Annotated in this window: 37 protein-coding genes; 16 read left to right on the top strand and 21 right to left on the bottom strand. The window is 50.8% G+C overall.

What is annotated here, in order from left to right:
• Positions 1 to 586 precede the first annotated feature (586 nt).
• Positions 587 to 2,119 (bottom strand): alkaline phosphatase family protein, encoded by a 1,533-nt coding sequence (locus C7B82_RS20035; RefSeq protein ID WP_219904603.1) that lies wholly within the window; start codon positions 2,117 to 2,119, stop codon positions 587 to 589.
• Positions 2,120 to 2,615: 496 nt separating this feature from the next.
• On the opposite strand from C7B82_RS20035, the gene C7B82_RS20030 reads away from it, so the two are divergent.
• Both C7B82_RS20030 and C7B82_RS20025 read left to right on the top strand, forming a co-directional pair.
• Positions 2,616 to 3,290 carry a response regulator transcription factor gene (locus C7B82_RS20030; RefSeq protein ID WP_106258048.1) on the top strand — a complete coding sequence of 225 codons (675 nt, stop codon included), beginning with the start codon at positions 2,616 to 2,618 and terminating at the stop codon, positions 3,288 to 3,290.
• A gap of 50 nt (positions 3,291 to 3,340) precedes the next feature.
• Positions 3,341 to 4,573: a sensor histidine kinase gene (locus C7B82_RS20025; protein WP_106258047.1), complete on the top strand. Its 1,233-nt coding sequence runs from the start codon at positions 3,341 to 3,343 to the stop codon at positions 4,571 to 4,573.
• A gap of 8 nt (positions 4,574 to 4,581) precedes the next feature.
• Here the strand turns inward: C7B82_RS20025 and C7B82_RS20020 are convergent, their stop codons facing one another.
• Positions 4,582 to 5,067, bottom strand: coding sequence for a PepSY domain-containing protein (locus C7B82_RS20020; protein WP_106258043.1), 486 nt, complete (start codon positions 5,065 to 5,067; stop codon positions 4,582 to 4,584).
• A gap of 1,357 nt (positions 5,068 to 6,424) precedes the next feature.
• Here C7B82_RS20020 and C7B82_RS20005 point away from each other — a divergent pair.
• Together C7B82_RS20005 and C7B82_RS20000 are read left to right on the top strand one after the other, a co-directional pair.
• Positions 6,425 to 7,708 carry a COG4705 family protein gene (locus tag C7B82_RS20005; protein ID WP_106258040.1) on the top strand — a complete coding sequence of 428 codons (1,284 nt, stop codon included), beginning with the start codon at positions 6,425 to 6,427 and terminating at the stop codon, positions 7,706 to 7,708.
• A 195-nt stretch (positions 7,709 to 7,903) separates the two neighbouring features.
• Positions 7,904 to 8,692 (top strand): COG4705 family protein, encoded by a 789-nt coding sequence (locus tag C7B82_RS20000; protein WP_106258039.1) that lies wholly within the window; start codon positions 7,904 to 7,906, stop codon positions 8,690 to 8,692.
• Between the two features lie 486 nt (positions 8,693 to 9,178).
• On the opposite strand, the gene C7B82_RS34755 is transcribed toward C7B82_RS20000, so the two are convergent.
• The 8 genes from C7B82_RS34755 to C7B82_RS19970 all read right to left on the bottom strand — a co-directional run bounded on the left by C7B82_RS34755 (position 9,179) and on the right by C7B82_RS19970 (position 14,723).
• Complete coding sequence (locus tag C7B82_RS34755; protein WP_479687795.1) at positions 9,179 to 9,502, bottom strand: hypothetical protein; 324 nt, start codon at positions 9,500 to 9,502, stop codon at positions 9,179 to 9,181.
• Positions 9,503 to 9,643: 141 nt separating this feature from the next.
• Positions 9,644 to 10,015 (bottom strand): ParB/RepB/Spo0J family partition protein, encoded by a 372-nt coding sequence (locus tag C7B82_RS33265; RefSeq protein ID WP_425443635.1) that lies wholly within the window; start codon positions 10,013 to 10,015, stop codon positions 9,644 to 9,646.
• Between the two features lie 70 nt (positions 10,016 to 10,085).
• On the bottom strand, positions 10,086 to 10,598 hold the full coding sequence (locus tag C7B82_RS19990; RefSeq protein WP_245940005.1) for a ParA family protein: 513 nt from the start codon (positions 10,596 to 10,598) through the stop codon (positions 10,086 to 10,088).
• The gene (locus C7B82_RS32525; RefSeq protein ID WP_181357581.1) at positions 10,577 to 10,747 is read right to left on the bottom strand and encodes a hypothetical protein; all 171 of its coding nucleotides are present in this window, start codon (positions 10,745 to 10,747) and stop codon (positions 10,577 to 10,579) included. Before C7B82_RS32525 ends, C7B82_RS19990 begins: the two co-directional genes overlap by 22 nt.
• A 44-nt stretch (positions 10,748 to 10,791) precedes the next feature.
• A complete protein-coding gene (locus C7B82_RS19985; protein WP_106258037.1) occupies positions 10,792 to 11,487 on the bottom strand; it encodes a 2,3-bisphosphoglycerate-dependent phosphoglycerate mutase in 696 nt (231 codons plus the stop codon).
• Between the two features lie 16 nt (positions 11,488 to 11,503).
• On the bottom strand, positions 11,504 to 11,920 hold the full coding sequence (locus C7B82_RS34750) for an NAD(P)-dependent oxidoreductase (protein ID WP_181357580.1): 417 nt from the start codon (positions 11,918 to 11,920) through the stop codon (positions 11,504 to 11,506).
• A 377-nt stretch (positions 11,921 to 12,297) separates the two neighbouring features.
• Positions 12,298 to 13,863 (bottom strand): pyruvate kinase, encoded by a 1,566-nt coding sequence (locus tag C7B82_RS19975; protein WP_106258036.1) that lies wholly within the window; start codon positions 13,861 to 13,863, stop codon positions 12,298 to 12,300.
• A gap of 176 nt (positions 13,864 to 14,039) precedes the next feature.
• A complete protein-coding gene (locus C7B82_RS19970; protein ID WP_106258035.1) occupies positions 14,040 to 14,723 on the bottom strand; it encodes a hypothetical protein in 684 nt (227 codons plus the stop codon).
• Positions 14,724 to 14,830: 107 nt separating this feature from the next.
• Between C7B82_RS19970 and C7B82_RS19965 the strand changes: the two genes are divergently transcribed.
• A complete protein-coding gene (locus tag C7B82_RS19965; protein ID WP_106258034.1) occupies positions 14,831 to 15,064 on the top strand; it encodes a hypothetical protein in 234 nt (77 codons plus the stop codon).
• Here the strand turns inward: C7B82_RS19965 and C7B82_RS19960 are convergent.
• Together C7B82_RS19960 and C7B82_RS19955 are read right to left on the bottom strand one after the other, a co-directional pair.
• Positions 15,061 to 16,275: an FAD-dependent oxidoreductase gene (locus C7B82_RS19960; RefSeq protein ID WP_106258033.1), complete on the bottom strand. Its 1,215-nt coding sequence runs from the start codon at positions 16,273 to 16,275 to the stop codon at positions 15,061 to 15,063. The genes C7B82_RS19965 and C7B82_RS19960 overlap by 4 nt on opposite strands.
• A gap of 45 nt (positions 16,276 to 16,320) precedes the next feature.
• Entirely contained in the window at positions 16,321 to 17,949 is a 1,629-nt protein-coding gene (locus C7B82_RS19955; RefSeq protein ID WP_245940003.1) for a phytoene desaturase family protein, read from the bottom strand.
• Between the two features lie 835 nt (positions 17,950 to 18,784).
• Between C7B82_RS19955 and C7B82_RS19945 the strand changes: the two genes are divergently transcribed.
• The 5 genes from C7B82_RS19945 (at position 18,785) to C7B82_RS19925 (ending at position 22,947) form a co-directional block, all read left to right on the top strand.
• The gene (locus tag C7B82_RS19945) at positions 18,785 to 19,228 is read left to right on the top strand and encodes an ISAzo13-like element transposase-related protein (protein WP_106258031.1); all 444 of its coding nucleotides are present in this window, start codon (positions 18,785 to 18,787) and stop codon (positions 19,226 to 19,228) included.
• Positions 19,229 to 19,498: 270 nt separating this feature from the next.
• Entirely contained in the window at positions 19,499 to 20,281 is a 783-nt protein-coding gene (locus tag C7B82_RS19940) for a putative nucleotide-diphospho-sugar transferase (RefSeq protein ID WP_181357579.1), read from the top strand.
• A gap of 169 nt (positions 20,282 to 20,450) precedes the next feature.
• Positions 20,451 to 20,666 (top strand): hypothetical protein, encoded by a 216-nt coding sequence (locus C7B82_RS19935; RefSeq protein ID WP_106258029.1) that lies wholly within the window; start codon positions 20,451 to 20,453, stop codon positions 20,664 to 20,666.
• Between the two features lie 160 nt (positions 20,667 to 20,826).
• Positions 20,827 to 22,278 (top strand): glutamate--tRNA ligase, encoded by a 1,452-nt coding sequence (gene gltX, locus C7B82_RS19930; protein WP_106258028.1) that lies wholly within the window; start codon positions 20,827 to 20,829, stop codon positions 22,276 to 22,278.
• Between the two features lie 150 nt (positions 22,279 to 22,428).
• Positions 22,429 to 22,947: a hypothetical protein gene (locus C7B82_RS19925; protein WP_106258027.1), complete on the top strand. Its 519-nt coding sequence runs from the start codon at positions 22,429 to 22,431 to the stop codon at positions 22,945 to 22,947.
• Between the two features lie 33 nt (positions 22,948 to 22,980).
• On the opposite strand, the gene C7B82_RS19920 is transcribed toward C7B82_RS19925, so the two are convergent.
• Positions 22,981 to 24,270, bottom strand: a complete 1,290-nt coding sequence (locus C7B82_RS19920; protein WP_106258026.1) for a chloride channel protein — start codon at positions 24,268 to 24,270, stop codon at positions 22,981 to 22,983.
• Positions 24,271 to 24,686: 416 nt separating this feature from the next.
• Here C7B82_RS19920 and ftsH2 point away from each other — a divergent pair, with 416 nt between their 5' ends.
• On the top strand, positions 24,687 to 26,573 hold the full coding sequence (gene ftsH2 / locus C7B82_RS19915) for an ATP-dependent zinc metalloprotease FtsH2 (protein WP_106258025.1): 1,887 nt from the start codon (positions 24,687 to 24,689) through the stop codon (positions 26,571 to 26,573).
• 84 nt (positions 26,574 to 26,657) lie between these two features.
• On the opposite strand, the gene C7B82_RS19910 is transcribed toward ftsH2, so the two are convergent.
• Positions 26,658 to 27,404 (bottom strand): hypothetical protein, encoded by a 747-nt coding sequence (locus C7B82_RS19910; RefSeq protein ID WP_106258024.1) that lies wholly within the window; start codon positions 27,402 to 27,404, stop codon positions 26,658 to 26,660.
• 329 nt (positions 27,405 to 27,733) lie between these two features.
• On the opposite strand from C7B82_RS19910, the gene C7B82_RS19905 reads away from it, so the two are divergent.
• Positions 27,734 to 28,930, top strand: a complete 1,197-nt coding sequence (locus C7B82_RS19905) for a Coenzyme F420 hydrogenase/dehydrogenase, beta subunit C-terminal domain (protein ID WP_106258023.1) — start codon at positions 27,734 to 27,736, stop codon at positions 28,928 to 28,930.
• A 290-nt stretch (positions 28,931 to 29,220) separates the two neighbouring features.
• Here C7B82_RS19905 and C7B82_RS19900 read toward each other — a convergent pair whose 3' ends face one another.
• Together C7B82_RS19900 and C7B82_RS19895 are read right to left on the bottom strand one after the other, a co-directional pair.
• A complete protein-coding gene (locus C7B82_RS19900; protein ID WP_106258022.1) occupies positions 29,221 to 30,228 on the bottom strand; it encodes a LysR family transcriptional regulator in 1,008 nt (335 codons plus the stop codon).
• Between the two features lie 345 nt (positions 30,229 to 30,573).
• Entirely contained in the window at positions 30,574 to 31,326 is a 753-nt protein-coding gene (locus tag C7B82_RS19895; RefSeq protein WP_106258021.1) for an alpha/beta fold hydrolase, read from the bottom strand.
• 847 nt (positions 31,327 to 32,173) lie between these two features.
• Here C7B82_RS19895 and C7B82_RS19890 point away from each other — a divergent pair.
• Positions 32,174 to 34,930, top strand: a complete 2,757-nt coding sequence (locus C7B82_RS19890) for an AAA family ATPase (protein WP_106258020.1) — start codon at positions 32,174 to 32,176, stop codon at positions 34,928 to 34,930.
• A gap of 65 nt (positions 34,931 to 34,995) precedes the next feature.
• Here C7B82_RS19890 and C7B82_RS19885 read toward each other — a convergent pair whose 3' ends face one another.
• Positions 34,996 to 35,547: a hypothetical protein gene (locus C7B82_RS19885; protein ID WP_106258019.1), complete on the bottom strand. Its 552-nt coding sequence runs from the start codon at positions 35,545 to 35,547 to the stop codon at positions 34,996 to 34,998.
• A gap of 821 nt (positions 35,548 to 36,368) precedes the next feature.
• Here C7B82_RS19885 and C7B82_RS19880 point away from each other — a divergent pair.
• Together C7B82_RS19880 and C7B82_RS19875 are read left to right on the top strand one after the other, a co-directional pair.
• Complete coding sequence (locus C7B82_RS19880; protein WP_106258018.1) at positions 36,369 to 38,912, top strand: EAL domain-containing protein; 2,544 nt, start codon at positions 36,369 to 36,371, stop codon at positions 38,910 to 38,912.
• A gap of 198 nt (positions 38,913 to 39,110) precedes the next feature.
• Positions 39,111 to 39,509, top strand: coding sequence for a hypothetical protein (locus C7B82_RS19875; protein WP_245940002.1), 399 nt, complete (start codon positions 39,111 to 39,113; stop codon positions 39,507 to 39,509).
• Between the two features lie 213 nt (positions 39,510 to 39,722).
• On the opposite strand, the gene C7B82_RS19870 is transcribed toward C7B82_RS19875, so the two are convergent.
• The 3 genes from C7B82_RS19870 to C7B82_RS19860 all read right to left on the bottom strand — a co-directional run bounded on the left by C7B82_RS19870 (position 39,723) and on the right by C7B82_RS19860 (position 42,977).
• Positions 39,723 to 40,583: an alpha/beta fold hydrolase gene (locus C7B82_RS19870; protein WP_106258017.1), complete on the bottom strand. Its 861-nt coding sequence runs from the start codon at positions 40,581 to 40,583 to the stop codon at positions 39,723 to 39,725.
• A 111-nt stretch (positions 40,584 to 40,694) separates the two neighbouring features.
• Positions 40,695 to 42,116 (bottom strand): amidohydrolase, encoded by a 1,422-nt coding sequence (locus C7B82_RS19865; protein ID WP_106258016.1) that lies wholly within the window; start codon positions 42,114 to 42,116, stop codon positions 40,695 to 40,697.
• Between the two features lie 360 nt (positions 42,117 to 42,476).
• Entirely contained in the window at positions 42,477 to 42,977 is a 501-nt protein-coding gene (locus C7B82_RS19860) for a hypothetical protein (protein ID WP_245940001.1), read from the bottom strand.
• A 1-nt stretch (position 42,978) separates the two neighbouring features.
• Between C7B82_RS19860 and C7B82_RS32520 the strand changes: the two genes are divergently transcribed.
• Positions 42,979 to 43,116, top strand: a complete 138-nt coding sequence (locus C7B82_RS32520) for a hypothetical protein (RefSeq protein ID WP_181357578.1) — start codon at positions 42,979 to 42,981, stop codon at positions 43,114 to 43,116.
• 30 nt (positions 43,117 to 43,146) lie between these two features.
• Here the strand turns inward: C7B82_RS32520 and C7B82_RS19855 are convergent, their stop codons facing one another.
• Positions 43,147 to 43,572 (bottom strand): HNH endonuclease, encoded by a 426-nt coding sequence (locus C7B82_RS19855; RefSeq protein ID WP_106258014.1) that lies wholly within the window; start codon positions 43,570 to 43,572, stop codon positions 43,147 to 43,149.
• Between the last annotated feature and the right edge of the window lie 405 nt (positions 43,573 to 43,977).

Raw genomic sequence — 43,977 nt, 5'->3', positions numbered from 1 at the left:
CACAATCTTTACGATGATCCTAACGATTTCCGACCCCCTTCAGTGACGAGTTGTACTTAGGACCATTGACGCTGGAGCTGTTTGAGCAACCGGAAGCGGGTCTGGCTCAAGCGGATTGGGAACTGTTGTTGTTTGAGCTGCAAAATCAGCTGCAAGGTCTGGACTAACGCAAGTGCTGTTGCTTGGGTGAATCCCTGATATCCTTAAGCCTTTGCTGAAGCTACTGGGTTAACTGCTCAAGGCCGCAGAAGTGCCACGACAAGATTGGACTCTTGAGGCTTTTCGGGGTTGAGTCGACATAAGCCCTAAAAAGTGCAAGATGACGCCACAAGTCTTTCTAAATCGGGCTTCTGGATCAAGTCTCAGACAAGGAAAACAGGGTTGATTCTTTACGATAGAATCAGGTTTCCATCCTACTCTTGCACTAATCTTATGTCGGCTCAACCCCTTAAAGGCTCAACTTAACCTTGCCGCTCAATATTTCACATCAACTTTTACACAAAACCCGCAACCAGCTGATTAATAGTCAGCAATGATAGTGAACTGAGGCGAACCATAGTTAGACTGAGTTCGCCTCACTCTATGTTTAGTCGTCGTTCAATTCTAGCGCTGGCAATACGTGCGTTTTTTCCAGGCGCACCGCTTTAAGCGCTCTTGGCTTGAGACCAAGTGCCTTCAAAATCGTCGGCGCAATCTGCGTGGTCGTGACGACATCCCGCACTTTTTCGCGCTCAAATCTGGGATTGGAGACCAGCAAAGCCACATTGGTATCATCCAGGGTGAAACCACCATGCTCCGCAATCTTCTTCGTCGAGGTTGTATAAATGGTGCCTGGAATCGGCTGAACGATGATGTCTGGGGTGCGTGAATCCGTGGAGGGATCGTCAAACAAGCTAGCTAGGCTCTCACCGACGTAGAGCTTACGGATAAAGCCTGCGGCTTTGTTGGCACTGAGAGCATCTGCAACGTCACTAGTCTTACTCTGATCAGTCAGCCAGAGTAGGGCAATATCGTCCTCCGTTGCCTTCGCAACCAGTGGTGCGATCGCGGGAATTAACTTGAGCAAGGAACCTGGTTTGTTCACTTTGCTGGGGTCAATGGGCGATTGTCCGTGTTTCGCGCTAATGATAATCAGGGTTGACTTGTACAGCCCTTGTGCTTTCAGTTCTGCCACCATTTTTCCTAAAGAGGCATCTGTATGCTCCAGAGCATCCTGCAACTCGGCGCTAGGAGTAGCGGCTGCATCTGTGTAACCAGCCGTGGGCAATTTTTCTCCCACGCTGACTGCCTGGAAGTTCATACCAAAAATGGTTGGTACAGTAGCAGGAGCACCCGTGGCGGTTTTCCCATCAATCTGGTTGAGAATGGCGGTAACTTTGATGTCATCGTAGGCTTCTGTAGCCGCAACCTTACTGGTGGGGCTGTCAGCATTGTTAATCTCAGGTGTGTAGAGATCGTCCACCCCTTGACCGGATGGCCCATTCACCAGATCGTACGCTGGATGCTTATCAGCCCAGGCGGTGTAACCACCTGCTTTTTTGATGACCTCAAAGATAGTATTGACGCGTAAGTATGAGTGAGGATAGACGGGTTGGCAACCGTTGCTGGGGTCAAGCGGCAGTTTGGCTGGATCAATACTGCTGGCATTGAAGCCTGGGTTGCCGCCACCGCTGAGCAAGTCTGGGTTGATGTCGATCGATTCGTCCAACACGACTTCAGTGCCAATGGTGCTGCAATTCGATCCGGGTGGCGACAGCTTGCGATCGTAGCTGTTGTCGTAATACACACCCGTGGAGCGGGGCGTGCCACCTGTCACTATTGCGAGCAAACCTGGAAAGGAATCAGAGGGACGTGAAGCAAAGGCTTTGGTGTAGGTAACGCCGCGATCGCTCAGTTTTGCCAGCGTCGAGTCGGGATGGGTTTTGACATAATTGGCGAGATCAACGGCGTGTAACCCATCAACGCTAATCAGCAAGACGTGTTTGATGGTTGGCTTCTCAGCCGCACTAACGGTTTGGACTGATGGCAGCGCCAGAATAGCGGCAACTCCACCAAGGATGGCAGTGATCGCGAAGTTAAAAATCCGTTTCCCTTGAGACATGAAATTAAATTTCTTCACTGTTAAATTTCTCCACTAAATGATGGTTGGGTCACGAGCCGAAGATCGTTCGCTCGTAATCAGTGTCTGATTTGGTTAAAGATCGAAGATGAATCTAAGGCTGCCACTCCGCTTACCTGATTGGATACATGACGAAGCAGCCGCCAGCGTGAAAAAAGCAGGCTGCTCAAACGCTCACCAAAAGCGGCTTTCGCATTGGCTACACGGTGAGTCTGCGTCACACTGGAAGTGAAGAAGCCTGATGGACGATCGCAGAGAGTCCAGGCACAAGAGCAGCAGGCTCTACAGGTGAATGAAAAGCTTTCTCAAAGTCGAGGGTATAGTGAAGCTAGACGCACGTTGTGACTTAGCCTTCAGTCAAGCGTTGAGAATAGCTCGATCGACAGATTACCATACGGCTCTGCAAGATCTACGTGTTCCTGCTGACGTTCATCTTCACCATGACTGCCCAAAAGCCAACCTTCACTGCTACCAAACAACTCTCACAGTGGCTGCAATGAGGATTTTGCTAGTCGAAGATGACGATCGCATTGCTCGCCCCCTGGTAGAGGACTTAAGACACCAAAGCCACGTCGTTGATGTGGCTAGAGACGGTGTAGAAGGTTGGGAATGGGTACAGACCGTGACCTATGAATTGATTTTGTTGGATCTCATGCTCCCTCGACTGGATGGCATCAGTTTGTGCAAGCAGTTACGCGCCGCTGGGATCAGTGCCCTCATTCTCATGTTGACGGCACGTGATACTACAACGGATAAAGTGATTGGGTTGGATGCTGGAGCCGATGATTATTTAGTCAAGCCATTTGAGCTGGAAGAGTTGGCGGCGCGCATCAGAGCGTTAGCCCGTCGCAGTGTCGAAACGAAGTTACCGATTCTGACCTACGAAGCGTTGCAACTTGATCCAAGCCTGCACAGCGTAACATATGGTGGCAATGCCCTTGTGTTAACGCCCAAAGAATACGAGATCCTAGAGTGTTTCTTGAAGCATCCCACCCAAGTGCTGACCCGCTCGTTCCTCCTCGATCGGCTCTGGTCGTTTGATCAGTCCTCTGGAGAAGAAACGATTAAAACCCATCTCACAAACCTGCGCCGTAAGCTCAAGACGGCAGGTGCTCCAGACGTGATCGAAACGGTCTATGGAGTCGGCTATCGGCTTCGCGTGGAGTGCTAAGGCGTGTAGCTGCGGCATGGATGGAGAAGGAGCAAAAACAAACTAAGCCTGTGTTTCAGAACCTTCGCCACCGCTTGCTAGTCTCTTATCTAGTTGTTTTGGCATCCATTCTGAGCACGTTTGCGATCGGAGTGCGAGTCGTTTTCACCCGCAGCTTAACCCATCAACTCACCGAAAGACTGAGCGCTTTGGGACAGGGGGCGGCTGCCAATGCCGAATTTGATCACGGTCGCTTTAGGGTGGGTGAAGACTTTTCCACTCAAGACTTAACCGCGCGTGGTCAAGCCATTCAGTGGTTTGACTCGCAGGGCAAACTGCTTAACCAGGAGGGCAAGGCAGTTGTTTCGTTGCCCTTAGCTACCGCTGATGCAGTCCAGATTCAGACGGGTCAGCCTCGGCTTCAAGCGGTCACGCTACCCATTTTGGGGAGTGACGATCAGCAGTTGCTTGGCTATGTGCGCGTCAGCCAATCACTGGCAGAAGTTGATGAGAATCTTCAGAAATTAGACTTGGGGTTAGGGGGTGGTATTTTGCTAGCGCTGCTGCTGAGTGGACTTGGCGGTCTTTGGCTGACCCGTCAAGCGATGCAGCCTATCGAGGCGAGCTTCCAACGGCTACAGCAATTTACGGCAGATGCAGCGCATGAGCTACGTAGCCCGTTGATGGTAATCAAGAGTAATGCCGCTGTGGCGCTGAAATATCCCGAAGCGATGCGCCCGACGGATCGAGAAAAGTTTGCCGCGATCGCCAGTGCGACGAGCCAGATGACGAAGCTGACGGAAGACCTGCTGCTGCTGGCACGTACCGAAAAGGATACTCAAACCGATGGGCAAACGTTCAATTTAACGCCACTCCTGACAGGGTTGTTGCAACAGTATGTGCCGCAAGCCGCCGCGAAGCAACTGCACTTCAAGTCTCACGTCGCTGAGTCGTTAGCGATCAAAGGGGATGCGGCTCAACTCACATGCTTGGTTGACAACCTCATCGCGAATGCACTGCATTACACGGCTGCTGGCGGTACGATCGCGGTACAAGCCAGTCAGCTAGAGCACACGTTAGTGATCACGGTACAAGATACGGGTATGGGCATTGCACCAGAACATCTAGAACGAGTTTTTGACCGTTTCTGGCGGGCTGATGCGTCTCGTTCTTATTGGGACGGTGGTTCTGGTTTGGGGTTGGCGATCGCCCAAGCCATTGCTCACGCTCACGATGGCAGCATCACAGTTAGTAGTCAGCTCGGTGTGGGTAGCTGTTTCACAGTGCGTTTACCAGCCGTGTGATCGCGGGTTCAACCATCATCATTTGTTTCACCATCCCCATCGCTCGCCTGAGAGACTTGAATGCTACTCCGAGGATGGCTGACATCAGATGTGTGGTTTTCTTGTCTAAGCGGTTCAGTGTAGAGAATGCGAGCATTACCAGCGTCTACCGTCACTTCTTGCTGACCAACGATCACTGTATAGACTAAACTGCCTTCTTCGTTCTCCAGTTTGACCTTGCTAGCTTTGGTCTTCTGAGCCGCTTCAGCTACCTGTTGCGCTTGCTGTGCGGTGATTTTAGCCAACGGTTGTAACTTCACTGCCTCTTGTTGCTCTTTTATGTCATCGTTCGTCTCACCATCGCCATCACTGGTTTCAGTGGCTTGAGCGCGATGTTTTTGTGGCACCACAGCGACTGGCTGCGGTTGGTTAGCATACACAAACTGAGCCAGTCCACTTAAGCCTAGGGTGCCAATAAAAACGCCCAGCAGCACCCGTTTTCTTGCGGTGTTCATTGTCTTTACTTCCTGTTGATGTTGGATGATGTCTGCCAATGTAAGCAATGAACGTCAAGAACTGAGAAAGATGCACAGTGCTTTGAGATGTGTGCTTATCTCCTGCTGTCTCTAAAAAAAATCCCGGCTAGTAGCCAGGAAGCAAAAGTGAGAAGAGCACATCGATCCGATGCCTCTGCTGCGCTTAAATTAGCCCGAAAAGGTCAAGAACTCGAAAAGACGATTGGCATTGAGCGTTTCTTTGCAGCGATCGTCTTTCCAAGTTCTTGACGTTTGCTAACTATACTCAAGACGTAATTTCCGGCAGCTAAAGTATGAAGCCGCCACTGTTCGATCTAGTGAAAAAAGTTGCTCATAAAGCTGCTATGACTGTGTTTGCAGCTACCATGATTATGATTTTTTTGCTTACCTTCGCCAGCTATTGTGATTTCGGGTTGCACTCCTCTCAAATGGAAATGGAGTCTTCAGACCCAAACTAAAGACAGCATTCATGCGTAGGCAATGCAGAAAAGTAGCTCCTTTGAATGCGGCTTGAGTATTATGCCCCTCTGGGGAATGACTCACCAGCGATGGCTACAGATTTGCTCTCACGTTGAGGCGAGCACGGATTGGCAAGCACTTGAAAAGGCGATTGACACTCAATGCTCTGGCAGCGATCGTCTTTCCAAGTTCTTGACGTTTGCTGACTATACTCAAGACGCAATACGTAACCTTGACACCAGACCGTAGACGGTTAAGCGCGCTTGTCGTCTACGGTCGGAAATTTGGTTTGAACGCGTTGCCTTGCCAGTGAAGAACCAACCATTCCCATAGCAAAGCGAAGCAGGAGCATACGATGTCAGCGTTGAAGCCATTAGCAAAACACAAGACTGAGGCAACGTGATCGAGTTGCGGTTGAGCGCTTGAATGAACCGCCAACAGGATGGGAACATCAAAAGGAAACCTCCCGTGCTCCCAGACATCTTCGGCTAAATCGCCAAAAATCTGAAACGGCAGCAAGACACCGAACAGCAGCAGCAGCAGAGAGCCTCGCCGGGCGGCCAGATAATGCTTAAGAGTGGACAGGAAAGAGCGTAAAAGAGTTTAGGAATGTAAGGGTTGTCATGGAGAACACACACATTTTACGCGCTCTCCTCATCGGCTTTGTGCAAGGTTTCATTGAATAGTTAACTGTCAGCAGCAAAACCATAAACTTGCTGATCTTGAACGCCACGGGCATTTCAGTCAATCCAACCTATGTTTTAACTTGATCTGTAAGGTTTCATCGAATGATGCTTGATTGATTGAAACTCTTGCCTGCTCTTCTTATCAAAATTTTGTTCTGTACAAAAATTGACGATTATACGGAGAAAGCGAAATGAGCCTGCATCAGGGAGACGAAAACACAAGCTTGCTCAGCAAAGTTCCTGAGGTCACGATTTATTTCTGGATCATCAAGATCCTCTGCACGACGGTTGGCGAGACTGCCTCTGATTTCTTGAACGTCAGTCTTGGTTTTGGCTTGACTGGCACCTCTATGGTCGTAGGAGTCGTGCTCCTGATTGCCTTATTTTTTCAGTTTAAAGCAAAAAAATATACACCTGCTCTTTACTGGTTGACGGTTGTCCTCATTAGTATCTTTGGCACCCTTTTTACAGATAATTTGACTGACAAATTGGGTATTGCTCTTGAAGTGAGCACAACTATCTTCAGCATCGCCTTGGCGCTGACCTTTGCCGCCTGGTTCTCCATAGAGAGAACACTCTCGATCCATTCCATTTTTACCCGGCGAAGGGAATCCTTTTACTGGTTAGCGATCCTGGTCACGTTTGCTCTAGGTACCGCCACGGGAGATCTAATGGCAGAGAGCCTTGGGCTGGGCTACCTCACCACAGGCATCATCGTCGCTGTAGTGATTGCTTTCGTGACCATCGCTTGGCGCTTTGGTCTCAACCCTGTCTTGTCCTTCTGGCTTGTCTATATCATGACGCGTCCACTGGGTGCTTCGTTAGGTGATTTTCTCTCTCAGCCCCGATCAAATGGCGGCTTAGGGCTGGGGGCAACCGTTACAAGTGCCATCTTTATGGCAGCGATTCTGCTGACTGTTATCTTTCTTTCGATCACCAAGCGGGATTTAATCACCCATCCAGTCGCCAATGTAGAAACCAATCGAAAACGATACACTGCTTCCTGGCAAATCGCATTGGCTGTGTCTGCTCTTGTGATCACAGCCGGGTCAGGCTACTACTGGCGTCACACTGAGCTGCAACATGAAGCAATCGCATCCACTTCGTCAACCTCTCCGCTGGGAGAGTTGTCCAGCTTTCGCACCATCGCAGCCGATACCTTGAGCTCGGTACAAAAAGGCAATCTATCTGCTGCCACAGCTCGCGTTGGTGATCTTGAAGTCGCCTGGGACAAGGCACAGTCTCGCCTTAAACCCATGAATCCTTCGCAGTGGTCTTCGGTTGACAAGTCGATCGATCATGTCCTGAGACAACTGCGCGCCCAACCTCCAGATCCAACAGCCTGTAAAACGTCACTGGAGTCACTCCTTTCGACCCTTGATGCGCTTGATCAGCGGCAGTCGGTAGAACGTTCCCAATTACCTGCCACAGCTAACTTTGAACTCCGACCGCTCACCGCTCACCGGTCGGTATGAATGGAGGATGTTATATGGCGATCGCGCTTACCATCCTGCGCACAAGCCAAAGCGGTAAACCTCAAAAGGCTTCACAGAAAAACGTTAAAGCGTTGACGATTCCTTAAAGCTTTGTCGATTGGAAGCACAGAGTCTACGGGGCGATCACTGACACGCCCTATCATGAGCAAAATCCCAACTCACAGCCACTCAGAGATGAAGCCAAAACCATACAACTCAGATCAAGCGTTACAGGGTGGAAGGAGTCTGGTCAAAAAGCTGCCAGAAGTGACCGTCTTATTCTGGCTGATCAAGTTGCTCACGACGGGTATGGGCGAAACGACTTCCGATTACCTCGTACACCAGATGGATCCGCTTTTTGCGGTGGCGCTTGGGGGCATTGGTTTAGCCGTGGCGTTACTCATCCAGTTTGCCGTCCGTCGCTATCTTCCCTGGGTCTATTGGTTAGCCATCACGATGGTCGCCATCTTCGGCACGATGCTTGCTGATGCCATTCATGTTGGCTTGGGTGTTTCGTACCTCAGCTCCACCATCGGCTTTGCGGCATTACTGAGCCTGATTTTTGCTGTTTGGTATCGGAGCGAAAAAACGTTGTCGATGCAGCAGATCAACACCTGGCGGCGCGAGTGCTTTTACTGGGCCGCAGTCATGGCTACGTTCGCACTGGGCACAGCAGCTGGTGATATGACAGCCTCCACACTAGGGCTAGGTTACTTCACGTCAGGCTTGCTGTTTGCCGTGTTGTTCGCTGCACCAGCGATCGCCTACTGGCGTTCAGGCGGCAACGCGGTTGGAGCTTTTTGGCTTGCCTATATCCTGACTAGACCACTGGGCGCGTCCTTCGCCGATTGGATCGGTAGAGCTCAAGCGCTTGGCGGCGTGGGTTTTGGTACAGGACGGATCAGCCTAGTCTTAACGATGCTCATCATTTGTTTAGTTGCTTATGCCAACTCTAGTAAAGGCAGTGGTGCTGTGCGCTTGTAGGAATCTTCTCGTGGCTACGGGTGAGGTTTCTGGTTGTGTCACAAAGATTTTTTAGCGACAAACGCTCAGTGCCAATTGTCTTGTCTTAAGCGCTCACGCCAAAGAGAGCTAATGAACTTTGCTTGAGCGACACTGTCCCCTTTACTGATTCCCTTCACTTGTCCTTTGTGAATCTGTAAAGCTTGGCCGTAGTCCAGCCATAAAAGCAGGCGTTGGATTATTAGAGTATCCACTCACCCAAGTTCCTTTTGCCGACGATTTTGTTGGTGTCAGTTCAGATTCCTTACTTCGATTTGCCATGATTAACATACTTGGTCATGCTGCTTGTCGCTACTAGGAGGTACATTCAAGCCTTCCAAGTTCAGAAGCTCTAGAGGTTAGCTTACAGACATAGCTTGATTCAGCTTGAGGAGTTGTGTCCGAATTGAAGAACAGAATTTGAGCTTGAGCAGAAGGTGTAACGCTTTGCCCTTTAGCTATTTGCAGTTAACTTATCCAATTCATCCAGCAATTTAGTAATACGATCGCGTTTCTTGCGATTATCCCAGGTTTCACTCTTCCTAACCGCTTAGCAATCTCACCCAACCGCTCAACTAGAACTTTCTCAGGCGTCGGCTCTACTTCTGGCGTGAGTTCTTTAATTGCTGCTTTGATTTCATTGAGCGATAGGTTTTTAGCCATTGCCTGCTGAAGCAGCTTAGACCGTTGTTCCTCATCTTTTATGCGGGCGATCGCCCGCGCTTTGGTATAAGCAATCTTTCCTTCCCTTAAAGCGTTCAGAATATCAACTGGTAAATTTAATAGAGGCAGGCGATTGGTACGGAAGCTCTCAGGGGTAAAGCGTCCAACAGTATCAAAAATATTTTGGAGTACTTGCTATTCTTCTCTGTGGATAACGTTATCCACAGAGTTGCGTTCTGGGTGGGCGGCTTGACTGAGCAAGGTGACAACTTACTCAACATCTTTTTGTAGACGAAGTGCTACCAACTCTAAAATACCCTCGGTTTCCTCGATAGGATTCAGGTCTTCTCGTTGCAGGTTTTCAATCAGGGCAACTTGTAGAGCCTCTTGATCGCTAAAATCTCGGATGACTACAGGAACTTCAGTAAATCCCAGCATCGTTGCCGCTCGATAACGGCGTTCTCCGGCAACAATCTCATATTTGCCATGCGCCGTAAAACACACCAACAACGGCTCTAAAATGCCGTGTTGCTTAATTGACTCGGCAAGCTGGTTCAGTTTTTCTGGATCGAAGTACCTCCGTGGCTGTTGACCAGATGGAGCAAGGTCAGCCGTTGCTATATAGCGATCCTCTGTCTCTATCTGCTCTGTTTCACCAAAGAGAGCATCAACACCTTTGATTTGTAAGGCTGACTGGTGCGCTTTCTTACACTCATGACAGTTTTTCTAAACTACGAGCAATCTGATTGAACAAAGGCACTGCTGGATGTTTAGGGCTGTAAAGTGCCAACGGTATGTGTTCCTGAGACGCATCGGCAAAGCTTACCGAACGAGGGATGGTTGGAAAGACAGTGCCAATTGTAGATAATTGTTCCTGAATGGACTGTAAGGACATGATCCCTTGTACGGTTCTGGATTCATGCATTGTAGGCACTACGCCTGCAACACTTAACGTTTTGTTGGCACGCGATCGCACACGAGCGATTGTACTGAGAAGAAGCTCTGTTCTTTTGAGGGCTTTATACTGCGTTTGAATGGGAATCAGGACATGCGTTGCCGCTACAAGACTGATATAGCTCAAGATGCCAAGACTAGGAGGGCAATCAATAAAAATGAAATCGTATTTGCCCATAACAGCACTTAACGCTTCTTTTAGCCGATAGTCTCTCATATCTGCCACTGCCAGTTCTAGCTCTGCCCCACTTAAATTGATGTTGCCAGGCACAAGATCGACGCCATGAAGATCGGTCTGAATTGGTAGAGGTTCTGTTGTTGCCGCTCAACTCGATCGTTAGTACCCGATCGCCGACCCCATAAATTGGCTTCATGCCAGGAATGACCTGACTGAGTTGCAAGCGGCGATCGCTGAACCATTTCAAGGACATTAACGTCCCTACAGATGGTCAATCCTGGTTGGTTCAATGCAGGATAACTTTATCAGTGACCTGACCGTTGGCATTAAGGTCATAAATGATGGGAATCCCAGTGCCGATCTCAACGTTGACGATCGCCGCTTCGGTCAACTTTTCTAAGTGCATGATGATGGCGCGGAGTGAATTTCCATGTGCAGCAATCAACACATTATCCCCATCCATCAGGTGCTTGAGGATGCGATCGCGAAAGAAGGGCACAGTACGCTTGACTGTAGCTTCCAGGCTTTCGCCACCCGGTGGCGCGACAGCATACGATCGCCGCCAAAGTTGCACCTGCTCTGTGCCAAATTCTACGGCAGTTTCCGCTTTGTTTAGCCCTTGCAGCTCACCATAGTAGCGTTCATCCAGCCTGGAGGAGAGATAAACGGGTAGTTCCTGTTCGGGATCGCCCTTGTATTTGTCCCAGCCATGCCAGTCCTCATCATCCACATCATGTTTGATGATGGGAATTCTCCCATCGCAAAGATCATCGCCTTCAGTCAAGATGATGATGGCGGTTTCAATGGCACGGAACAGCAGACTGGTGAAACACACTCGGACTCGATAGGTTTCGAGTTTGTCAGCGGCGATCGTTGCCTCTGCTCGACCCTGTGCGCCTAAAGGCACATCGACCCATCCAGTAAATTTATTCTCCGCATTCCAGAGGCTCTGTCCGTGACGAACCAGAATCAGTTTAGCCATCTTCCTTTAGCCTTACTTAGTGAATGCCAACTCTCTCTAACGCTTTAACCTGATTGGTTGAAACTTGACCCTGTTCAAAGTCTATAATGTTTGTCAGCGTCGTTTCAGCTATCGCTTGCAGCGCATTCCGGGTGAAGAATGCCTGATGTGCTGTAATCACAACATTCGAAAAGGACTTCAAAAGTTGAAAATTGTCATCCTGAATAACCGTATTGGATAAATCCTCAGCAAACAAAGCCGCTTCCTGCTCGTAAACATCAATACCTAGGTAGCCGATTTTTGCAGTTTTAAGACCAGTAATCACAGCTTTGGTATCCAGCAGTCCACCGCGACTGGTGTTAATCAGCATCACGCCAGGTTTCATTTGCGCGATCGTCTCTGTATTAATCAAATAATGATTCTCTGGGGTAAGAGGGCAGTGGAGTGAAATCACATTTCAGTATCTCGGCACTCACTTCATCATTCACGAACGGGCAAACGACTGAGATATCCTTGGCTAGAAGGGCGGTGCGCGCATTCAGTTGAGTTTCAAAAAAAAATCAGTTCATGATTGTGATTTAGGTTAGCCGCTTCGAGCAATTGGCGATCGTAAGCTTTGGCGCTGAAAATGGCAACTTTCATTGAAAACATCAGGCTCAGCACTAAAGCCCAACGGTGGGAAAAGAGAAAGCCTCCTCTAAAAAGCAACAATTGAAACAATTAGAAATGAAGCATTTACAAACGCGGTGAATCGAGAAGCCATCTAGCTGTTAGAAACGGTGTTTATGCCCGTAGACGTTCCAACGTCAAGCGTCTTGACTAAATTTGCGGTTACGATCCCGACCAGGAATGGAGTGCCCGGAGTTGTGATGTTTTTTTCAATTGATGTGCTTGCATCCGCGTCAAGACATCATCCAGCATGGTCACAGCTTCGGCAACAAAGGGACCCTTGTTGAGCATGACGCACTCAGCCTGCTCTGCCATTGCTGCATCCGTCATTTCTGCCCGTGAGGGAATGCCCTTTTTCACTAGATTTTCTAGCACCTGAGTCGCCCAAACGACCGGGATATGCGCCGCTTCGCAGAGCCAGAGAATTTCTTCTTGGATTTCCGCCAGTCGTTGATACCCGATCGCGATCGCCAAATCACCTCTTGCAATCATCACGGCAAACGGCTGTTGACCGGCTGCTTGCACCATTAATGCCGGTAAATTATTGACGGCTTGGGGCGTTTCAATCTTCGCCATAATCGCAATTTCGCGGGGCTGAGTCATCTGCGCGGCTAACTCCTGCTGGAGTAGCTTTATATCAGCGGCAGATTGCACAAAGGAATACCCCACAATATCGGCATGGGCGGCGACAAACGCTAAATCCTGTCGATCTTTAGCCGTCAGTGGGCTGAGTTGCAAATCTGTACCGGGGAAGTTAAGCCCCTTGTCTGGCAGCAGTTTGCTTCCCTTTAAGCTGGCATGGGTGATGCGAAGAAGAACACCCTGATCGGTGAGCGCTTCCACAATCGCTCCAATGCGACCATCATCAATCCAGGCGGTTGCGCCCACTTGCAAGCGATCGATCACTTCGGGCAGAGTACACGTTGCGCGGAAACAGGTCGCATCTTTCGGGTCAGGCAAGTCATGGGTTAAAACCAGACAGTCCCCTTGCAGGAGGCGATGCTTGTGATCAGGCGCGATCACTTCATCAAGCCGGGGTTTCGGTCCTGCTAAATCCATCAAAACCTTACAGCTATGTCCGGTTTCGGTCTCGGCGCGACGGGCATTGTCAATCATTGCCGCCCAAAGATCAGCGTTGTCGTGGGCACAGTTAATGCGAACACAGTTGGTGCCGCGCTGAAGCAGATCCCGCACAAAGTTGTCATCGCTGGCGGCTTCGGTGGGCAAGGTCACCATAATTCTGACTCGGCGTTCCCCTGTGGTCTGGCCCAAGACGTCTTCGGTCTGTTGGTGCAGGAGGCGATCGCCCTCCAGAAACTCCTGAAGCGCAGGACGGCTGGGCAGCGTCGCCGGATTGACTTTACAGATGGCTCCCAGAGTGGCAATGACCGCATCTAAGCTGGGGATCACTCGCCCTTCCAGACGACCCAGAGAAGATAAACCCCAGGGCACTAAGGCAGCTTGCAGCGGACGGAGGTCGTGTCGGCGTAGCGCCATGTAATGAGCAAGATTGAGTCCACTGCTAAGAAACACCTGTCGCTGAATCCGCGATACTGCTACGCAACGCTGGGGCGAACACCACGAGTCAAAAATGTCTTGCCCGTCCTGAACCACGAGCTGCCGCAGTGTTTGCAATGTTTCTAGCAACACGCATGGATTAGACAGGTCTAACGTGGAGTAGTCAAGCGTAGTCGCTGCTTGTTCATGTTCTATAGTGGAAACCACCATGCCATAACCTCTTGAAAGCTTGCATTGAAATGATCCAGTTCATGCTGACATTGCTGTAAAGGCAAGTCAGCGTTTCGGTTCAGCGTTCAGCGTTCAGAACAGACCGTCTTGCAATCAGCGCCGTTGGATTAGCTAGAGGGGACGGGGTGTGAGATCGTTTCATGTCGAGGTGTTCTCTACATGGTTTGGATGGGAGTCGCATAAAACGCCCTTGCCTGTGCCAGCAATTGGTCTTCGGTCATGTGTTGCTCGTTGACAACGACTGTACCAACCACTCGTTGGGCGATATCCGGGTGATGGTCTTTGAGTGCCGCCATCAGATAGTCCATCGCGCTGCTTGATCCGGTCGCGCTGCCAAAAATCAGAATCTTCTCTGCGCCACTCAGTGTCTGTGCGATCGCCTCATAGAACGCTTTGAGTTCCGGCAAGCGCTGACCGTTGGCATCATCATCCACATTGTGCAGGTGTCGGCGAGAGCCATCGGGGTCGTAAGGTGTGATCCGTTCGGGCACAGTTCCGTGCCGTTCGGTTTGATAGATCCGCGCCTCGCGATGATCAATCACGACCAGTAGATGCACACCCTCAGCGACAATCGCCTCGGCAGTTGGAGCCGATCGCTCAAGGAAATGGCGAATCTGTATCAATTCCTGAGTATCAGATAAATCTTTGTGCTTTGGGGGATGAACCGTCAGCGTTTCGCCATTCCGTCTAAAGCTCAGATTGCCGTTATGCTCCTCTGTCACGTCAGTCAGTGCATTGAGCATTGATCGCACATCGTGCCACTGCAGGTTGTGGACGGCTGGATGTTGAAAAATAGCATTGTAAGTGGTTTGATGAACTCTGGACATCTGTGTTTCCATTTCTTTCTCCTTAACCGTGAGTGAGTGAGTGCCATGCAATGATCTTCGTCTTCCGTTCTTAGTGATCTTGCTACGCAGCACAGGCGCGATCGCTGGATTGAGCTTGATTGCAGTTTCTTTCTGGCAATGGGCGATCGGGCAATGTTGTTGAGCGAAGATTGAAACGATCGCCACTCATCTACCACTCTGAGGGGCTGTCGTTTGATTTATGGAATGAGTTGTTTGATTACGAGACAAATCGTGACACCAAACAATGCGTCCAGATCTGCGACTGCTTCAAGAAGCCGCCGATCGCACTGAATCTTTGGTGGCTATTGCAAGAGGTGCAAGATCTCAGTTAACCGATTAGTTGGGCAACTCGGAAGGCAGAAGCGATCGCGCCCTCATGCAACCCATCGCCTAGATACGCTCCTGCATGGTAAGTGTGGTTCTCTCCATTCGTCGCCACCACTTCATCGCGGTAGCGAAACGCTTCAGTTGTATACAGCGGCGTGTGATGGTTCTGAGTGTGAATGATGCAGTCTTGAGCAATCAATGCCTCTAGTTGAAACGATAAAAAATAATGCGGCGGCGACGCGACATCGCTCAACTGATTCAAGTAACCGTTATAGCCCCAGCGGCTGTCTGTCTGGAAGAAATCAAACTCTGAAGGATGCCGGATGCCGTGGTCGTCATACATCGAAGCATCGCGATGCACTGTAGTCGTGGCATAGTTTGCTTTCCAAGCAGAGAAGCGTTTCACTTCAGCAGCGGTCGGGTCAGCTAGCAGCGCCATCACCTGGTCGGGCGGTGTGGCAAGCACGACTTTATCAAACTCCTGCACGTCGCCATTGGCTCGCTTAACGTTCACACCCGCTGGACTTCTGGAAAGATTGGCAAGCTCCACATTGAGTAAAACGTCGCCTTTAAACCGCTCCAGAATTTTTTCAATGTAAGAATAGACACCGCCTTCAACCCTGAGCCAGTCAACCGCAATATAGTCGCGCAAAATCGGCATTGCCAGTTCTGCTGGAAAGTCGTCAATGAGTTCAAACCGCATGGAGTAACTGTACATTGTCATCAATTTGAGCCAGAGATTGCTGGTGTTCTGGTCTTTCAGATAGCGAGACAAGGGCTGGTCGTAGAAATCTTTCCTTTCGGCAAAGCGCGTTTTCAACCATAGCCTGATGGAACGGGCATAGAGGGTATCGAAGCGCAGATATTCAATGAGGCGTTGAATGCCTGTGAAATTTTCCTCAATCATCACACCCGATAAAAAGTGATTGCCCTCTTTAGGAAATAAGGCTGAGCCGATTTTAACGGGAACCATTTCTACCCCTAGCTCTTGCATGAGAGTCAGAAAGTTGTGAAAGACAGTCGGGAATTCTAGCACTCCACTTTCCAACCGTTCATGACAATCAGATTGATTGGGCTTGACGTTTTGGTTGAGTGTCCGAATATGTCCCCCCAACATGGGCTGCCGTTCAAATACGGTGACATGATGCCCTTGTTTATCGAGCAGATAAGCGGTTGCCATCCCGCTTGCTCCGCCGCCAACGATCGCAATTCTCATAGTTGATGTCCCAGTTTGTAGGATGAATAGATGGTGATCATCCGTCTAGCTGTCGCCTAACAGCACGTCGCCGGACAACCGTTGATACAGCAATGTGCCGGTCCAGAAGGTGGGAGCAAAGCCGGGATAGCCCGATGAGGCGTTGCAGAAATAGAACTGGTTGAGTGAGGTTTCGTGATTCAATCGTCCCAGACCCATGTTGCGGGGTGTGAGGCTGGAACCGTAGGAATTCCCGTTGGGACACCAGCAAAACCGTTCATTGGTAGTAGGGCTACCCGTGATGTGGAAAACCAGATGCTTTCTAAAATTTGGTACATAGTGTTTTTCCACCACATCCAGAATAGAGTCTAAGATTTCTTGCTTTTTCTGGCGGTAGGCTTTGCGATCGCGATCCCACAGTTGCTTGAAGTAGTCGTAGTTGGCAACGGTCAGGAATTCAACGATCTGGCAATCGTCTGGACAATCGCCCCTTGCTGCTGTGAGTAAAGTGGGCGTTGTAATCGCAAAGCTTGGATTAGAAAAATCGTTGTGCTCATACATCTGAGCAAAGGCTTCATTCAGATCATGATGCCCGGTATGGGAGACATTCCACTTGCCAAAGCCATAGTCTCGCAAATCCAGATCTTTGACGACGCAGTAGACCATGTAGTTGGATGCCGAATACTCATAGTTGAGCTTGCGGCGCACGGTTTTGGAGAACTTTTCCTCCCCAATCATTTTGGCGGCTCGTTGGGGATCAAGGTTACAAATTACGGTCTTACCCGTAAATTCGTGAGTTTGATGGGTGGTGAGATCCATCGCCTCAACGCCCGTGACCGTTTTATCTGCGAGTCTAAAATTCGTAACTTCATGGTTGAGCAATACCTGTCCCCCATGGGATTCAATCACTTTGACGAGTGAATTAATGACCTGCTCAAAATGTTGGGTGGGGTAAAAAGCACCCGCTTGATAGCCCCTGAACAACGCCACCCAGGCATAGAACGAGAGTTGATTGGGCGGCAGTAAAAAATCAAGCCATTGCAAAGCTAAGAGGGTTTGGGCGGCTTGCGGGAGCTGAAACTTGTCGAAGACATCCTGAAGGGTGCTGTTAAGATATTGAACGGCACAAACCACTTCACCTGAGTGTTTGAGTAGTTCAAGGGGCTTCACAGGCGGAGCGAGTCTTTTCAAGCCAGCGCCCGTTTTTTCAACGTCGTGCACAAATTGGCGTAGGCGATCGCCATGTGCCGGAAATAGCATTGCTAAGCGCTGAATCAGTTCCTGTGGATCTGAAGGAATATCCAAGGCATACCCCGGCATGCGCATATGGTCAAAACCATCCGGGTCATACCGCTCAAAGGTCACGTCTTGATCCAAACCCAACTTCTTGAGGACTCGATTGACCAGTTGTCCTTCACCACAATCCCAAACATAGTGAAATTGGGCGTTAAACGTGTACTTTTTAGCCATCGTAAACGTGTGCCCAAAGCCACCAGGATGCTCATGGGCTTCGAGTACTTGTACAGACTTGCCTGAGTTTGCCATCAAAGCACCAAAAACCAGGGCGGATAAACCACTGCCGACAATCAGGTAATCTGGTTTCATAAGAATCCCTCGCACAATCAACAGCTTGATGAGATCGCGATCGATGCAGTAGAGAAAAATGTTTGAGCCATCTTCTTTTCTACTCTGCAACTTCTACTCTGCAACTTCTACTCTGCAACTTCTACTCTGCAACTTCTACTCTGCAACTTCTACTCTGCAACTCGTTTCGCCTCTCTATGTGGGTCCTCATCTGCACAATCAACTGCTTGTTGGGTCAGTACGGTGACTGGATGAAGCGCACAGGAAGGTAGGAATTACGGCTGAAATAGCGGCAGCGACGACACAGAGGCTTGGGACGCGCTTTGAAGCGAAAGGAAGACTGCATCCATTTGGGCAGAGACCGATACCTTGGAGCAGCATTGGCATTGCCTCTTTGAAAGCGCGTTGCTGAGAGTATCAGAAGGCTAATAATCGTCAGGAATGCTGCATCCAGTTCAACCAGAGTTTTAAGCCCTTCCTGATTGAGAGGATAAGGTTGTTTGAGGCGCGGAAAGTGGATTCATAAGCGTTACCTGTATTTTTTGGGACCTGATGCAAAGCGATCGGCTTGGCAAGACTGCGGTTGTGAAAACGAGCAGCAAGAGAGACTGGCTCTGAAACAGGCTGTGCTTCGGGAGGGTCTAATTGTTCGCCACTCACTAAAACAGGTTTTGGGATAATTTGCAGGTCAAAGCTGCCCCTTGACGGTGCAAAGCGAGCTTCAAAAGAGAGCTTGTTTGGCTTGTTTAATCTCAACGGGTGATAGCTGAAGCGATCGCTTGACCATTGAGCCAAACCTCATTAGTCGAAAAAGCAGGAAGTCAAACGTTGCTGCACACCTAAGAGTGTAGAGCCTTTTCTTGGTTGATACCTCTTCCCTTGGTTGAAGTTATACAAAAGCTGAACGCAAGATTTCACACTCACTCCCGTACAGCTAAATCAAACGCTGTTTACGCTGCAAAGACTTGATCAATCGCGAGACTTTGCCAAAAAGAAGGAGTTAATTGGTGACTTCAAAAATCCTGGACGTGCGTGGCAACGTGAACCAGAGGAAGTCAATGTGCATGATTTCCCCTCTGATGGGGTAGTGAGAGCCACTCCCTATGGCATCTACGATGTGATCCACAACCTGGGCTATGTTTACGTGGGCATTTCTGCCGACACCCCTGAGTTCGCAGTCGATGCCATTTGCCACTGGTGGCAGCGTCAAGACCGTCCCAGACTGGCGCATGAGAACAAACTGTTGATTCTCTGTGATGCTGGAGGAAGCAATGGCTATCGGACACGGAACTGGAAAAAACAACTGCAAGAGTCTCTGGTTGACCCATACAAGCTTGAGGTGATGGTGTGCCATTATCCGAGTCTTCGCCTGAGCGCTTCTGGTTTGTGAAACCGCTCTTGCTGTGCGGTTGCGGAAGGGCGATCGTGTTTGACTAACCTCATCCAGCGCGATCGTTGTGTCTCCCAGAGCGAGTATTCTGAATAGGGTAAGGTTTCATTTGATACTCAATCCACGGCGTGTCCTGCGTGACACGTTTTTGGGAACTCTCCCTGAAACAATAACTGCTGTTGGATTAAAAAGCTTTCCATGATTAGACGAGGAGTCATTTATTGCGCGACAAGCAAGATAGCCTATCTTGAAGCCGCTTTGATCAGTGCTATGGCGTTGCGCCAACAGGAACCAGCACTACCAATTACACTGCTTTCCGATCATCCCTTCCTGACGCATTTACCCCTGCAGGACTATGGCATCACACCCAGGTTGCTTGATCGGCATGAGGTTGATCAGCAGGCATTCTCATCGCGATCGATCAAAACCCGCCTGAATGCCTATAGCCCTTACCAGGAGACACTGTTTCTGGATGCAGATATTCTTCCTCTACAGCCAGTGGCCGACCTGTGGGCTGATCTCAATGAGAGCGATCTCGCGATGGTCGTCGATCGCCTGCCGATGGTGAGCCTCTGCGATCACATTGCCCAGGAGGAGAAAGCCTACACGTTGCAACGGCTTCCTGGCAATACCGTGCAGTTTAATAGTGGGGTCATACTGTGGCGGGACTCGTTAGCAACTCAAGCACTCTTTCAGCAGTGGCACAAGGAGTGGCAACAATTTCAGAAACACGACCAGCTAGCGCTAATTCGGGCGATCAAAGCAGTGCAGATCCCGGTTATGAAGCTTCCTATGACCTACAACATCTCACCTATGGATGCGGCACCGCTGATGGGTACAGACAACGGAGTGCATCTACTGCATTGCTGGGGTGGGATGGTGGCCTCTGGCGCCTACCGTCAATTCGCCAAACAGTATTACCCGCTTGTTGTTGAGACAGTAGCCCAGTTCTTTGCTGATGATCACTTTGAAGATCTAGCTATGAGTAATCAAGCGCTTTCCTACACTAAAGCCCTTCTTCAAAGGCAAACAGGAGAGCCGATCGAGATCTAGCGTTTAACATCACGGGAACCCGCTGAGAAAATATTCGACAAGTTTTTGTAAACCCGTCGGTTGAGCGATTCGTCGTACACCATTTCAGCGTTAAATAAGCTAGCGTATGTCGTTCAAGCTATCTCTAAGATAGCACTTGGGCTCTATCCATCACGTAAAGGAAACCAACATGGCGTTTATCTATTTTTCGGCGGCCCAAGCAACCTTGAATACCGAGCACATCACCCGCATTGTGTGGTCAACCAACGAAACGCTTAGAGGCTTTGTCCATCTAGCCGCAGACACGTCGGATAAAAGCAGCGTCGTCACCTTAACAGGTGATGATGCCGAGAAACTATGGAGTATCATGCACCCCAGCGAGCCTAAACCTTCAGTCACTCAATGAATTGATCCAGAGCGGTTGAAAGACATCAATCTGATAGTGAGGTTGAACTTTTTCGTCGTTCTTCCCTAGACTTTAAGTAACGCTGACTTTTTAGCTGACTGCTCTGCGGAAGCAAGCTTCATCCTTCATCCTTTAGCCTTTAGCCTTTAGTCTTTCCCCTATGCCTGTTCGCGTTCGCATTGCCCCAAGCCCCACCGGAAATCTGCACATTGGTACAGCACGTACAGCCGTCTTCAACTGGCTCTATGCGCATCATACTAGCGGTACCTTTGTGCTAAGGATTGAGGATACTGACCAGGAGCGATCGCGCCCCGAATATACCCAAAACATTCTCGATGGCTTGACCTGGCTAGGGTTGACCTGGGACGAAGGGCCGTTCTACCAAACGCAGCGTCTAGATTTGTATCAGCAGAAGGTGCAAGCCCTGTTAGACAAGGGTTTGGTCTATCGTGCCTATGACACACCAGAAGAGCTAGATGCCATGCGCGAGGCACAAAAAGTGAAAGGCGAAGCGCCCCGCTATGACAACCGCCATCGCCATCTGACGCCTGAGCAACGCGCTGCTTATGCGGCGGAAGGACGATCGTCCGTGATTCGGTTCATTATTGAGGACGATCGAGAGATTGTTTGGAACGACCTCGTTCGCGGCAATGTAAGCTGGAAAGGGCGTGACCTGGGCGGCGACATGGTGATTGCTCGTGCCGCATCCGGTGCTGATTTTGGGCAGCCGCTTTACAATTTTGTTGTTGTTGTCGATGACCTCGACATGAACATCACCCACATCATTCGCGGTGAAGACCATATTGGCAACACGCCCAAGCAGATTTTGCTTTACGAAGCGCTTGGAGCAGAGATCCCCACCTTTGGTCACACACCCTTGATTCTGAATGAAGCAGGAGCAAAGCTTTCTAAGCGCGATGGTGTCACCTCGATTTCAGATTTTCAGCGGATGGGCTATGTGCCTGAAGCGCTGGTAAATTACATGACACTCCTGGGATGGTCACCACCTGAAGGCATGACCGAAATCTTCACACTGGAATCTGCCGCCCCGAATTTTGGGTTTGAGCGGGTCAACAAAGCGGGTGCCAAGTTCGACTGGGACAAACTCAACTGGATCAATAGTCAATACCTGCACGCAATGCCTGCTGACAAGCTCACTGATTTGCTGATCCCCTACTGGCAAGCGGCAGGCTTTGAAGCTGACTGGACCGATCGCCCGTGGCTAGAACGGTTGAGCGCAGTGATTGGTCCCAGCCTGGCGCGTTTAGACGAAGCAGTACCCATGAGTGAGTATCTCTTTAAAGCCTCTGTTGGTTTTACAGAGGAGGCGATCGCGCAACTCAAGCAAGATGGTTCTACAACAGCAATTCAAGCCGTCTCTAGCGCGATCGCTGACTACCAAACCCTCACAGAGACAACCGTCCAGGAGTTACTTAAAAAAGTCGTCAAAGAGCAAAATCTGAAAAAAGGGCTTGTTATGCGCACCCTCCGCGCTGCCCTCACTGGAGCCATCCACGGCCCTGACTTGGTGCAATCCTGGCTACTGCTACATCAACACGGGCTGGATCAACCCCGACTACAAGATGCCTTGGTAGCAGCACAGGCAGTGTAGGGGAGGCAGAGGAGGCAGAGGAGGCAAAACTCAAAACTCAAAACTTCCCCCACTTCCCCTGCCACCCCCTCTCCCTCCGCCCCCCTCTCCTTCACTCAGGAACTCTACTCTCGTCTGCGCGTCGTTGTTCTCATTGTTACCTTTCCAGGCATGTCTTACCTAAACGATCGAGGCTTACCAAAAGGCATAGTTTTCCTTGTCTGGCTGGCGATCGCGCCTGTGACTTTGCTAACCAGTTCGTTGCTGACGATCCCGCCAACGCAAGCCCAATCGCCTCAAAGCCTTGATATCATCACGATTGGTCCTCGTTTTTCACCCAATCCGCTGGACGTGAAGGGCTTTGCAGGTGGCGATATGCCTGTCAAAGACCTGGTTGGTCGTGCAAAGACGCCAACAGGCGAATGTACGGGCTACGCCAATGCGAAGCCCAACAGCACGATCGAGTTAACCGACTTTTTCGAGTCCTTAAGTCTTGTCGTTCAGAGTAGCGACGATACGGCTTTGGCAATCCAGGGGCCAGGCGGCCTTTGGTGTAACGACGACTATCAAGGCAAGAACCCTGGTGTTTCGGGTCAGTGGCTACCCGGCACGTATAAAATCTGGGTTAGTTCCTACGCTAAAGATCGAACCCCTGCTTACGTGCTTCGCATCACTGAAAAACGTCAATAACGCAAAAGAGTTGTCTTCTATTCTGAGCAGACTCTAGCTGAGAGTTGCCTTTAGCTGAGCCTTAATTAACGGCAGCTTGGGTGAGAGAAAAAAGCCAATTAAACTCGCAAACAGGATGGGAGCAAAGGGCGTAAACCCTGTCAGCTTGGTAAGCAGCAACGTTGTGCTGATGGGCGTCCGAGTGACTGCAGCATTTAGCGCTGCCATCGTTGCGATCATTGCCAGTGCAGGATGTGTACCAGGAATGAGGAGAGCGATCGCCTTGCCAAGACAGGCTCCGGTAAAAAAGAGGGGAATAATGAACCCCCCACGCCACTCACCGTTCACTGTGACTGCGATCGCAAGCATCTTGGCAACGGCTAAAAGCAAGAGCATAACGGCGGTGAATTGACCTTCGACAATACCGTTCAATTCTTCATGACCAAAATAACGAGTGAGCGGCAAGAAACAGGCTAGACTACCCAGGATTAAACCTGCTAGTGTCGTCCGAATATAAAGCGGCAGAGAAACTTTAGCGAATGCCCAGGCACAAAGGTTGAACAGATAAATAAAGCCCCAGGCTGCCACTGCGCCAATCAGGGCATACAGACTTGCGAGAACAAAGTCATCAAGGCGATCAACGTGATATTGAGGAAACGCCCAAGTGGGAGCCATTCCCAAATGAGTAATCAAAATGAAGATGAGGTAACTGGCACAGCTTGCAACGATCGCGGGCAAGATGGCTTCGTAATACTCCAAAACATGATGATGATGGAGGATTTCTAACGCAAAGAAAGCCCCTCCCAGCGGTGCGCCAAACAAGGCTGTAAAGCCTGCTGCCATGCCTGCCAGACTTAACGTTCTCAGGTTTTCGCCTGTTAGCTGCAGGCGATCGGCAACCCACGTCCCCAGAGAGCCTGTAACTTGCACCATCGGGGCCTCAGGTCCTAAACTGCCGCCTGCCGAAATGCTGATTAACGACGTCAGAAGCATGGCAGGATTTTTTCGTGCATCAATGCGTCCGCCGCAAAAGTGAATATTGTCAACAATTAAACTGATCTCACCTGGATTGCCCAGCCAGTGAATAACTAAGCCAATGAGCAGACCTGCTAATGGCATAATCAGTAGCAAACTGACTCCCTCGAAGGATCGCAGCCATTGTGTCAGCCACTCCAGTACGCTCCAATACAGTCCCGCGAACAAGCCGCTACCGATGCCGATCGCAACCCAGCAAAGTACCCAACGCGACAAGTTCAGTGGGTTACGTGCCAGTAAACTTTTTAGCCAGAGTGTTTGCCGCTGCCCCTTAAACAAACTACGTAATTTGGCGAACAAATAAACCATCCTTGAAAGCACTGTAAGCGCTCTCATTCTTTCAAGCTGTTAGGAACCTGTGATCCACCTTGAGAGGGAGTTAAGCGCTTTTCCAGCAAGCATACTCCTGAAGCTCATTCGGCTAAGCCCATAGCGCCCCCTTTCACCACTCCTTACTCTCTTTTATCAGTGCAATCAACGGCGTTGATAGAACCCAGTTGCCTTGATCCGGTCAAATACGTTAAATTTAGTTAACAATTGTTCTCATACAAGAGTGATTGCCTTATTGAAATGCGATCGCTCTCCACAGGGGGCAGCATTCCGAGTTTCAGAAAAGGGTATCAATCCATTGCTGGTTTAATGAAATTAATGAGATCTAACGGGTGATGGCACCTCATTTTCATCGGCACCAAACTGTTTTAACCGTATTGAGAGGGCGCTAGCGTATGAAATTTTCTTGGCGAACTGTCTTATTGTGGACCTTGCCAGCTATAGTGATTGGTTTTTTCCTGTGGCAGGGTTCGTCTATAAGTACGACTGCCAACATGGGCAACAATACGGCCAGTACCCGGATGACCTACGGACGGTTTCTGGAGTATTTAGACGCTCATCGTGTAACGAGCGTTGATTTTTATGAGAATGGGCGCACCGCGATCGTGGAAGCCGTTGACCCTGAGCTGGACAACCGTTTGCAACGCTTGCGCGTAGACTTACCTGGAAACGCTCCAGAGGTCATTACCCGACTCAGAACTGATAAAGTCAGCTTCGATTCTCACCCAGCTCGCAATGACGGTGCCATCTGGGGATTGTTGGGTAATCTGATTTTTCCGGTGCTGTTGCTCGGTGGGCTATTTTTCCTGTTCCGGCGTTCTGGCAATGTTCCCGGCGGCCCTGGTCAAGCCATGAGCTTCGGCAAATCGCGCGCGCGCTTTCAGATGGAAGCTAAGACGGGCGTGATGTTCGATGACGTCGCTGGCATTGAGGAAGCGAAAGAAGAACTACAAGAAGTCGTCACCTTTCTGAAAAAGCCCGAACGCTTTACGGCTGTTGGCGCACGCATTCCCAAAGGGGTGCTGCTGATTGGGCCTCCTGGCACCGGGAAGACCCTGCTGGCAAAGGCGATCGCGGGTGAAGCAGGCGTACCGTTCTTCAGCATCTCTGGTTCCGAATTCGTGGAAATGTTTGTGGGCGTGGGTGCCTCGCGCGTCCGTGACCTCTTTAAGAAGGCGAAAGAGAACGCCCCATGCATCATCTTTATTGATGAAATTGACGCGGTTGGGCGGCAACGGGGTGCTGGCATTGGTGGTGGCAACGACGAGCGGGAGCAGACCCTCAACCAGTTGCTGACCGAGATGGATGGCTTTGAGGGCAATACAGGCATTATCATCATCGCGGCCACCAACCGTCCGGATGTGTTGGATTCGGCGCTGTTGCGTCCCGGTCGCTTCGATCGCCAAGTAACCGTTGATGCACCTGATATGAAAGGCCGCCTGGAAGTGCTGCAAGTGCACGCTCGCAATAAGAAGCTGAGTCCAGAAGTTTCTCTTGAAGCGATCGCCCGTCGGACACCGGGTTTTACGGGTGCTGACTTAGCGAATTTGCTCAATGAAGCAGCCATCTTAACTGCACGTCGTCGCAAAGAAGCGATGACGATGCTGGAAGTGGATGATGCGGTCGATCGCGTGGTTGCAGGCATGGAAGGCACACCGTTGGTAGATAGTAAGAGCAAGCGACTGATTGCCTATCACGAGATTGGTCACGCCATGATCGGCACGCTGGTCAAGGGTCATGATCCTGTTCAGAAAGTCACCTTGATTCCTCGTGGTCAGGCGCAAGGGCTCACCTGGTTTACGCCTGGAGAAGATCAGACATTAATTTCGCGAGCGCAAATCCTGGCACGCATTACAGGTGCCTTGGGTGGACGTGCCGCTGAGATTGTCATCTTTGGTGATGCTGAAGTGACGACAGGTGCCGGGAATGACATTCAACAAGTCGCGAACATGGCGCGCCAGATGGTTACCCGTTTTGGCATGTCTGACCTCGGTCCGCTCTCGTTGGAAAGCCAGCAGGGTGAGGTCTTTCTGGGTCGCGACTGGATGACTCGCTCAGAATACTCTGAAGCGATTGCCTCCCGCATTGATGCTCAAGTCCGTACGATCGTCGAACATTGTTACGATGATGCCCGTCGCATTATCCGTGAAAACCGTACGGTCATCGATCGCCTGGTAGACCTGCTAATTGAAAAGGAAACGATTGATGGCGATGAGTTTCGGCAGATCGTTTCTGAATATACAGACATCCCTGAGAAGGAAGAGTACGCTACTCGTATCTAAATCTCGAAACTCTCAGTAAGTAGTTGAACGAGGACGATCGTAAGATTGTCCTCGTTTTTATGTTTTTATACTTGCTCTATGTGTTTATAGCTGATGCAACATCGGTAAGCATCGATTTGCCTGTCCATTGCGAGTGATGCTTTTTGGTACAGCCAGATCCTCTTGCCGCAGAATCTGATTATCGGCTCCCAAGACTCGCAGTTCGCAGAGACCAGTCGCTCCCGCAGAAAGCAGTGCAAAAACACCATTGCTGCTCTCATCACGCAAAATCTTGCCATTATCAAAGGTGGCCTCAACCGCGACAACTTTTGGCTTAAGCACCCGACCATACAAAATCGTGTAGGGTTGCGAAGACGGTGCATTCCCGTCTGCCTGGCTGGGAGAGCGACCAATACCATACTCCACCAGTTGCTCCGGTGGGGGAGCCGCTCCCTTCTCAGTTCCATAGCTGCCGCTGCCGCTCACCTGCCATGCCATACCGTTGCGTTGCACAACCTTGTGTCCAAAAATCTGGAGCGTCGGTGTCTTTGCGTTAGCTGCCGGGCAGAAAGCACTGTAAAGTACAATCACACCTTGAGACCACGCTTGGGTGCTTAAAACCTTAAACCGTTCTGCTTTTGCCTTACCATCGGTGGGGCAGTTGACAGTCTGATCAATCAAGTTTTTGGGCGTTACGGTCAGCAGAGAAGTCAGAGCACAGCTTGAAGTGGTTAACGCCAAAAGCCCAGTGACGCAGAGCAGCAGCCGTTTCATTGGTGGTTTCAGTAGTTTCAATAAGGGAAAGGGCGATCGCCTGACGTTGCGCTCAACTTCAGAGTTGCTTTTGCACATTAGGGGGACGCGTTTGCCAGGGCAACCGACAACGGCATTAAAAACTAGCGTGACTCTCTCCTACCAACCGCTGAAGGCAGAACAGAAGGAGTGAGTGTGCAGGAAGCCTGAGCGAAGCCTGTACTTTAGAGTTTGCCCTGCCCCGACTGAAAATGACCTCTCTCTGGAGACAGTTTGTAAAGCGAATCCGCAGGCTAAAGCAGACTAAGGCCTGTGATGACTGGAGCGGTTGTCCAGGCTAATCCGACTCCGAATGTAATGCACTGTGCCACTTGGGACAGCCTTACGTTATTGTGATCAACAGTGACCTTTTCACCACGTCTCACCCTATGACAGCAGCGCCCTCCCATAAAAAGGCGAAAGCTCTTAAGCCCACCAGCCGTCGTCCTGCCAAAGAGCTGTGTAGCGAATGTGGGCTCTGTGACACTTACTACATTCACTACGTCAAAGATGCCTGTGCCTTCCTCAACCAGCAGATTGCCGAATTGGAGGTGCAAACCCACGATCGCAGCCGTGATTTGGCAAATCCTGATGAATGGTACTTTGGGGTCAGCCAGGACATGGTGGCAGCACGTAAAACAGAGCCAGTGCCCGGTGCCCAGTGGACAGGCATTGTCAGTACGATCGCGATCGAAATGTTGACACGCGGCATCGTAGAGGGCGTAGTTTGCGTGCAGAACTCTGAGGACGATCGCTTTCAGCCTCAGCCTGTGCTTGCCCGCACACCCGAAGAAATTTTGGCGGCAAAGGTCAATAAGCCCACCCTATCGCCTAATCTGTCCGTGCTGGAGCAGATCGAGCAGTCTGGCATGAAGCGGCTGCTGGTCATTGGTGTTGGCTGTCAGATTCAAGCGTTGAGAGCCGTAGAGAAGCAGTTGGGCTTAGAAAAGCTCTATGTGCTGGGAACCCCCTGCGTCGATAATGTGACTCGTGCCGGACTGCAGAAATTTTTGGACACTACCAGCCGATCGCCCTCTACCGTTGTGCACTACGAATTCATGCAGGACTTCCGCGTCCACTTTAAGCACGAAGACGGCTCAACCGAGACGGTACCGTTTTTTGGGCTGAAGACCAATCAGCTCAAAGATGTGTTTGCACCCTCGTGTATGAGCTGCTTTGATTACGTCAACTCTCTGGCTGATCTAGTCGTGGGCTACATGGGCGCACCGTTTGGCTGGCAGTGGATTGTCGTGCGCAACGATCGCGGTCAAGAAATGCTCGATCTTGTGCAGGATCAGATCGAAACCCAACCCGTGATGTCCCAGGGCGATCGTCATGACGCGGTACAAAACAGCATTCCTGCGTATGACAAAGGCGTCACGTTACCCATGTGGGCCGCCAAGCTGATGGGCATTGTCATCGAAAAAGTTGGCCCCAAAGGGTTGGAATATGCACGCTTCTCGATCGACTCCCACTTCACCCGTAACTACCTTTACGTCAAGCGCAACTATCCCGAAAAGCTAGACGAACACGTACCAGAGTACGCCAAGCGGATTGTTCAACAATACAAGCTACCCAACAAATAGGACAAAGAAGATTCAACGCCGTTGGCAAATGGGTCATCCACAGTGCGTAAAGCCTTGCGGCATACAAGAAACGCGGAGCGAGTGCTTTGCACTTACATCTTGCTCGTAGGCGTGAGCGAGACGCTCGCACTCAGTTGATGTAGCTGATTCAACCGAACATTGCTGGAAGGCTAGAAATAACTCTTTTGGCCGTTCGCCCTTAGGAGATTGCTATCAAACGAAATACCTGTAGGAACAGGTTTACACCAGAGCGATCGGCTGCAAGCAAAGACGCTGTCAAAAGCTGCTCCCTACCAAGCGGTACCTTTTTTCTCGAAAATCACCTTATCCTTTTGGTCGTGGTGATCGTGCCCTTCTGGCTTAAGACCCTTACTAAAGACCCCCTGAAATGCGGTTTCTTCAGCAACGCTTTTGCCCTCATTAAGCAGATAGTCAAAGAAGGTGCGCGCAATCACTGATAACTGCTTACCTGAGGGATAAATGACGTACCAATTGCGTTGTATAGGAAAGCCTTCGACATCCAGAATCGTTAACTGACTATTGTGCCCTTCGAGCGCTAACGTGTGTAGCGATAGGACAGAGATGCCAAGACCACCCGCGATCGCCTGCTTAATGGCCTCATTGCTACCTAGATCCAGCTTGACCTTAAGTTGCAGCATGTGGTCATCAAACAGTTTTTGTACCGCTTTACGCGTACCCGAACCAGGCTCACGCATTATGAATGGCTCTTCTGCCAATCGCTTCAGCGGAATATCCCGTTCATGCGCCAAGGGGTGATTGCGCTGCGCCAGCACAACCAGAGGGTTTTCCAGAAACGGATGCACCTGCACATCCATGTCTTCAGGCAACTGGCTCAGGATATAGAGGTCATCCCGATTGTCTGCCAAACTGCCTAAAACCCACTCGTGGTTATTGACCGTCAGCGAAACGTCAATACCGGGATAGCGTTGACAAAAAGGCCCTAGCAAACGGGGGACAACATATTTTGCGGTCGTTACAACAGCCAGGCGAAGTGCACCTTGCTTGAGCCCCTTAAGGTCAGCGATCGCGATCTCAAATTGAGACAGGCGTGTAAAAATGTCTCGGCAGGTCGTATAAAGCTCTTTGCCAGCACCCGTCAGGTAGAGCCGCTTACCGACCTGTTCGAACAACGGCAAACCAACCGATTTTGACAGTTGCTTTACCTGCATCGAAACCGTGGGTTGTGTCAGAAAGAGTTCTTCGGCAGCGCGGGTGAAGCTGCTGTGGCGGGCAACGGCCTCAAACACTTTCAACTGATGGAGTGTTGCATTTTTCAAGCGGGTTTCCTCGTCTGATGATCCATAGAGAAAATTCTACCCTGCTACGAGGAAAGAGTGATTTCAACCTATGGATTTCAACAGTATCATCATTGGTATGAGTCCAAGACTCCCTTCCAATGGCGTTGTATATGTGCATCATAGCTGGCTTCACTCAGGTAAGTGTCGTCTTGTTTGGCTCACAAGTGGAACAGCCTGAACGCGACTATCCCTTGCTCATGTGCAACGCCTTTCTCTCTCATTTCAATCATCTCAATTGACGCCTTACCGTTTTCAGGCTTTTCTTGCCCGACAGTAGCGATCGCTTTTGGAAGCGGTTACGTCAATAGATTGATCAAGGCTGCGTTACTGATGGTTGACTTTAAGAGGAAAGTAATCTGTGAGAACCTGTTGCGCCTCCAGGCAGCGCCAAAACCGCCTCATTTGCTCCGCGACCAACTGAGGCTGGAAATAATGAAAAAAGTGGCGGCCATCAGGGCATTGCCACAGCGTATCATCCGACTTGAAATAGGACAGCCACTCTTGTAGGACGGGTGGATGAACCACTGGATCAGTCTTACTCCCACAAACCATTAACGGCATCGTCACGCCACCTTTGGGCAAGGTCGCCAATTTAAACAAGGAATGTGGTGAAGGAGCCTCTTCCAGATCATGGTTGAGCAAAGCGACTAGAGCCTTGGCAGGATGGGGAAACTGCGGCCCAAAGAGGCTACGCGTAGTACAGGCCAGGAGTTGCTGCCGACTGCAGGCGATAAGTTGACGTTGCACATAGTAGTGAGCTTGCCAGGTAATAGCGGGCTGTGCTCCAACTGCCAGCAGTGTTAGCGATCGTACCTGTTCAGGAAACCGTCTTGCGTAGGTCAACCCCACAACGCCACTAATACCGTGACCGGCTAGATGAATGGGACGCTGCTGGCATTGCAGATAGTCATGCAACAGCAACACCGCTTGATCGATCGAACTGGCTTCATCCAGAGACTGCTTGTAAGTCCACTGCGCCACAGTGTGATGCTGAGAAAGCGATTGCAGCAACGGTTGATCAAAATGCTTCAAACTGGGGCTGGTGTTCAACCACAAAACATCAAACGAGAGGGACATGAAGACTCCAATCAGTGTGTGTGTGAAAGCAAGAGGTTAGCAGTGGATCGCCCCTTCAAAGGAGGGAAAGACGCAGCAAGACAAACGTCATTCCTGACAATCTTTGCGCAGTCGGGTGAAAGGACTGAAGCGACGTCGTTGTATCGAAGATCGATCGCAACTGGACACATCTTACCATAGCTATTGAGATTAATTAGCAATAATAAGCGCGTCGATTTAGGCGATCAAATAGCTTGCAATCCGCATAGGCTTACCCGAATGAATACCTCAATTACCTTTGCGTCGTTAAAGAGATTCCTAGAAAATAAATTACCCATATGCTTGCCTGTCTCAATTAAAAGCGAGAATCTAATCACATGCAGGTTTTGGCAAAGGGCTTGGCATTGCCAAGACCATACAGTAGAGTGAGCATCAGGTTATTTAGTTCTTCGTAGTCCTTAAAAGCGTGAGGACTTACTTAGCAATAGGGCTAAAGACAACATGGTAAAACATTGTCCAGCAGTCATCTCGCTCCGCTTACAAGCATCTTGACTGTGATTGCTCTTGCCGTTGCAGGGGAGATCTCAGTACACCAAGCACGCAGCTACTATTGATAGTAATGTCAATAGTAGTGTAGCAGGCTCCTATGCAACACAGCCATCTGCATGACCTGACTGCGTGACCCATTTTATGCTTCACTCTGCATAGAGACTGAAAATCCTGTGCTTTATCCAGGGGGGTCAGGCAGGAAGCATCAGTTACTTTTCCTTTTGTGGCATAGTTAGTACAATTGTTCGAGAGCAATTCTTCTGGAGAGCGACTTTGCCAACGATCATTCCAGCCCAGACGCTAACTGCATCACCTCACTATGGAAATTCTTTCAGTTAGCCTCAAGAACTTTAAGTCGCACAGCGATCGCCACTTTACTTTTCAACCGGGAACCAACGCTATCTGTGGCGAAAACGGTGCTGGCAAAACCAGCATTCTGGAAGCGATCGCCTGGGCAATGTTCGACTACACGGGCGACTACAACAAAGACGATTTGATTCGCAATGGATCTGCCAGCGCTCAAGCACGGGTTGCGTTCATCTCCAGCCGCGACGGGCGCACCTACGAAGTCCAGCGCTGTACTAGCAAAGGCTACACGCTCTACGATCCCCAGTTGGCTGAACGCCTCCCCTACAGCCGCATCAAAGAAGAAGTCATGCCCTGGCTGCGGGAACATCTAGGCGTGTCACCCGGAACCGATCTGAGTCAGCTCTTTTCCAGCACGATCGGCGTACCGCAGGGAACCTTCACCGTTGACTTTTTGCTCACCAAAGAGAAGCGCAAGCCAATTTTCGACAAGATTCTCAAAGTTGAAGAGTATCAACAAAGCTGGAAGAAGCTCGGCGATCTGGAGAAGTACGCCAAGAGTCAGGTTGAGAGTCTGGAACAGGAAATTGCTCACTACGACGATGCTTTGACGGAACTGGAATCGCTACTGCAGAAGCGTCACACGCAAAGTGAGGAGATTAAACAAGTCCAAACTGAGCTTGAACAAGCACAAACAGCATTGATCCAATGGCAGCGTGAGCAGGAGCAGCTCAGCGCTCAAGCCACTCAGATGCAACAGCTTGACAGCCAGTTAGAAGCGCTAACAGCCCGCATCCAAACCCAAACAGCTTTCACTGAACGCTTACATCTTGCCTTGCAAGAAGCAGAACAGGCGGTGGCAATCTGCACGGAACATCGTGAGGCTTTTCAGGCGTTTGGGCAAGCAGAGAAAGCCCTCAAGGAATTGGAACAGCAGCAACGATCGGAGCGCGAGCTTCAGCACAAGCGCCAACACAGCCAGGAGCAACTGCGCGATCGCCAGACCAAGCTAGCAACACTCACCCTCCAGCTCGATCGCCTCCAGCAAGCCAAAGCAGACCTTGAGCAACTAGAGCCCTTGATCGAGCAGCAACAGCAGCTAGAGGACTCTCTAAAAGCCCTCAATCAGCAGCTCCAAAATTGCAGCACCTGGCAGCGCACCGTCCAAGACCAGGAGAAACGGCTGGTTCAGATGCAGATCCGCATCACTCAAACAGACAAAGAGATCAGTTGCGTCCAGGCGCTAGAACCCCTGGTGCAACAAATCCCAATCCTGGAACAACAGCAGCAACGCTATCAGCAGCAGCTGAGCCGGATTGCAGCCGCGGCGCAGTTTGAAGCTGATTTACGGCAAATGTTGAGGCAATCAGAGGAAACAGGCGATCGCTACTTCAACCAGGTGGCCCAAGCCGAAGCAACATTGAGAGACTTGCAGCAAACCGTGCCGCTCTGGACGGAACCGCTAGAGTTGGCGCTGACCACCCTTCGGAGTGGCGTTGACTGGCAGCAGCAGTTGCTGACTGCCCTTCAGTCAATTCTTCAGGATCTGGCAGAGCAAACCTCTGAGGCTCGCCTGGAGAAGCAGCTCCAACAACTCCAGTCGGATTTAAAAAAGGCTCGTCAGCAGCAGCTTGAGTTTTCTGGCTTAGCGCAACGTTTGAGCGATCGCGCCGAACGGCACGAAGAGGCGATCGCGCTCCAGGCTAGCTTGACGGAGCTACAGACCCAACTGACCGCCGAACCGTTTCTGCAAAAACAACAGACGCGGCTGGCTCAAGAGCTTGAGGCACTGGGCGATCCCCGTGGTCGTAGTCGCCTACGTCAGCAAGAACTGCAGCAAGAACCGACCCTAAGAGCCAACGTAGAAACAGTCCAAACGTCCCTTGCAGAGGATCAGCAAGCGATCATCCTACTTGATCAGCAGCTTGCCACCTTCGCTGACCTGGGAGAGGCACTGCAAACCCAACAGTCGTTACGCGAACAGCACCGGGCAGCGCATCAGGAGTATTTAGAGAATCAAAAACTGGCGAATAGTCGGCGAGAACGGCACCAACAGTTGCAAGAGGCGATCGTCCAATTGCAAGCGCTGGAGCAAGACGCAAAAACGGTCAGTGAAGCACACAAACAACTCCATGAAACCTTCAATGCTGAACACTTTCAGGCTGTACAAACGGCATACCAACAAACCAAAGAGCGTGGGATTGCCCTGAATGCCAGTCTGCCCGACAAACTGAAATATCTAGAAGCACTGAATCAGCAGTTAACTCGCCTGGAAGTCTTGCAGACCAAGCGATCGCAGGCACAAGCTTGGCTGGAGCAAAAGCGAAAAACGCAGCGCTTCGTTAAATTTGCGCGCGATGCATACAAGAAGGCTGGTCCGCGCATTACCGAGCGCTATGTCCAGCGTATTTCACGTGAGGCAGACCGACTGTTTCGCGAATTGCTCAATCGCCCAAACGTGGGGTTGGAATGGACACGAGACTACGAAATTATGGTGCAAGAAGGTGCACATACCCGACGCTTTCTTAATCTTTCGGGTGGAGAACAAATGTGTGCAGCACTCGCAGTAAGGCTAGCCCTGCTCAAAGTACTGGCAGACATTGATATTGCCTTCTTTGACGAGCCGACGACGAACATGGACAAACCTCGAAGGGATCACCTGGCAGAAGCGATCGCCAACATCAAAACCTTCCGACAACTCTTTGTGATCAGCCACGACGATACGTTTGAGAAGGTCACTGAAAACATCATCCTCATCGAACGCGAGTAGGGGCACGCATTGCCGTGCCCCTAACCAACAACGCATAGCAGTTTCATCGCTCTAATTAGCTCTAATTACTTTTTCGCCTGTTTCTGAAGATCTGCCTTACAAACCTTCAGCATACGATAATCGTTTTCGCTCACTTTACTGAGACGCTGGAAGCCTTGCAGCCCGATGTCTTGAAAGGCAGGATTGCCTTGAGCCGCAACGTTTGACGTTTTTTCTAGCGCAATTTCAAATGGGTTTGCAGTGCGATCGTAGCTGTTCACTACCCTCAGCGACAGTTGGTCACCTTGAAACTTGCCAGAGGTGCAATCAAAGGACGATCGCGGCATATAGAGCGCCCCAACCACCTGCCCTTGCTTTGCTTCAAAGACAAAGTAACCTTGACCAATCTGGTCAGGCTGAGCCGATTGCCCATACAGATAAACGCCATCAGGCAAAACTTGTTTTGCGGCAGCCTGCGGCTTAGGAGCGACTTCAGCGGCAGCGATTGCTGGCGACACGGTCGGCAGCAAAGCGGCACCCAGCAGGCCAACGGACAGTGACAGCCCTGCCAGCCAATGGCGAGAGCGATTCATTTGAGAAACCCACGGCGAGATGGCATTGATGAATGAATTTCGCATCGTGTTTCTCCTGTGGACTTGAAAGAATGGACTCGATAAAAGCCGCTTTGTGCCGTATGCTCTAATCTCAAAAAGCATTGGCAGCTCCGACGGAAATGAATACAAAGGCATCTGCATCGATTCCGGAGTGTATAAGCAGATTACGTTAAACTCAAAGCCTCCACATCATCCCTCTGACTCACCTAACTGGGTGACTTGGTGGTACTTTGGGCTGACTTAGAGCTGGGTAGACTTAGGTAAATTGTCTGACAAGGATGGGCAAGTCACTTGCAGCGATCGATCAAGTGAGATAGCAGTGATTCATCATGAGGCAGACGGATAGCACCAATGACCGACGAGTGCGGTCACTCAACAACTAAATCTGGGGCTGGAGCGATGTCAAGGCGACTGCATCTGCTGTCTACCTCCACATCACTATCAAATCATTAATGACAGGCTTCTACAATTACATTTGATAACAAGAATTGGCTGTGTAGTCTTTGCCTGAGTTGGGTACTCTTCAGATAGGTAAAGATAAAACCACCACCCGTGGCTAAGCATCATGGTTGCATCAGAGCAAACGCCGCTGCATCAGGCCAGTCTCAAACGCTAAAAGCCTTCATATGTGAATCACTAGACGTTGCAGCAGTTTAAGCCAACGTTAACGGCAAGTATAAGGACGTGCTCATTCGGACAGCGCCTTCAACACGTTTCATGAATCCACTGTCCATCAGAGTTTTGCCGCCAGTACCATTGCTGACATCGACAAGCGTTAGTTTCGTTCCACCGCTCTACCGCTCTACCATTTCGACTCCTGCCCCAAACCAGTTATCACAGCTTCCATGACGGATTTCCGTGTTAATCCTCGAGCGATGGTCAGAAGCGGTCGCCGTTGGCTGACGCTGGCGCTCAAGCATCCTGCAGTCCTCTCTGGCATTCTGGCTACCAGCTTAGTACTCGGTATCCGCCAAGTCGGTGGGCTCCAATCCTTAGAACTACTGGCCTTTGACCAGATGGTGCGACTACGCCCCAGTGCTGGCGCTGATCCCCGCTTGCTTGTCGTCGCTATTACCGAGGACGATATTCGATCGCAGAACCGTTGGCCCATGTCCGATCAAGTCGTCGCTCAACTGCTGGCAAAGCTCAACCAGTACAAACCAAAGGTCATCGGGCTCGACATTTATCGTGACGTGCCGCAGCCACCAGGACAGGCCGCACTGCTTAAGCAACTGCAAGCTAGCAATGTGATGACAGTGCTGCTGTTGGGTGATGCTGATAATGGCGGCGTTCCAGCACCACCGACAGCACCGAGCAATCAAGTTAGCTTTAGTGATTTTGTGGTTGACCCCGACGCGGTTGTGCGACGCAATCTGCTGTTCGCTACGACGAAAAACGATCAGCTTTACTCGTTTGCGCTCCGGTTAAGCCTGCAATATCTGGCTGACCAAAACCTACTGTTCCGCGTCAACCCAAACGATCTGCAAATTGGTAAAGCGGTTTTCCCTGTGTTAAATCCCCATGCTGGGAGTTATCAAGCACTCGACGATCGGGGTTATCAGGTGCTGCTTAACTACCGCTCTGCCAATAACGTGGCACGACAGGTCACGCTCACGCAGGTACTAAAGGGAGAATTGCAGCCGGAGTGGGTGAAAGATAAGCTCGTGCTGATTGGTACGACTGCTCCCAGCGGCAAAGATTTGTTTTTAACGCCTTACAACTTATCGGCCACGCAGCAGAACCCTAAAACGCCGGGTGTTTTGATTCATGCCCAAATGGCGAGTCAAATTCTCGGTCATGTTCTAGATGGTAACTCCCTGCTGTGGTACTGGTCTGAACCAGGCGAAATGGTGTGGCTCTGGCTATGGGCAATGATGGGCGGCGTTTTGGCATGGCGGTTTCGCCATCCCGCTTCACTGGTGTTCATGATTATTGCCGCTGTAGGAGGGCTCCTCTGCCTTGGTTTCGGTATTTTGCTGCAGTCAGGTTGGGTGCCTGTTGTACCCGCGGCGATCGCGCTGATCCTGTCTACGGCTGGTGTGGTGGTTTATCGGTTGCTGCATGACGCGTTCCACGATGCGCTGACGGGGCTTCCCAACCGCGCCTTGTTGATGAAACAGCTGCAGTGGCTGAGCAACCCCAATCAGCGCTTGAGACTGCAAAGAGACCAATCGAAGGCACCAACGATCGCAGTGCTCTTTCTGGGTTTAGATGGCTTCAAAGCAATTAATGACAGCTTTGGGCATCGTCTGGGTGATCAACTGTTGGTCGTGACGACCGATCGGCTGAAAAGCTGCCTGCAGCCTGACGATCAACTCGCACGGGTTGGCGGTGACGAATTCGCCATTCTACGACGCAATGTGCAAGATCCTGACGAGGTGACCTATCTGGCCGATCAGTTGCAGAGGCAGGTGACGCTACCCATTCAGCTTAATGGGCAAGAGGTATTTAGCACGGCTAGCATTGGCATTGTGCTCGGTCGTTCAGACGCAGGCTATGAACCCGAAGACATTCTGCGTGATGCTCACACTGCCATGTATCGGGCAAAGGCATCGGGCAAAGCGCGTCACGAAGTCTTTGTGACAGGGATGCGTGTGCAGGTGATGACCCGCCTTCAGCTTGAAACCGATTTGCGACGTGCGATCGAACGGCAAGAGTTTCGGCTGCACTACCAACCGCTGATCTCGCTGCAAACCGGCAAAATTGCTGGGTTTGAAGCATTGGTGCGCTGGCAGCATCCCGAACGGGGTTTGGTGCCTCCCAACGATTTCATTCCTGTAGCAGAAGAAACCGATCTCATTATTCCGATGGGGCAGTGGATTACTCACGAAGCCTGCCGTCAGCTGCACCTTTGGCAAGAAAAATTTCCCCAAGAGCAACCGCTGATCGTCAGCGTCAATCTATCGGGTAAACAGTTCTCGCAGCCGGACTTAGTGGAACAAATTGAACAGACGTTGCAAGACACTGGGCTGGATGGACGGACTCTCAAGCTAGAAATTACTGAAAGCATGGCAATGACGGATGTAGAATCCACGATCGCCCTCCTCCAACGCCTCAAAGCCCTCCATCTGCAACTGAGCATCGATGACTTTGGCACAGGCTATTCTTCGCTGAGCTACCTGCATCGCTTCCCGACCAATACGATTAAAGTCGATCGCTCCTTTGTGAGCCGTATGGGCGACGAAGGCGAAGATGCCCAAATTGTCCAGACCATCATCATTCTGGGGCATAACTTAGGCATGGACATTGTGGCAGAAGGCGTGGAAACAGCTGAACAGCTTGCCAGCTTGCGTGGACTAAAATGTGAATACGGTCAGGGCTTTTTCTTCTCCAAACCACTGGTGGCAGAGGCAGCAGAAGCCTTGTTGCAGACTGATCCGCAGTGGTAAGGAAGGGGAGGAGGGAGGGTTTTGAGTTTTGAGTAGCGCTTTGCGCCGCTACGCTAGAGAGTTTTGAGTTTTGAGTTGATGCTGATTCCTGACTCTTGGCTCCTATCTCCTTCAAAGCAATAGCCCTCACAGTCGTATACTATCGCTGAGAGAGCAATTGGCAGCGATACGTTGATGATGCAGAGACTTTTGAAGGGTATGGGAGCAATCCTATTGGTCGTGCTGTTGACAGCTTGCGGTTTGCCGCTCGGGGGACCCAGCCGTCACTTAGTGGAACGGGCGATCGAGCTGCAACTGCAGCAGACCCAGGCAGCGTTAAATCAACAGCTGCGGCTAGGCGTACAGCCGACCGATCTCACAATTAAGCGCGTCCTGATTGCAGAACAAACGCCTATAACCATCGAAGATCTAAACGCGTTTCGGGTGCGTGGTACGTACAACATCACCACAAAACTACCCACGCGGCAAATTACGGAACAGCAGAACCCCTTCCAGGTCTATCTCCAGCGCCAGAAGGAAGGCAAAACCTGGCGTTTAGCGCGTCTGCAAGTAGATGAGAATGGTGAACCAACGTGGGTGACACAGCGCCTTCCATAAGATTAGGGCCGAAGTTTCATGGTAAGAGTTTCAAGTAATCCAACGCCAACGGCTCTTGCTAAAGGAACTGAGTCAGTCTTAATGCTCATGCAGCGTTTGTCATGTCAGTTGGTTTACGTAGCTTAAGACAGGTGGCTATGCGCACAGGTTCAATGGCACCTGTAGATCTACCTGGAGGAGTAGAAAAAGCTGGTAGCACAGACGCTTGCAAACCTAGTGCTTGTAGACAATGAAGCCCGCGATCGCATCCAGCAGTGCTTCCGGTTCATCAGCGCGTATGGAATGACCGCTGTGCTCAAAAATCCGCAAATCGGCGTTCGGGATCGCCTTGGCGATTTCTTCTGAAAATTCGGGCGGACAGATCCAGTCGTGCCGTGCGCCAATGACCAGGGTTGGAGCCGTAATTTTAGGTAATTCGCTACGAACATCATACGTTCGTAAAAAGCCACCAAACGCCACGTTAATCGCATCCGGTGAGAGAATCGACCGATCCCAGGCTTTTGGCGGCGCATCTGGATCGTAGGTGATGGAGTAGAGTGATCGCATGACGGTGAAGTATTCGCGCAACTGTGCTTCATTCTCAAAGTTACCGTCCCAGAGGCGTTGAGCGACCGCCTTCTGTTCATCCGTGCCGCGCTCTGCCAAGATCGACTTGGCTCGCTCCAGAAAGCGGTAATCGGGCACAGTGACGATCGCAATCAGGTGCGACACATTTTGCGCATACCGACTGGCATAGGTTAACGCCACCATGCCGCCGTAAGAGGCGCCAATCACCACAATCTGGTCTAAGCCAAGGTGCTGACGGAGCGCCTCCATATCCTCCACATTGTTGTCCAGCGTGTAGGTTTCTTTCGCTCCCCGTGCCGATCGTCCCTGACCGCGATGGTCAAAGTAAACCAGCTGCATTTTCTTGCTCAGTGGCGACAGCGTTGGCTTGAAGGACGTGTGATCGGCTCCAGGGCCACCGTGAACTAAGAAGGCAACCGGTTTTTCCCGCATTCGCGCACCATCAGGCACCAGTCCAGCACCTTCGATATCAAAGTAAATCTCGGTATCGCGCAATTTGGCTCGCATGGGAGTTTTGAGTTTTGAGTTTTGAGTTGGAAAGGCTAAAGGCTAAAGGCTAAAAAGTCTTGAGTTTTAGCCTTTAGCCTTCATCCTTTAGCCTTCTGCCCTCTGCCTCGATCACGAATACCCTCTCATCTGCTCTGGTAAATTCATTACCGATCGATAATGCGCTTCCACTTGAGCAATTTTGGTTGATTGGCGGTTTGTGACCCACTGGCTGCGATCGAACAAGTTTTGCCGCAGATCATCTACGTTGATGGTGGTGATACTGCCGTTGGTGACAATGCGATCGCCCCGCACCCAAACACTATCGACTGCTTGTGTCGGACGACCCAGCACCAACAGCCCAATTGGATCGGTGCGTGGCAGCAGTGATAGATTTTTCAAGTCATACAGCACCAAATCGGCCTGCTTGCCTACCGTGAGCGAACCAAATTCATCAGCCATGCCCAGCCCTGTAGCACCGCCCAACGCTGCCACTTCTACCGCTTCGCGGGGTGTCATCCAGTGGCGATAATCAAAATCGGTAACGTTATGCAGAATCGAGCCAATTTTGATCGCCTCCAGCAAGTCTTGAGAGTCGTTGCTAGCAGAACCATCGCAGCCAAACGCCACATTGACGCCCGCCCGCAAATACTTGAGGATGGGTGCAATGCCGCTACCCAGGCGCAGGTTGCTCAGGGGATTGTGGACTACCGTCGCTTTGGTTTCGGCAAGAATGGCAATGTCTGCGTCGTCTAGCCAGACGCAGTGTGCCAGAGAGGTGCGATCGCTTAAAAAGCCCAGTTGCTGCAAATGCTCAACTGCACTACAGCCATATTTTTCATGTGCCAACATCTGCTGCGCTTTGGTTTCTAGCAAATGGGTATGGAGCGGCAGCGTGTAACGATCGCTCAACTCAATGAATCCCTCAAACAGATCATCCGAACTGAGCTGTAAGCCTGTTGGTGCAGGCAGAATGACAATGCCCTCGTCAGGCTTGTGAAACTGAAGAATGGCTTCCTGGAGCACCGCGATCGACTCCTGCGTCGATCGTTGATACGGAATATGCTCTCGTTCGACGCCACCCGATGGAATGCTGGCTGTCAGCGGTTCATCCTGCATCAAAGGCCCCACAAACGCACGGATACCTACTTCACGATAGGCGCGCACTGCCGCCGCGATCGACTCTAGTTCGCGACCCGGCACCATGACCAGATGATCCACAACGCTGGTGCCGCCTGACAACAAGGTTTCGACTGCCGTTCCCAACGCACTCAAGTAGAGCTGTTCTGGGTCAAGTGGCTCAAATTCATACAGCTCTGCAATCCATAGCTCTAGAGGCGTGGGGGGAATCATGCCTCGCTGCCACATTTCAGGCGAATGGGTGTGAGCATTCACAAAACCAGGCAACAGCAGCTTATTACGCCCATCCACAGCGGTTCCTACGAGATTTAAGTTGGGAGCGATCGCCACGATGCATCCATCCACAATCTGCACATCAACCGTCTCATACCCTTGCTCAACCGGAACTAATGCACTCTGAATGGTGAAATCCACGAACTTAATCCTTCCTAACTGACTGACTATCCTTTTAAGGATGAGAAACCCCACTAATGGCAGTTTTTACCCATCAACTCATCTTAGTTGTAGATACTGTGTTCATTGGTTGAAGTCAAGCAGTCAAGGTCTTGCAACGACTAGATTTGTATTGCGGGAACTGACCAGTCACCACTTGCGCGATCGCGTCGTCAACGCTACGAAAATGCGGATCATGCAGTGAATCTGATCTTTCAGTCAATCATCCACCGAGTTCAGCAACACCAGCAGCAACGCTATGGGTGATCGAGCGGGTTGAAAGCTGAAAGCTCCGGCTTCTTGGAGACGCTGGGGATCTAAAAGCCAGGGAGGTGGAGTCAGTTAACTAGCAGTGGCAGCTTTAGGGCGTGTAGGGCGCTTCCGCTCGGATTTCTTCTTCAAACCAACGGCTTGTGCCTCGTTGCTATCGACACCAAACTGTCCACGCACGACTTCTTTCATCGTCAGAATCGTGTTGTGGAATTCCCATTCTGCCAGACGGGCAGCATCAGACGCAGCACGGAACAGCGCAAGTTTCTCGGTTTCGCTTTGCTGCTGTGTCAGCATTACTTGATGTGCCCGTCGCAATGCTTCTGGGGTGGCTTCTTTGCGCTGGGTGCTGTAGCCTTCGACCGTGTTGAAGCCGTTGAGTGCATCGGTGTCTTGGCTGAGGACTTGAGGCGAGAGGCGACGGCTGGTATCTCGTGGTGGCATGACGGAGCCTTGAGTAGAGATTAACGGCTTTAGTGTGCCCCTTGCAACACGACGGTTAACGCTTACAGAAGGAATCGATGCGGCTGCAATGCCAATGTGAGTCGATCGAGTTGAGATCGATGCGGTCACATTGGCACTGTACGGGCATACATTTGAGATCGATCGCGATCAATTGATGATCGATTGCCATACATTCGAGATCGATCGCGATCGAGTCGCGATCGATGCGGTCACATTGGCAATGTCAGCGGGTGCATTGCCAACGTGAGGAAATGCAGGAGCCTGGTTGTAGTCAACGTTAAATGGGTGGGTGTTGCCCTGTAGTACGTAGCACCCGACGCAAGTTGACGACTCCTTCCCGATTTAGCCGCAAGGTACTTACGGTTGCGCGACCGATGGGAGTTAAGCCAACGATTAAGGTGGTGTCTTCATTCCAGGCAAAGTGGTCACGCCACAGCATGGTACGAGGGTTGTAAAGCGCTACAGGCTGAGCAGCAACCGGGTCTAATCCCTCTATTTCGTTGTATTTGTAGTTGTTGCAGCCCTGGCAGGTTAACGCCAAATTTTCAGCGATCGTGTCATCGTTCCGGCTGGTGGGGATGACATGTTCAATCACCGATGACTCGATCGCAAATCTGGCTTGACTGCGGCAGTATTCACAGCAGCCCTTTGCTCGATCGAATACGAGGCGCTTCAAAGCAACAGGAATATAGTCCTTAGGCATACGTGGGCGACTGGATACCTAAATCGTCCATCAATTGTAAGAGGGTCACCTGGCGCAGGGTAGCGAGTTTGACTAAGGCATCTGCCCGTTGAGCCGTCAGCAGTTCCATGCGATCGCTCAGAGGTAAGAGTTCTTCATACTCGGCAGGAGTCAGGGTTTCGGCATCTCGTTTCTCGGTTAAGGCATGGTATCGCTGGTGCAGGTCAGCAGGGATGCCCTGATTGATTTGCAGCAGCAGTGAGGCTTCCTGCGAGGGGAGAATTAGCGCTTTGCGGCGCGCACGGAGCAGAAAGATCCCATTGACGAGGGTTTCTAAATCAGTCTCGCTGGGGCGTATCTATTGGTTGGGGGAGTACAAGGTAGGCGATAGCGGATGCTCAGCGAACAACTCATCAAAGCGCTGAT

The organism is Stenomitos frigidus ULC18, from assembly GCF_003003795.1.
GTDB lineage: Bacteria > Cyanobacteriota > Cyanobacteriia > Leptolyngbyales > Leptolyngbyaceae > Stenomitos > Stenomitos frigidus_A.
The sequence above is the reverse complement of the archived record's forward strand: the minus strand, read 5'-3'. Positions and strand labels throughout refer to the sequence as shown.

Bases quoted from the DNA above. Each gene is read 5' to 3' on its own strand.
- C7B82_RS19940 (WP_181357579.1), top strand. From the start codon at position 19,499: ATGGCGTTGCGCCAACAGGAACCAGCACTACCAATTACACTGCTTTCC.
- C7B82_RS19935 (WP_106258029.1), top strand. From the start codon at position 20,451: ATGGCGTTTATCTATTTTTCGGCGGCCCAAGCAACCTTGAATACCGAG.
- C7B82_RS19895 (WP_106258021.1), bottom strand. From the start codon at position 31,326: ATGTCCCTCTCGTTTGATGTTTTGTGGTTGAACACCAGCCCCAGTTTG.
- C7B82_RS20030 (WP_106258048.1), top strand. From the start codon at position 2,616: ATGAGGATTTTGCTAGTCGAAGATGACGATCGCATTGCTCGCCCCCTG.
- C7B82_RS19880 (WP_106258018.1), top strand. From the start codon at position 36,369: ATGACGGATTTCCGTGTTAATCCTCGAGCGATGGTCAGAAGCGGTCGC.
- C7B82_RS19920 (WP_106258026.1), bottom strand. From the start codon at position 24,270: ATGGTTTATTTGTTCGCCAAATTACGTAGTTTGTTTAAGGGGCAGCGG.
- C7B82_RS19875 (WP_245940002.1), top strand. From the start codon at position 39,111: ATGGGAGCAATCCTATTGGTCGTGCTGTTGACAGCTTGCGGTTTGCCG.
- C7B82_RS19910 (WP_106258024.1), bottom strand. From the start codon at position 27,404: ATGTGCAAAAGCAACTCTGAAGTTGAGCGCAACGTCAGGCGATCGCCC.
- C7B82_RS19960 (WP_106258033.1), bottom strand. From the start codon at position 16,275: ATGAGAATTGCGATCGTTGGCGGCGGAGCAAGCGGGATGGCAACCGCT.
- C7B82_RS19970 (WP_106258035.1), bottom strand. From the start codon at position 14,723: ATGGAAACACAGATGTCCAGAGTTCATCAAACCACTTACAATGCTATT.
- C7B82_RS19855 (WP_106258014.1), bottom strand. From the start codon at position 43,572: ATGCCTAAGGACTATATTCCTGTTGCTTTGAAGCGCCTCGTATTCGAT.
- ftsH2 (WP_106258025.1), top strand. From the start codon at position 24,687: ATGAAATTTTCTTGGCGAACTGTCTTATTGTGGACCTTGCCAGCTATA.
- C7B82_RS32525 (WP_181357581.1), bottom strand. From the start codon at position 10,747: ATGGTTCAGCGATCGCCGCTTGCAACTCAGTCAGGTCATTCCTGGCAT.
- C7B82_RS20020 (WP_106258043.1), bottom strand. From the start codon at position 5,067: ATGAACACCGCAAGAAAACGGGTGCTGCTGGGCGTTTTTATTGGCACC.
- C7B82_RS19925 (WP_106258027.1), top strand. From the start codon at position 22,429: ATGTCTTACCTAAACGATCGAGGCTTACCAAAAGGCATAGTTTTCCTT.
- C7B82_RS19975 (WP_106258036.1), bottom strand. From the start codon at position 13,863: ATGGTGGTTTCCACTATAGAACATGAACAAGCAGCGACTACGCTTGAC.
- C7B82_RS19870 (WP_106258017.1), bottom strand. From the start codon at position 40,583: ATGCGAGCCAAATTGCGCGATACCGAGATTTACTTTGATATCGAAGGT.
- C7B82_RS19890 (WP_106258020.1), top strand. From the start codon at position 32,174: ATGGAAATTCTTTCAGTTAGCCTCAAGAACTTTAAGTCGCACAGCGAT.
- gltX (WP_106258028.1), top strand. From the start codon at position 20,827: ATGCCTGTTCGCGTTCGCATTGCCCCAAGCCCCACCGGAAATCTGCAC.
- C7B82_RS19985 (WP_106258037.1), bottom strand. From the start codon at position 11,487: ATGGCTAAACTGATTCTGGTTCGTCACGGACAGAGCCTCTGGAATGCG.
- C7B82_RS19905 (WP_106258023.1), top strand. From the start codon at position 27,734: ATGACAGCAGCGCCCTCCCATAAAAAGGCGAAAGCTCTTAAGCCCACC.
- C7B82_RS19885 (WP_106258019.1), bottom strand. From the start codon at position 35,547: ATGCGAAATTCATTCATCAATGCCATCTCGCCGTGGGTTTCTCAAATG.
- C7B82_RS20000 (WP_106258039.1), top strand. From the start codon at position 7,904: ATGAAGCCAAAACCATACAACTCAGATCAAGCGTTACAGGGTGGAAGG.
- C7B82_RS20005 (WP_106258040.1), top strand. From the start codon at position 6,425: ATGAGCCTGCATCAGGGAGACGAAAACACAAGCTTGCTCAGCAAAGTT.